Source organism: Mangrovimonas sp. ST2L15 (assembly GCF_001280515.1).
Lineage (GTDB): Bacteria > Bacteroidota > Bacteroidia > Flavobacteriales > Flavobacteriaceae > Mangrovimonas > Mangrovimonas futianensis.
The window spans coordinates 230,686-288,356 of record NZ_LBIQ01000028.1; the positions used below are offsets into that span (position 1 = coordinate 230,686).

Sequence of the window (57,671 nt, forward strand, 5' to 3'; positions counted from 1 at the left end):
TTCCAAATCATATTTAGGCAAGCGCGCATTAAAATAGTCATGAATTTCTTGGGCGTCCTTTTCATTTTTGGCGTATCCAAATTTGAGGAACAAACCATAGAGCTGAAGTGACAAATTGGATAACTTACTCGTAATCACATTCGCTTGACTTAACTTTTTAGCCTGAATAGTTAGCTCATCCGCCCGCCCGCTTATACTCCTTGTAATATATTGAGCCTCAATAACCTTTTCCAGCTCCACCACCTCAAATGCCAAATTCTTTTCCTCATTTTGAATCGCTATTTCTTTTGATTTATCCAAAATCTTTAAAGCTTGCTTATATAGCCCTTTATGATAAAGAATCGAGGCAAAATCCAGTTGTTCTCGCAATTGGGAACGTACATTTTGATGAGAAGGATTCAACCTAAGACTGATCAAAATCTGCTTATAGAGGTGCGATTTCACATTGGCCAATTGCTGCTTCTTGATATCGCCATTTTTCAAAATAGCATCTTCATCATACACGGATAGCTTATCCAAAATATTGAACAAATTCAAAAATTTGGAATCTTCATTTACTCCAAGCCGACCAACATACAATTTGAACTGTCTTTTTTCTGATTTTGTCATCGACTTAACCAGTGAAAACAAATTATCTTTTTGATCTTTAACCATCAAATAATTAAGATTTTAAATTATTGATTTTAAGCTGTTTATTATATTTTTTTTCATTTGAACATCGTAACAACTCCTGCCCTTTCATAACCATTTCTTAATCCAAATTATAAATTCGTATAACAATACAAAAATTTATTTTTTAAATGTCTAAAGAGAAAGTACAAATTTTTGACACCACATTAAGAGATGGAGAACAAGTTCCGGGATGCAAATTAAACAAAGAACAAAAACTTATTATTGCTGAACGTTTGGACTTTTTGGGTGTAGATGTGATTGAGGCAGGGTTTCCTGTTTCAAGTCCGGGAGATTTTGATGCGGTACAAGCCATTGGAAAAATTGTAAAAAATGCCACCGTTTGTGGACTCACACGAGCAGTTGAAAACGATATTAAGGTAGCAGCTGAAGCTTTGAAATCTGCTGCCAAACCAAGAATCCATACAGGTATTGGCACTTCTGATTCGCATATTAAATTCAAGTTCAACTCCACTCGAGAAGCTGTTATTGAACGCGCATTCAAAGCAGTGGCCTATGCCAAATCCTTTGTTGAAGACGTCGAATTTTATGCTGAAGATGCCGGTAGAACAGATAATGAGTTTTTAGCTCGGGTATGTGAAAAAGCTATTGAAGCTGGAGCTACCGTTTTAAATATCCCAGATACTACGGGATATTGCTTACCAAGTGAATACGGAGCCAAAATCAAATATTTAAGAGAAAATGTCAAGGGCATAGAAAAAGCCATTTTATCTTGTCATTGCCATAACGATCTTGGGTTGGCCACAGCCAATTCCATTGAAGGAGTTATTAATGGGGCACGTCAAATTGAATGTACCATTAATGGTGTGGGTGAAAGAGCTGGAAATACAGCTTTGGAAGAGGTAGTCATGATATTGAAACAACATCCTTACCTTAATTTAGATACTGGAATACGCACTAAAGAATTATATGGCATAAGCCAATTAGTTCAAGAACAAATGGGTGTTTACACGCAACCCAATAAAGCTATAGTAGGCAGCAATGCCTTTGCCCATAGCTCGGGAATCCATCAAGATGGCGTCATTAAAAATCGTGAAACTTATGAGATTATTGACCCTAGGGATGTAGGTGTAACAGAATCAGCCATAGTCCTGACTGCCAGAAGCGGAAGAGCTGCTTTGGCTTACCGTGCCAAGAACATAGGTTATGAACTGACCAAGCTTCAATTGGATGAAATTTATGCTTCCTTCTTAAACTATGCCGATAAGAAAAAAGAAGTTTGTGATGATGACATCCATCAAATAATTGAGAGCAGTGCCATTTATAGACAAATAATTTCAGCCTAGTATGGGAAAGACCTTATTCGATAAAGTATGGGATGCTCACGTTGTCGACTCCATTGATAACGGACCTCAGGTATTATATATAGACAAACATTTAATTCACGAAGTTACCAGTCCGCAAGCCTTTAAGGAACTTGAGGAACGAAACATTCCCATTTTTAGACCAGATCAAATTGTTGCAACTGCAGACCATAATACCCCAACAGTAAATCAACATTTACCTGTTAGGGATGAACTTTCCAGAAACCAGTTAAAACAATTGGCTGAAAATTGTGAGAAAAGCGGTATCACTTTATACGGTCTTGGCCATCCCTATAATGGAATTGTTCATGTGATGGCACCTGAACTTGGAATTACCCAACCTGGAATGACCATGGTTTGTGGAGATAGTCACACTTCTACACATGGTGCCTTTGGAAGTATTGCCTTTGGAATTGGAACAAGCCAGGTAGCTCAAGTTTTTGCGAGCCAATGTTTGCTTTTGACTAAACCGAAAAGTTTGAGAGTGAGCGTTAATGGGAAACTAAAAAATGGCGTTCTTCCTAAGGATGTCATTCTGTATATCATTTCCAAAATAGGAACCAATGCAGGAACTGGATACTTCTGTGAATATGCAGGAGATGTGTTTGAAGACATGAGTATGGAAGGAAGAATGACCGTCTGCAATATGAGTATCGAAATGGGTGCTCGAGGGGGTATGATTGCACCAGACCAGACCACTTTTGATTATGTAAAAGGAAGGGAATTTGCTCCAAAAGGTGAGGAATTTGATAAAAAAGTATCCTATTGGAAAACCCTACCATCAGATGAAGATGCCGTTTTTGACAAAGAATACACCTTTGATGCAGCTGATATAGAACCTATGGTTACCTATGGAACCAATCCTGGAATGGGAATTAAAATCAATGCCCGTATCCCAGAATTAAACGATGCCTCTTTTGAAAAATCCTTGCAATACATGGATTTCAAAAAAGGTGAATATATGCTGAACAAACCTATCAATTATGTATTTATAGGCAGTTGTACCAATTCCAGAATTGAAGATTTTAGAGTTGCAGCCCAGTTTATAAAGGGAAAACAAAAAGCTGATAATGTAACAGCCTGGTTGGTACCAGGAAGTAAGCAAGTAGAATCACAAATTGAAGCTGAAGGACTGAAAGACATTTTTGAAGCCGCTGGATTTGAATTGCGACAACCTGGATGTTCTGCCTGTCTGGCCATGAATGACGATAAAATACCGCAGGGAGAATACTGTGTATCAACTTCTAATAGAAATTTTGAAGGAAGACAGGGACAAGGTGCGAGAACCATTTTAGCAAGTCCCTTAGTAGCGGCGGCGACCGCCGTATTAGGTAAAATTGTAGATGTTACCAAATTATTGGAACACAGTTATGAAGAAGAATTGATTTAAATGGAAAAATTCACCACATTACATAGTACAGCCATCCCATTGGATATCGAAAATATTGATACCGATCAAATCATCCCTGCCCGCTTTCTAAAAGCCACGGATAAACAAGGGTTTGGTGATAATGCCTTCCGGGATTGGCGTTTTGATAAAGAGGGAAACCCTAACAAAGATTTTGTACTCAACGACCCTAAGTTTTCTGGAAGCATTTTGGTTGCAGGAGACAATTTTGGTTGTGGATCTAGTCGAGAACACGCTGCTTGGGCCTTAGTTGGATACGGCTTTAAAGTGATTGTTTCCAGTTTTTTTGCCGACATTTTTAAAGGAAATGCATTAAACAATGGTTTGCTGCCCGTACAGGTGTCACCAACATTTTTAAAGCAGCTTTTAAATTTAATCCAAGCAAAACCAGACACTCAGATCACAGTAGATTTAGAAAACCAGACCATATTTGTGGCCGATACAGACTTAAAGGAATCCTTTGATATTGATCCCTACAAAAAGACCTGTATGATCAATGGTTATGATGACATTGATTATTTACTGAGCAAAAAGAAAGAAATAGAACAATTTGAGGCCGCCCTTTAGGTGGCTTTTTGCGTAAGCGGTTGCAGTGGCATCCTTTTGTTGATGTCGAGCAAAGCGAGAACATGAAACAAAAGATATAACGAAAAACGCGACCCGAAGGGAAACGTCCAAAACAACAACGAACAAAAACACTCATGAAACTGAATATTGCTGTTTTATCAGGAGATGGCATTGGTCCCGAAGTGACCGATCAAGCCATCAAAGTATTGAAAGCTATAGCTGTAGAATATGATCACACCTTCCTTTTCTCATCGGCTCCAGTTGGAGCTATTGCGATTGATGAAACTGGAAATCCACTACCGGACAGCACCCTTGATTTATGCAAAACAAGTGATGCCGTTTTATTTGGATCTATTGGAGACCCTAAATATGATAACGATCCCAATGCTAAAGTTCGCCCAGAACAAGGGTTATTGAAACTAAGAAAAGAATTGGGCTTATACGCCAATATACGTCCAGTAAAAGCATATGATATGCTTTTGGATAAGTCTCCTTTGAAAAAAGAGAACATTCAAGGAACCGACATCAGCATCTATAGGGAACTGACAGGAGGTATTTACTTTGGGGAGAAAAAGCAAAATGAGGAAGGCACTTGGGCTTCTGACTTATGTGAATATTCCAAAGAAGAAATTGAGCGAATTTCCCATCTGGCATTCAAAGCGGCTCAAGCTCGCAGGAGCAAGTTAACACTTGTTGACAAAGCGAATGTATTGGAAACATCGCGCTTATGGAGAAAAGTTGTAAAACAAGTTGCCGAGTCCTATCCAGATGTGGAATTGGATTTCTTATTTGTAGACAACGCAGCAATGCAAATGATCTTAAATCCGAAACAATTTGATGTCATTTTAACAGAGAATATGTTTGGTGATATTATTAGTGATGAGGCCAGCGTAATAGGTGGAAGTATTGGTTTATTGGCATCAGCTTCTGTAGGTGACAAACATGCCTTATTTGAACCCATTCACGGCTCATATCCACAGGCGACAGGAAAAGGAATTGCCAACCCCGTAGCCTCCATTTTATCAGCAGCTATGTTGTTAGATCATTTCGAACTTTATCAAGAGGCCGAATTAATCAGAAAGGCCGTTGAAAAGTCCTTACAATTAAACATCACGACTCCAGATTTAAATCCGGATTCTGAAAATATTACCACAAGTAAAGTTGGAGATTTCATTGAGGATTATATTAATAACCCTCAAGATTCCAACATCAATTTTCAAAACTTACATTTGGGTCAGTCTACCATTATTTAAGTCCTCCCTAAATGAATGATTAATAGTTTAAAAGCACCTCTCTGGGGTGCTTTTTAGCTTCTATTAAATTCCATTGATTTCATTCATGATTTCTGAAAACAACTGATAAGAACGCCTCCTGTCTTGAGGATCAAAGGTATTGGTCACTACCATCAATTCATCCACCTTGTTTTCCGCTAAGAATTTTTCAGTCTCTTCCTTCACCTTCTTTTTATCACCTACCATTGAAAAACGCAACATCTGTTGAACTGATGGGTTCATCAAAATACTTTTTAATTCCGAAGTCATTTGGGTGGGAGGTGTTAAATACTCCCGTTTCCCCATAAATAGGTTCATTACCATTCTAATAGGTGATGTAAACATCATCTCAGCCTTTTCCAATGTATCTGCAGCAATGACATTCACGCCAGCAATCACATAAGGCTGGGATAAAAATTGAGAAGGTGTAAAATCATGTCTGTAAATTTGGAGTGCCTCATGAAAGTGAGCCGTTGCGAAATGACTAGCAAAAGCATAGGGCAGCCCCAATCTAGCAGCTAGTTTGGCACTATCCGTGCTGGATCCCAAAATATAAATAGGAACCTGAACGCCTTCTGCAACTGTCGCACGGACCTTATTTTGCACATTATCAAGTGAAAAATACTGCTGGATATCAGCCACCTCATCAGGAAACCTCATAGTAGCCTGCATTCTATCTGACCTAATCGCATTGGCCGTATCGGCATCGGTACCTGGGGCACGTCCCAATCCCAAATCTATTCTATCGGGATATAACGTTCCAAGGGTCCCAAACTGTTCAGCTACAATGAGTGGGGAATGGTTAGGCAACATAATTCCTCCCGAACCAACCCGAATACTTTTGGTATTTTCAGCAATATAACCTATCAAAATAGAAGTCGCAGAACTAGCTATATTGATGGAATTATGATGTTCTGCCAACCAAAATCGATGATATCCCAAAGATTCAACCAACTGGGCTAATCCCAAAGTATTATCGTATGTTTCTTTGACTTGGCTGCCTTCATTTACAAAGGCTAATTCTAGCATGGAGTATTTTACTTCACTCAATTCTCTAATCATTTTTATATGACGTGAAATTATTAAAATGAATACGGAATGGTCTTAATATTATGTTAGAAATTAAAGGATCACACCATAGTCTACATCGTTTAATTTGAAAATGCATGAATCAGTTTTTGAATGGTTCCGATGATAATGTTTAAATTTACAATATCATCAAAAACACTTGTATGCAAATTTTAGGAATCGACATTGGAGGAAGTGGTATGAAAGGTGCCATAGTAAATACCATAACAGGGGAACTAATCACAGAACGATTTCGTATTCCTACACCCAAATCGAGAACTCCTGAAGCCATGGCTGAAGTATTTAAGGATATTGTGGCTCATTTTGATTATTCGGGCCCCATTGGTTGTGGTTTCCCTAGCATAATCAAGCATGGAATTTGTAAAGCCTCAGGAAATTTACATGATGAATGGGACCATGTCAATGTCGAAGAATTATTCTCAAAAGCCTGTAAGCAATCAGTAACCGTTATCAATGACGCCGATGCTGCTGGATATGCCGTCATGAACTATGGTATAGGGCAAGGAAAATCTGGATTGGTTGTCACTATTACCATTGGAACTGGTTTGGGCAGTGGTGCCTTCTATGATGGAAAATTAATACCCAACTTTGAATTGGGCCAAATCCCATATAAGAAATACAAAAAAATAGAACAATGGGCCGCCAACTCAGTCAAAGAAAAAAAGAACCTCAGCTTTAAAAAATGGGGTAAGCGCTTTAATACCTTTTTAGAATTAGTAGACACTATTATTTGTCCTGATTTTATCATTTTAGGTGGTGGCACCTCTGATGATTTTGACAAATTCAAAAAGTATATTAAAATAGAAACACCCGTAGCCCCAGCGCACCTTGGGAATCATGCCGGAATCATTGGTGCTGCCTGTGCAGCCACTCACAAAATTCCAAAATCATATTAGGAACCTAATCAGGAAATTTCGCCCTAATTTTATCTAAACTGAGATTCCCCATGCTCCCAACATGCACATGCTGTTTTGACATATCGGGCACATAGGTACCATCTTGTACTTCAGCCCCAATTTTTTTATAAGCATCCCTAAAACTCATCCCCGACTCGACCAGTGTATTGATATTATCCACTGTAAAGAGATACTGATATTTGGGATCATTTAAATCAATTTCCTTCACTTGAATCTGCTTAATGGCATAATTAAAAATATCTAACAAGTCCTTTGTATCTTCTATCGCTCCGATCATATTTTCCTTCAGTAATTGGTAATCCCGATGATACCCACTCGGCAAATTATTAGTGATCAAGGTCATTTCCATAGGTAAACTTTGAAGTTTATTACTCTTGCCACGAATTAGCTCAAAAACATCTGGATTCTTTTTATGGGGCATGATACTACTTCCTGTGGTTAATTCATCTGGAAAGGAAATGAAACCAAAGTTTTGGCTCATATACAAACAAATGTCCATCGAGAATCTGGCTAGCGTATTTGTCAAACTTGATATAGCCATAGACAAAGTTCGTTCAGCTTTTCCACGGCTCATTTGTGCTGCCACAACATTATATTTCATGGATGTAAATCCTAAAGCTTTCCTAGTAAACTCTCTGTCTATAGGAAACGAACTTCCATAACCGGCAGCAGAACCCAATGCATTCTGATCGACTGTTTTTAAGGCTGCTTGCAATAAATAAACGTCATCTACCAACATCTCGGCATAAGCGGAAAACCACAACCCAAAAGACGATGGCATAGCAACTTGCAGATGGGTGTACCCAGGAAGTAACCTATCTTTATAAGCGTCTGCCAAGTCCAAGAGTGTTTCAAAAAGAACTTTTGACTTACCGAGAATCTCTTTTAAATTTTCTTTGTAATACAACTGAAGGGCTACCAAAACTTGATCATTTCTAGATCTAGCCGTATGGATTTTTTTACCAACATCTCCATAAGTCTTGGTCAATTCAAATTCAATCTTGGAATGCACATCTTCAAATTGGTCTTCAATAGCAAACGTTCCATTTTCCAGTTGCTCTGATAACATTTTAAGACCTTCTTCAAGTTGTTCCAACTCTCCTTCGGAAAGAATTTCCACTTCCTTCAACATCTGTGCATGGGCCAAAGAGGCCCGAATGTCATATCTGGCGATAAACATATCGATCTCACGATCATTACCAACTGTAAACTGCTCTATTTTTTTATCGATAGAAATCCCCTTATCCCAAAGTTTCATTTTTTTATAGATATTAGAATCAAGACCGTTTCGCTTCTAGAACCTAGGCTTAAAAATATTGGTTCTGCTATCTTGATTATTGGTTCATTTAAAATACTTTCTCTAATAATTCAATATAAATCTTTATCCCTTCCTCTATTTCTTCCAAGTGAATAAACTCATCTGCAGAATGTGACCTTGTACTATCCCCAGGCCCCAGTTTTAATGAGGGACAAGATAAGACTGCCTGGTCGGATAAAGTTGGGGAGCCGTAGGTTGTTCTTCCCATCTCAATACCAGCTTGAACCAATGAATGAGACACAGGAATAGATGACGAATTCAACCTCAAACTTCTCGGAATCAAGCTATCTACAGGGGCTTTCTTCATTAAAATATCTGCTACTTCTTGATTGGAGTATTGATCATTCACCCGACAATCTATGACCAAATCCACATTGGCAGGAATCGCATTATGTTGTTTTCCTCCATGAATTTGGGATACGGTCAGCTTGACTTCTCCCAAAGTTTCAGATACTTTCTCAAATTTAAAATCTCGGAACCATTCTAATACCTTAATCGTTTTATAAATGGCATTATCATCATTTGGGTGGGCGGCATGACTGGGTGTTCCTTTTACCACGGCATCAAACACAACCAAGCCCTTTTCGGCTACAGCCAAATTCATCAAAGTGGGTTCTCCTACTATGGCTACATCAATTTTAGGAATAATGGGAAGCATACTGTTCAATCCTTTATCACCACTACTCTCTTCCTCTGCTGATGCCACAATTACCAAGTTATAAGTTAAATCCCTTTTTTCATAAAAATAGGTGAACGTTGCAATCAATGACACCAAACAACCTCCAGCATCATTGCTTCCTAAACCAAATAATTTTCCATCTTCAACGAGAGCTTTAAACGGATCCTTAGTATAACCATTATTGGGTTTAACCGTATCATGATGGGAATTGAGCAACAAAGTAGGCTTGGAAGCATCAAAATGCTTATTGATGGCCCAAACATTGTGGTCGGTTCTATTAAAAGGAATTTTATGATTTGTAAACCAATTTTCAATATGGTGCGCTGTTCCATCTTCCTCCGATGAAAAAGATGGCGTTTCTATAAGTTGTTTTAACAACTCGATGGCTTCCTGTGTAAGCTGTTCTATCATAAAACCAAGGTTGTAAATTTTTGATTTGTGTTTGAAATTATGGTTGGGTTTCCTATTATCACTTTAGAAACGCCTTTTTTTAGTCCTTCAAAACAATTGTGTACTTTGGGTAACATCCCTTCTGAAATGACTCCTTCAGACACCAATTCTTTATAAGTTTCCAAATTGATTTGTTCAATTACGGACTGATCGTCTTCAATAGAACGTAACACGCCGTTTTTCTCAAAGATATAAATCAATGACACCTCATATTTTGAAGACATAGCTATGGCCAATTCCGAAGCAATAGTATCTGCATTGGTGTTTAAAAGCTGTCCCATCTTATCATGGGTAATGGCACAAAATACGGGCACCAAATTATTTTCGAGGAATAATGCAATCTGCCCCTCATTAATTTCATCGACATCGCCTGCAAATCCATAATCTAGATCTTTCACTTCCCTTTTATGGGCCCTAATGACATTGGCATCGGCTCCAGACAAACCAATCGCATTTGATCCAAACGATTGTAATTGAGCAGTCATATTCTTATTCAACAACCCAGCATAAACCATAGTAACAATCTCCAAATTGGATTGGTCTGTAATTCGACGGCCATCAACCATTTTTGCCTCAACGCCCAACTTGGCCGCCAATTCTGTGGCTCGCTTTCCTCCTCCATGAACTAAAATTTTCTTACCTTCTATTTTGGAAAAGGCCAATAAAAATTCGGCTAAAGCTTCTTGATTATTGATAATATTACCTCCAATTTTTATAATTTGAAGCGGTTCTTTACTCATTGATACACATTTTAAATACTTTCATTTTATAAACTCTCCAAAATATTTTTAAGCACCACTTGGGCAGCAAACGTTCTATTGTTCGCTTGTTTTATAACCACCGATTGCTCACTATCAAGCACTGCGTCTTCTACTACCACATTTCTTCTTACTGGTAAGCAGTGCATGAATTTGGCATTACCTAATTTTTCTTGGGTCATCATCCAGCTTGGGTTTGTGTTTAAAACCTGACCATACTCCTTGAAATTACTCCAGTTCTTCACGTAAACGAAATCGGCATTTCTCATGGCCTCCTTTTGATCATAAACAATTGGGACATTTTTGGTAATTTCAGGATCCAACTCATACCCTTCAGGATGGGTGATTACAAACTCCACGTCCATTTCTTGCATCATAGTTGCAAACGAATTGGCCACCGCTTGAGGTAACGCCTTCGGATGCGGAGCCCAAGACAACACCACCTTTGGAACTTTCTTTTCTGTTAGTTCCGTAATAGTAATCGCATCGGCCAAAGCTTGTAATGGATGTGCAGTAGCGCTTTCCATATTGATAATGGGTACGGTGGCATACTTCTCAAAACTTTTTAAAATATATTCGGATTGATCTTTGGCCTTGTCCTTTAAGCTTGGAAATGCTCTCACTGCAATCACATCGGCATATTGGGAAATCACTTGTGCCGCTTCTTTAACATGCTCTGAAGTGTTGGCATCCATAATGGTTCCATCATCAAATTCAAGCTGCCAAGCCTCATTCACATTTAATGACATCACATCCATCCCTAAATTCTTTGCCGCCTTTTCCGTACTTAATCTGGTTCTAAGACTGGCATTGAAAAACAACATGACCAGGGTTTTATTTTTACCCAATTCTTTATACTCAAATGGATCCATTTTTAATAAAATGGCTTCCTTAATCGCATCTTGAATATTGGGAATATCCTGTATTTCCGTGTACTTCTTCATTTATAATTCCGCTTTCAAGGCATTAAAAAATTGATCGATATGTGATTTTTTTACCGTCAATGGAGGTAAAATTCTTATCAAGTTTGGATTGTTGGCACTTCCTGTGAATATCTGATGTTGATAGATGAGTTTCTTTCTCAAATCTCCAACCTTGAAATCAAATTCCAAACCTAACATCAATCCGCGTCCCTTCACTTGCTTCAACCCTGGAAGCTCTTTGGCTTTCTCCAAGAAATAAGCAGAGACTTCCATAGCATTCGCCATTAAGTCTTCATCTTCCATGACCTTCAAAACAGATAAAGATGCAGAACAAGCCAAATGATTCCCTCCAAATGTTGTACCCAACATACCATAAACCGCCTTAATATCTGGATGGATTAAAATCCCTCCGATGGGAAATCCATTTCCCATTCCCTTGGCAAGGGAAATGATATCGGGCTCAATTTTATGTTTTTGGAACGCAAAAAAGTCACCGGTCCTACCGAAACCCGATTGCACCTCATCTGCTATAAATAAAACGCCATATGTTTTGCACAATTCTGCTAAGCCCTGATAAAATTCTGTGGTACTTTCATCCAATCCTCCTACACCTTGAATCACTTCCACAATTACAGCACAGGTTTCACCTGCCTTTAATATGGTGTCAACACCTTGCAAATCACCCAAAGCAACAAAATCAACTTGATGCTGCCCATTTAATGGCGCCACAATTTTTGGGCTATCCGTTGCTGCTACAGCAGCAGAGGTTCTTCCGTGAAAGGAATTTTTAAAGGCCAGCACTTTCGATTTCCCTGTCACAAATGAGGCTAATTTCAGCGCATTTTCATTGGCTTCAGCACCCGAATTACATAAAAACAACTGGTAATCCGTACAACCAGAAATTTGCACCAATTGTTGCGCCAAAGCCTCTTGCAGCGGGTTTTGGATTGCATTACTATAAAAACCCAATTTAGCCACTTGATCCGAAACCGCTTTAACATATTGGGGATGGGAATGACCTATGGAAATAACAGCATGCCCACCATACAAATCCAAATACTCCCGACCTTGATCATCATATACATAGACATCTTTTGCCTTTACAGGTGTTATATCAAATAGAGGGTAAACATCAAACAAACTCATATTTGCTCTTTTTTAATGTTACTGATTTTTTGAAATGAAGCTACCATACCTTGAATTAAAGAAGAGCTCAATCCTTTGTGTTCCATCTCATTGAGTCCTTCTATAGTACAACCCTTGGGCGTTGTCACCTTGTCAATTTCCTCTTCAGGATGATTACCTGTATTGATTAACAAACTCGCAGCTCCTTCACACGTATACATGGCCAATTCTTGAGCTTCATTAGAATCAAACCCCAATTGGATGGCAGCTTGGGTTGTAGCCCTAATGAGACGCATCCAAAAAGCAATACCACTGGCGCATACTACTGTTGCAGCCTGCATCTGGCTCTCAGGAATCTCCAAAGTGTGACCCAGTCTATTGAAAATGGCTTCAGCTACTTTAATTCTCTTAGCTCCCATCACATTGCTACATAAACAGGTCATAGACTTACCTACAGCGATTGCCGTATTGGGCATTGCCCGAATTATATATTGCTCTGCTCCAACAATTGCTTCTATTTTTGGAATAGTATAACCAGTGATAGTTGAAATTATGACATGCTTTTCGGTTAAAAAAGGAGCAACATCTTTCAAAATGGCTTCAAAATGGGATGGCTGGACGGCAAAAATCAAAATATCAGATTCTTTTACCGCAGCCACATTATCCTGAGTGATCGAAACACCTTTGTAACCTTCAAATTCTGAAAGAGCTTCGGGGTGTCTCTTTGTTAAAACAAGAGTTGTAATGGCATTGTTGGTGATTAATCCTTTGGCGATTGATCGTCCTAAATTTCCAGTTCCTATAATAGCAATTTTCATATGAATCGTTTAAAAATAGTTGGCTTTCAGTTTTAATCCTTCGTCTTCAAAAAAGCCACACATTAAGTTCATATTCTGTACAGCTTGCCCTGAGGCACCTTTAAGTAAATTGTCAATAACACTAGTAACCAGTAAAGTTTCTTGATGCTTGTGAAGGTGCAACAAACATTTATTGGTATTGACCACCTGTTTCAAATGCAGAGGCTCATCACACACAAAGGTAAAAGCCGCATTCCTGTAATAATTTTGATACAATTCCTGAGCATCTTTCAAAGATCCAGAAAAAGGCATATATGCCGTTGCAAAAATCCCTCTTGAGAAGTTTCCTCGGTTGGGCATGAAGAACACTTCCTCAGAAAAGTCACTTTGAAGCTGTTTTAAGGATTGATTTATTTCTCCCAAATGTTGATGCGTAAAAGGCTTGTAATAAGAAAAATTATTGTCTCGCCAAGTAAAGTGAGTCGTTTCCGAAAGGGAAGTCCCTGCTCCCGTCGCTCCCGTCACGGCATTCACATGTACATCACCCTTTAAAAGATTGGCCTGAGCCAAAGGCAACAATGCCAATTGAATGGCTGTAGCAAAACACCCTGGGTTTGCAATATAGTTTGACAATTTAATGGCATCCCTATTCAGTTCTGGCAAACCATAAGTAAATGTATTTCCTTGAAAGACCTTATCTGCTTCCAACCTAAAATCATTACTTAAGTCAATAATTTTCGTGGTGCTTGAAAACGAATTACTCTCTAAAAAAGCCTTGGAATTTCCATGTCCCAAACAGAGGAACAACACATCCACATCTGGATTAATAGCATCAGTAAACTTTAAATCTAATTCTCCCATTAAATCTTGATGCACTTTCCCTATGGGATTTCCTGCGTTTGAAGTACTATAAACAAAGTCGATTTTTGTTTGGGAGTGATGCATCAACAACCTGATTAATTCACCAGCCGTATAGCCCGCTCCACCAACAATTCCTACTTTTTGTATCATGATTCTGAATTTACTTGGTGATAGATTCTATTTTGATTTCCTAGTATTTTTATAAAGCCCTTTGCTTCGTCAGCTGTCCATCCTTTATTCATTTCGCCATAGCTTCCAAATTTGGCATTCATCAGATCATGATCCGAAGCAATACCATCCAAAGAAAAATGATAGGGCTTAAGGGACACGGTTACATCACCAGAAACCATCTCCTGACTGCTTTTCAAAAACGCCTCAATATTTCTCATGACGGGGTCTAAATATTGTCCCTCATGTAAATGCATGCCGTAGAAACTGGACAAATATTCTTTATGTTGCAATTGCCATTTGGTTAAGGTGTGCTTTTCCAATAAATGATGCGCTTTCACAATAATTAATGCAGCCGAGGCTTCAAATCCTACCCTTCCTTTAATACCAACAATGGTATCTCCAACATGCACATCTCTACCAATAGCAAATGGAGAGGCTAGATTTTGAAGCAATTCTATATTCTTTTCTGGAGGGTTTACTTCTCCATTCAAAGCAGTCAACTCTCCTTTTTCAAAAGTCAAAACCACCTTCTCCTCTCCCTCCTTCTTCAGTTGTGATGGATAAGCAGAACCTGGTAATGGTTTATCGGATGTCAATGTTTCAGAACCACCAACACTCGTTCCCCAAAGTCCCTTATTAATCGAATATCTTGCTTTGTCCCATGACATATCTACGCCGTTTGAAATTAGATAATCAATTTCCGCTTCTCTGCTTAATTTTTTATCCCTAATAGGCGTAATGATTTCGATTTCTGGAGCCAACGTTTGGAAAATCATATCAAAACGAACTTGATCATTTCCTGCCCCTGTGCTTCCATGAGCAATATATTTGGCACCGATAGACTTGGCGTATTCAACAATTTCAATCGCTTGAATTATACGTTCTGCACTCACCGATAAAGGATAGGTGTTATTTTTCAACACATTTCCAAAAATGAGATACTTAACAACCTTTTCATAAAAGGTATGGATAGCGTCCACATTCACATAGGAAGCGACACCCATTTTATAAGCTTTCGATTCGATCGTTTGGATTTCTTCTATCGTAAATCCACCTGTATTTACACTAACGGCATGGACTTCAAAGTCTAAATCCTTACTTAGGTGAACGGCACAATAGGATGTATCTAAGCCCCCGCTATAGGCCAAAACCACTTTACTTTTCATTTTTTTCTTTCTTTAAATACAAGGTTTCTTTAATTTGCTTCAGCCTTTTAAACACTTTTTCTTTGACAGGCTTCACGTTTATTTTCCCTCCTTTTTTTTCTATTTCTGGATTGTATAACATTCCTGTACACAAACACATTTTTTGCTCGGTACGTTGCAAAACATCATAGTTTTTACAGGTTTGGCAACCTTTCCAGAAGGTTGGGTCATCCGTTAATTCTGAAAACGGAACGGGGCGATATCCCAGTTCGGTATTCATTTTCATAACTGCTAGACCTGTGGTGATACTAAAAACTTTGGCGTCTGGATATTTCTTTCTAGAGTGCTCAAAAATTTTATGTTTAATTTGTTTGGCCACACCGACTCCTCTATAATCTGGATGTACAATCAATCCGGAATTTGCTACAAATTTGCCGTGGCTCCAAGCCTCGATATAGCAAAACCCAACAAATTTATCTCCATCCAAGGCTATAACAGCATTGCCATTTTCCATTTTGGTAATGATATATTCAGGAGTGCGCTTCGCTATACCAGTTCCTCGTACCTTGGCCGATTCAGCAATGGTATCAGAAATAAGAGATGCGTAAACCGAATGAGATTTGTCTGCAATAACAATTTTCATTGTTCAAAAAATAAGATTAAGGTTAATTTGATTTTGGAAGAAAAGAACCGGACTCACCTAAGTTCCATAGAAAGCATACACCCTTACGGGCGGCGATACATACGGAAAGGAGTCAACGGTTGACCGAAATCAACTGCTAATTTTATTAAAAATGTTATTTGGAAAATATGTTTCAAGATTAAAATAATATACGTTATACAATTGCAAAAAGATGATTAGCAATAGCGTCGGCGTTTGCTAATCAGCAAACTGGGTTGTGACGGACGTATATTATTTTCTGGTTTAAACATGCAACAAATATATAAATTATTTGAAATCGCTTATACCGATTAACTAAATTTTTACAAAATATAGTCCGTGCTCACAAAATTTGACGCATTGGCATCCAATAAGTTATTCAAAATCTCCTTGTTATATTCGGTATCCTTTGTTGCCACAAAAGTCCTAATAGAAAAAGACCTTAAGGCATCATGGACACTAAGGGTTCCTTTAGCTGAATCCTTTCTACCTGTGAAAGGATATACATCTGGTCCACGTTGACAAGAACTGTTTAAGTTCACACGACACACCAAGTTTACCAAGGTATCAATTAACGGCGCCAAGGTTTTAATATCGTTACCAAACAAACTCACTTGTTGTCCGTAATTGGATTCTGCCATCTCATCCAATGGCTGTTCAATATCCTTAAATGGCACTATTGGAATCACAGGTCCGAATTGTTCCTCTTGATACACACGCATGTCTTTGGCTACTGGAAATAGCACCGCAGGAAAAATATAATTTTCTGATGTTTCTCCGCCTTTTTCGTTAAGAACCTTGGCGCCCTTTGAAATAGCATCATCAATTAGTTCTTGAATATATGCTGGCTTTTCAGGTTCTGGAAGCGGCGTCAATTTAGCTCCTTGCTCCCACGGATTCCCAAATTTCAAACCATCCACTTTCTTAGAAAACCGGCTATTAAATTCCTCCAAAATATCTTCATGAACATAAAGAATTTTCAAAGCAGTACAACGTTGCCCATTAAATGACAAGGTTCCTGCAATACACTCGTCTATAGCCAAATCTAGGTTGGCGTCTGGTAACACGATAGCAGGATTTTTAGCCTCCAAGCCCAATACCAATCGTAATCTATTCTGTTTGGGATGTTGATCCATTAATGCATTGGCCGATTTACTGTTTCCAATTAGTGCCAAAACATCTACCTTCCCTGATTGCATAATTGGCGATGCCACCACACGACCTCTTCCGTACAAAATATTTACAGCGCCTTTTGGGAAGCTATTTTTAAATGCTTCCAACAAGGGAGTCAATAATAAAACTCCATGTTTTGCCGGTTTAAAAATACAGGTGTTACCCATAATTATAGCTGGAATGAGAAGGGCGAACGTTTCATTCAATGGGTAATTGTAGGGCCCCAAACACAACACAACCCCTAAAGGACCTCGACGGATGTGGGCATACACCCCATCGTGTTTTGAGAATTTGGCACTGTCACGATCCAGTTGCTTGTATTCTTCAATGGTATCGTAGATATACTCTACAGTTCTATCAAATTCTTTTTCAGAATCTGGAAGGTTTTTACCAATTTCCCACATCAATAATTTCACAACTTCTTCCCGTTTGGTTTTCATTTGCTCCACAAACTTTTCCATACAGGCAATGCGATCTGCCACTTTCATGGTTGGCCACAATCCTTGTCCCTTGTCATAGGCATTACATGCCGCATCCAAAGCTTCCAAGGCCTCTTTTTCAGTGAGAGTAGGAATGGTTCCTAAAAAGGTGGGTTTATAATCTTCAGTTGAAGAAATGGTAGAATAAACATCGGAAGTTTCTCCTTTCCATTCAATTAATTCTCCATTGATTAAATAGGTATTCTGATTGATCCCATTTTTAATTTGAAATTCTTCTGGAATTTCTACGTAGGTGGAACTTAACATAAAACTAAATACTTTAAAGTTCACCTTAAAGATACAATAAAGCTCTTAGTAATTTGGTTACCTTAAGGTTAAACTAAACCAAAAACTGAAATAAGTCGGGTTTGTTATTTAAATAATCCCCATAGAAATTGTGTTGCTTCATTTTCGTTATCAAAGGTTGTAAATCGTCTGGTGTTTTTAATTCGATTCCCACTACAGCCGAACCATTATCCCTATTGGATTTTTTGGTATACTCAAAATGGGTAATATCATCATTAGGTCCTAAAATTTCAACAACAAATTCTTTTAAGGCCCCGGCACGTTGCGGGAACTTCACAATGAAATAATGTTTAAGATTGGAATACAAAAGAGCACGTTCCTTGATTTCGGCGGTGCGTGTGATATCATTATTACTTCCGCTTACAACACAAACCACATTTTTACCTTTTAGTTTATCGGCATAAAAATCTAAAGCTGCAATACTCAATGCGCCAGCAGGCTCTACTACAATAGCTTCTTTATTATATAAATCTAGTATGGTTTGACAAATTTTACCTTCTGGAACCGTTATCATGTCATCCAAGGTTTGTCGGCATATGCCAAATGTCTTCTCTCCTACCCTTTTTACAGCTGCTCCATCAACGAAATTCTCAATATCATCCAGTTCTGTTACTTGATTATTTTTTAAAGAAGTTAACATGGAAGGCGCCCCCTCAGGTTCTACGCCAATGATTTTGGTTTCGGGAGACATCTCCTTGAATATGGTTGACAAACCAGAAGCCAAACCGCCACCTCCAACAGGTACAAACACATAGTCGATTGGGGTTTCTGTTTGACTTAACAATTCCAAAGCGATGGTAGCTTGACCTTCTATTACCTTTTCGTCATTGAATGGATGGATAAAGGTTTTATTGGACTGTTTTTGTTCCTTCATGGCGGCATGATAAGAATCGTCAAACGTATCTCCTTCCAAAACCACTTCTATGAATTCTTCACCAAACATTTTTACCTGTTCGATCTTTTGCATGGGTGTGGGCGTAGGCATGAAAATGGTTCCTGGAATTTTCAACAACCTGCAAGATAAGGCTACTCCCTGTGCGTGATTACCCGCACTTGCACAAACCACTCCATTACTTATTTCCTCAGGAGTCAAAGAGGACATTTTATTATACGCGCCCCTAATTTTATAGGAACGAACCAACTGCAAATCTTCCCTTTTAAATAATATATGACCATCAAACTTTCGGGAATAGTGAATATTTGAAGTCAACGGTGTGTGGTTTACTACCGATTTTAATTTCTGAGCAGCATCCTGAACTGCTTGTAATGTGGGAAAATAGGTTGTGGTTGTTTCCATAGTAAAAAGAAAAGCCTCAAGAATCTTGAGGCTATTTAGATTTCAAAATTATGATAATACGGCCTCTTCTTCTGGTTCGGTAATTTTAATCTTTTTCATGGCCGTCATGGCAGCTCTAAGTCGTTTACCTACCGTCTCAATAGAATGAGAGCGAATCGCTTCATTCACTTTGATTAGCTCCACATTATCTACGTCATTAGACGTGGCAAATGTTTTGCCAATGACAGAAGCATCAACTGTAGTCATAAAATCCTTCAATAAAGGTTTTGCGGCATGATCAAATAGATAACACCCGTATTCTGCGGTATCTGAAATGACTCGGTTCATTTCATAAAGTTTTTTACGCGCAATAGTGTTTGCGATCAATGGCAGCTCATGCAACGATTCATAATAAGCAGAATCTTCTATGATTCCAGAACTTATCATCGTTTCATAAGCCAACTCCACACCGGCCTTAACCATCGCGACCATTAAGGTGCCGTGGTCAAAATATTCCTGTTCTGAAATAGTTTCAGAAGTAAGAGGCGTTTTTTCAAAAGCTGTTTCAGCTGTGGCTGCTCGCCATGTCAACAGATTGACATCATCATTGGCCCAATCTTCCATCATGGTTTGCGAGAAGTGACCTGAAATGATATCATCCATATGCTTTTGGAACAATGGTCTCATCAATACTTTCAATTCTTCGGAAAGCTTGAAAGCTTCAATTTTTGCAGGATTGGATAGGCGATCCATCATATTGGTTATTCCACCATGCTTTAAGGCTTCGGTAATAGTTTCCCAACCATACTGAATCAATTTAGCAGCATATTCTGGTTCAACACCTTCTTCCACCATTCTGTCAAAACACAAAATAGATCCTGTTTGCAGGACTCCACAAAGGATGGTTTGCTCACCCATTAAATCACTTTTCACCTCAGCAACAAATGATGATTCCAAAACCCCGGCACGGTGTCCTCCTGTGGCTACGGCATAAGCCTTGGCTTGAGACAATCCTTTACCTTCAGGGTCATTTTCTGGATGTACAGCGATCAAGGTTGGCACTCCAAATCCGCGAAGGTATTCCTCACGAACCTCCGTTCCTGGGCATTTAGGCGCGACCATAATCACTGTTAAATCTTTCCTTATTTTGGTTCCTTCTTCTACAATATTAAATCCGTGGGAATACGACAAAGTCGCTCCTTCTTTCATAAGCGGCATGACCGCCTTCACCACATTACTATGTTGTTTGTCTGGTGTTAAATTGAGCACCAAATCTGCAGATGGAATCAATTCGTCATAAGTCCCAACAGTGAAATCATTCTCAGTGGCTTGCAGATAGGATTGACGTTTTTCCTTAATAGCAGCTTCACGCAACGCATAAGAAATATCCAAACCAGAATCTCTCATGTTTAACCCTTGATTTAATCCTTGTGCGCCACATCCTATGATGACAATTTTCTTTCCTTTTAATGCTTCTACGCCATCTTCAAATTCAGAAGCAGCCATAAACCGACATTTTCCTAATTGTGCTAATTGTTCTCGTAGTGAGAGTGTGTTAAAATAATTTGACATGGTTTTTGTTTTAGTTGTTGAATGCTACTAGCATTTCTGATATTTTCATTTCCTGTTTGGTGACGGCAATCCTTCCTGAACGGACAAATTGCATGATTCCAAACGGACTTAATTCATTATACAATTCATTTATTTCATGACGTCTTCCAGACTTTTCCAAAACGAAAAAGACCTTGTTCACCGTCACGATATTGACATTGCCTTCTTTGATAATATTTTGAATCTGTGGCTCATCAAATAGTAAGTCTGATTTGATTTTAAACAGACAAGACTCTTGATAAATAATATCTTCATCCCTGTGGTAGTAAGCCTTAATGACTTCAACCTGCTTTTCTATCTGGCCAATAATTTTCTTGATTTGCTCTTCGGTAACCACCACAACAATGGTCCATCTGAACACCCCATGTATTTCTGAAGCTGAAGAGGCAATACTTTCTATATTGATTTTTCTACGTTGGAAAATTGCCGAAATGCGATTGAGCAAACCCACGTTGTTTTCGGTGTAGATAGAAACGGTATATAATTCTTTTTCTGTATCCATATTAACTTAATCTTATATCTGAAACCGATGCTCCTGTTGGGATCATTGGAAACACATTGTCTTCTTTCTCTACACATACTTCTAGGAAATATGCCGATTCACTAGCCATCATTTCCTTGATAGCTTCATCCAATTCCTCCCTTTTTGACACTCTTTTGGCTTCAATATGGTATCCTTTGGCTATTTGAACAAAATCTGGATTGATCAATTCGGTAGAGGCATATCGTTTATCAAAAAACAATTGCTGCCACTGACGTACCATTCCGAGGAAATCATTATTTAAGACCACAATCTTTACGGGTACCCTTGTTTGAAAAATGGTCCCCAATTCTTGAATGGTCATTTGGTAACCACCATCTCCAATGATAGCTACCACATCACGTTCTGGAGCTGCCATCTTTGCACCTATGGCTGCTGGCAATGCAAACCCCATGGTTCCCAATCCGCCGGAGGTAATATTACTTTTTGTCTGGTTAAACTCAGCATAGCGACAAGCAATCATTTGATGTTGTCCTACATCACTCACTATGGCTGCCTGACCTTTGCTTTCTTCATTGATTTTCTTCAACACTTCTCCCATGGTCAAACCTTCCTTGGTGGGGTTCAAATCGTTTTTGATGACCTGTTCAAACTCTACCTGGTACAGCTTCTTAAACTCATTTAACCAAGAGTCATGGCTGTTTTCATTAAGTAATGGCAATAAAGCCGACAGACTGGTTTTGGCATCTCCAAGAACCGCCACATCGGTCTTTACATTTTTATCGACTTCTGCTGGGTCTATTTCAAAATGGATCACCTTGGCCTGTTTGGCATAGGTCTCCAAATTACCGGTTACCCTGTCATCAAACCGCATGCCTATGGCTATAAGCACATCACACTCATTGGTTAACTTATTGGGCGCATAATTACCGTGCATGCCAACCATACCCACATTTAGGGGATGGGACGTTGGAATGGCGGAAGCTCCCAGAATGGTCCAAGCCGAAGGGATGCCAGCCTTTTCCATCACCGCCTTCAATTCGGCTTCTGCCTCACCCAATATGACACCTTGCCCCCAAACGATTAACGGCTTTTTAGCCGCATTGATGATATCTGCAGCCTCCTGCACTTTGCTTGTTTGCACTTCGGGGACTGGTTTATAACTTCTTATGGATGTACATTTTTCATAAGAGAAATCAAATTCCTCAAATTGGGCATTTTTGGTGATGTCAATGAGTACGGGACCCGGACGCCCACTTTTAGCGATATAAAATGCTTTGGCAATGACTTCGGGAATTTCAGACGCCTTGGTCACCTGGTGGTTCCACTTGGTAACCGGGGTTGAGATACCTATGATATCTGTTTCCTGAAAGGCATCACTTCCTAGTAAGTGGGAACCCACTTGCCCCGTAATGCACACCAAAGGCGTGGAATCAATTTGAGCATCGGCAATACCGGTGATCAAATTGGTTGCCCCGGGACCCGAGGTTGCCATAGCCACCCCTACTTTACCAGAAATTCTAGCATAGCCTTGGGCAGCATGGGTGGCCCCTTGCTCGTGCCTGGTCAAGACGTGATGCAATTGGGTTTGATATTTATAAAGCTCGTCATAAACTGGCATTATGGCCCCACCAGGGTAGCCATAAATAATATCAACCCCTTCTTCCAAAAGGCATTTTACAACCGCCTCACTACCCGTAATTCTAACGGATTTTTTAGTAGGTTGCTCTTTTTTTGCTACTGCTTGAGTATCCTCCATATTCTATCATTTAAAACTCATCGGTCACACAGCCATTGGATGCTGATGAAACCGTTTTTGCATATTTATATAATACCCCTCGCTCAAATTTGAGTTTTGGAGCTTTCCAATTTTCTTTTCTTTTTGCCAATTCCTCATCGGAAATTTCGATGTTGATGGTATTGTTTACTGCATCAATAGAGATGATATCTCCATTTTCAACTAAGGCAATATTTCCACCTACTTGTGCTTCTGGCGACACGTGGCCCACCACAAAACCGTGGGATCCACCCGAGAAGCGACCATCTGTAATCAATGCCACATCCTTGCCCAAGCCAGCTCCCATAATGGAAGAGGTCGGTTTAAGCATTTCTGGCATACCCGGTGCCCCTTTAGGACCTTCATAACGAATAATGACCACATCGCCTTTTTTTACTTTACCCGTTTTGATGCCTTCATTGACCGCCGCCTCACTATCAAACACATTGGCAACGCCTTTGAAGGACAAGCCTTCTTTCCCTGTAATTTTAGCCACAGCACCTTCCGTAGCTAGGTTACCAAACAGGATGCGAATATGGCCTGAATCCTTGATAGGTTGGTTGACTGATTTGATGACCTCCTGACCTTCTTCTAGGTCTGGAGCTGTCTCCAAGTTTTTGGCCAAGGTTTTTCCGGTAACTGTTAAGCAATCACCATGCAACATGCCTTGTTTCAGCATGTACTTTAAAACACCTGGCACCCCACCTACGGCGTGCAAATCTTCCATGGCATATTTACCACTTGGTTTTAGGTCTGCCAAGAGTGGTGTTGCATCACTTATTTTCTGAAAATCGGCTAAGGTGAATTCTACATTGGCTGCTTTGGCAATAGCCAGAAAGTGCAACACGGCATTTGTAGACCCTCCTAGAACCGTTACCAACCTAATGGCGTTTTCTAAGGACTTTCTTGTAACAATATCTGATGGTTTAATATCTTTTTCCAGTAGTAACTTTAAGGCTTCTCCCGCTCTTTCACATTCCTTCTCCTTAATTTTTCCTTCTGTGATAGCCGGGTTTGAGGAGTTAAAAGGTAAAGACATACCTAAGGCTTCAATGGCCGAAGCCATGGTATTTGCGGTGTACATACCACCACAGGCACCAGCACCCGGACAGGCCTTGTGAATGACTTCTTTGAATTCGGTTTCATCTATGCTTCCAGCTACTTTTTGACCATAGGCCTCAAAAGCTGAAATAATATCCAGTTTTTTACCATTATGACAGCCAGAAGCAATGGTGCCTCCATAGACTAAAATGGAAGGTCTGTTTAACCGTAACATGGCCATTAAGGCTCCCGGCATGTTTTTATCACAACCTACCACAGTCACCAAACCATCATAACTCATGGCTTGAACGACGGTTTCCATAGAATCTGCAATGATATCACGGGACGGTAAGGAATAGCGCATTCCTGGGGTTCCGTTTGAAATACCGTCACTTACTCCAATGGTATTGAAAATGAGTCCGACCAAATCGGCCTTGTCTGCTCCCTTTTTAACATGGACTGCCAAGTCATTAAGGTGCATGTTACATGGATTTCCTTCATACCCTGTACTGGCAATACCCACCAAGGGCTTTTGCAAATCTTCATCGGTTAAGCCAATGGCATGCAACATGGCTTGGGCAGCCGGCAAGGTTGGATCTTGTGTTACTGTTTTACTGTATTTATTTAAATTGTTCATTATTTGATTTTGACCCTTTTCTTTTAAGAAACTAAATTAATGTAATCACTCTACTAGGGTGTTGCATTACATGAGCACGCTTTAAATTCAATTAGTTTTTTAACATTTCAAATAACTATTTATCAGCACTTTAACTAATTTGTTATATGATGTTCAAACCCTTTAAAATTTTTCCATAAAAAAAATGCCTTCCCGGATGAGGAAGGCATTTTCTATATCATACTACAATACCATTCCTCACCGGAGCGAAATAATCACTACGATAATAATAGAAATGATATGGATTAGGTTCTTGTTCATTTGAAACCCAAATGTTGGAATTTTTAATTAAAAATCCAAACGCCCTTGAAGGTTTTCTTGTTTTTGCAGTAATTAAATTGGACATATTCCATAGATTCTTACGATGCTTGTTGGATTGACTGCTGGTATGGGAGGGACTTGCAACTTTGACCATGCTGGCACTATCCAGATTCTGGAAACTGGTTTTTATTAGACTCTTGACTAGAAAAAATTTAAAGCATTTACCACTAAAATTATAACTTACTGTTTTACAGTTTACAAACTAAAAACCACTAACTTTACTAGACCTAATTCTACTAAAATTCATCACCCATTTTCTCACCAACAGAACTATAGCCGAAAGAGGACAACTTTTAAAATTGAAATCCTATGAAAGCCGCTATTGTATTTTTTTTCGGAATCAGTCTACTCCTTACATCATGCAACAATAAGTCTCAAAAAAGTGATACTGAAACCTTAGGGGAGCGACACCAACAACAAAAAACCATTTACTACAACGGAGACATCATAACCATGCAGGGTGACAACCTAAATTATGCGGAAGCCGTAGTAGAAAGCGATGGTAAAATAATCTTTGTAGGAAGCAAAAAAGAAGCATTTGAACAATTTAAGGAACAAGTAAAAAAGCACGACCTAGGTGGTGAAACCATGATGCCAGGTTTCATTGAACCTCATCTCCATCCTTCCATTGCAGCTACAGTCTTGCCGAATGAAATTGTTGCTCCTTATGATTGGGTATTGCCTACGGAAACCAAAAAAGGTGTTTCAGGACATGAAAATTATGTTGCTCGTATAACGGAATCTATTAATTCAAATGCTACTGAGGAGTCTATTTATTTTATTTGGGGATATCACCAACTCTGGCATGGGGAATTAAATAGGGCGTTGCTAAACAAAATAGCCGGCAATAAACCTGTAGGTATCATACATCGCTCCTTTCATGAAATTTTTGTTAACGATGCTGCCATAAAAATGATGGACATAAAAGAAGCTGAATTTAAAAACAATCCTCAAGTGAATTGGGAAAAAGGGCATTTCTATGAGGGAGGTTGGTTGGCTCTAGTACCTAAAATAGGGAACCTATTCTTTGAAAAAGATAAGTATCAAGGTGGATTGGAACAAATGACACAATTGTTATTGAAAAATGGTATCACAACTATTGCAGAACCAGGTTTTCCTAGTTCAAATTTTGATTTGGAGTACAACTACTTAAAAACTGAGATGGACAAGAAGCCTCCATATGATATCTATTTAATTCCAAATGGCACCCAATTATATGGCATGAAAGGAAATAGTAATGCGAAAGCAAAACAGTTTGCCGAGACCTTAGCTGACAGCTTCAATACAGGGAATATTAAGTTTTTACCAAAACAAATCAAATTATTTTCCGATGGCGCTATTTACTCCCAGTTGATGCAGATGAAGGACAACTATACCGATGGGCATCATGGTGAGTGGATGACCCCATTAGATTTGTTTAAAGAGCAAATGGAACTCTATTGGAATGATGGCTATAAAATACATGTTCATGCTAATGGAGATTTGGGAATTCAGATGGTAGTTGATAATGTAGCAGAATTACAAAGGAAAAATCCTCTTGAAAACCATCAATTAACCCTACACCATATGGGTTATTTTACAGATACCATGGCAGAACAAATAGCCAAACTTGAAATAGAAGGTTCTGTAAATCCATACTATCTTTGGGCTTTAGCTGATAAATATTCAGAAATAGGACTAGGAAAAGAAAGAGGAGAAAATTTGGTAAGAATAAAATCGCTTGTCTCGAGAGGTGTTCCTGTATCTTTTCATTCTGATTTTGCAATGGCACCGGTAGAACCCCTCACTTTAGCGTGGACTGCCATTAATCGCAATACCTCACAGGGCAGCAAATTTTCTCAAGACCAGCGACTAAGCGTTTATGAAGGTATGAAAGGTATTACTATAGACGCGGCAGGTACCTTAAGCCTGGAAGACCAGATTGGCTCTATAGAAGAAGGAAAGCAAGCAGACTTTACCATCTTGGCAAAAAACCCATTTAAGATTGATCCAATGGAAATTAAAGATATTCAAATAAGTGGTGTTGTTCATAAAGGCCAATTTCACATCAATAAAACAGCTTATTTGAAATAGCATTTAAGACAATATACTATCAACCATTATTTCAAAATTGTTAATTCTAGCCTACTAGGTAAGTCCTAGCAATTTTGCTATCTTCGGTTTACGGCGGAAAATCCTCGCGGATTTTCACGCAACGAAACCATAGCCCAAACCGTTATACTCAATTAAAAAAAATGAAAAACTTTCTCTCAATCATAATTGGTTTATTCCTTTTCTCCAATACATTCTCTCAACAAATACAAATAGATTCACTTGACCTGCTCATTCACCAAGTAATAAAAGACTATGAAATACCAGGACTTTCAATTGGTATTGTTCGGAATGATTCTATAATATTTTCCAAAGGATATGGCAACTGCGAAGTTAATAAAGAAAGAAAAGTTGATGAAAATACAACTTTCGGAATAGGTTCAATTTCTAAATCATTTACTGCGTTAACGTTAGGCATCTTGGTGGATGAGGGTAAAATTGATTGGGATGATAAAGTTAAAGATTACCTGCCCTATTTTGAATTATATGCCCCATATGTTACAGATAATTTTACGATTAGAGATTTACTCATTCATAGAAGTGGTCTGAAAGATGTTAGTGGTGGTACACTTTGGTATCACTCTGATTATTCTAGGGAAGAAATAATTAAGAGACTTAAATATTTAGAACCAGTATCAGGGTATCGAGAAAAGCCAGCTTATCAAAATGTAATGTACGTTGTTGCTTCGGAAATAGTAAAAACCGTATCGGGAACATCATGGGATAGTTTCTTAAAAACAAGAGTATTCGATAAACTAAAAATGAATAATAGCACCTCTTTATCAACAGAAAGAAAAGCAAATAAGAACCTAGCACAACCGCATATTTGGAATGAAGATTACAAAAAGGTCGCGATTATTCAAGAAAAGGGAGATAATCTTGCTCCAGGAGGTTTTATCTACTCATCAGCAATTGAAATGTCGAATTACATGAGATTAATGTTGAATAATGGAGTATTTGAAAATGATACTATTGTTAGTCCAACAATAATAGAGGAAATTTTTAAACCACAAATTATTTATCCAATTGGAAGTCCTTTTAATAATGAATTTTCATCCTATGGGTTCGGTTGGTGGCTTACGCCATTTAATGGACATAAGATAATTGAGCATAGTGGTGGTATAGACGGTATGGCGGCCCAACTTGTTATGATAAAGGATTTAAACATTGGGTTTGTTTTACTTACTAACGCATCGAAAGAACCTGCAACATTTATTTTGAGAGCTTTACTACTTAAACAATTTCTTGAAGATGAAGATAATCTACCTGATAATTTCTATTCTTTGGTGAAAGACTGGAGAGACAATTTTATAAAAGAAAAGAAAGAGTCTTTGAGAATTCAATTAAAATCAAAGAACACAAAACCCTCTTTAGCAATTAAAGAATACTCCGGAAAATACACTGATAAGATGTATGGCGACATATTTATAAACAATATAAGTGAAGAGGAATTAGAGATTTCATTTTCTCATACTAAATTATTCAGAGGAAAATTGGTGCATTGGCATTTTGATACCTTTAAAATTGACTGGTATGACATTCGTGTGCCAGATGGGTTTTTAACTTTCAATTTTAATTCAAAAAGAGAAATATTAGGATTCTCAATTGATCAAGAAAATTTACTTGATGTTGATTTCGGAGAACTTAAAATAATGAAAAATTAAAACTGAGTATAACAATTTGTATAGTTCATTGCTTCTGATTTTCCTAAACTGAAAATCCTCTTTCTGAACTATCGCCAAGTTTTATTTGCTAAATTAGTGACCTAACCAACGCAACAAACCATACACAAACCGTTGTAACCAATTTTGAAAAACCCGAGAGACATAAAGGAATTATTGCAAATTGATATTGATTTTCTTTGTGAAAATTCTCGATTCAAGTCAGACTTGATAAATGACCAAAATGATACTCGGAATTTCCTTCTGTTCGATTTGAAGTCAAAATTTTTGGATTTATTTGACCAATTTCAAATTTCATTGTTTGAGAAAAAAGCTCGTCACTTGGAATTAAATTCTCTAAATCCAAATCCAGAGAAAATTAAAAAAATTTTAGAGCTGATCGTAAGCGAATACGAAACGGACGAAAACAATCAAAGCGCATCGGATTGGAATGCTTCAAAGCATCTGTCTTGGTGGTTTAAGAATGACAAACACCACCAAACCTATGATGAACCAGAAAATATGGAGGATTTATTTTACGGATTTATAATTGACGGACTGAAAGACAACCAAGTAACTTTGGCGATACTTGACTATAAAAACATTGACCCAAAACTGAATAAAAAAAACTGGTTACAACAACGTGTATAGTTCATTGCTTCTGATTTTCCTCGCGGAAAATCCTCGCCCTGAACTATTGCCAAGTTTTATTTGCTAAATTAGTGACCAGACCAACGCAACAAACCATACACAAACCGTTAGCACCAATTTAGAAGGAAACAAACAAAAAATGGTAATAGAATCTTTAAAAGAGTTATACAATAGGGACTTAAACAAGTTGAAAAAGGAGATTGAACTTTACAAAAACGACACAACATTGTGGAAAATTGAAAACTCAATAAAAAACTCTGGAGGGAATCTATGTCTTCATATAATCGGGAATCTGAAAACGTATATCGGAAATGGATTGGCTCAAATTGATTATGTTAGACAAAGGGATTTAGAATTTTCCAGCAGATTCGTTGAGAGAAAAGAATTATACGAAAAAATTGATGAAACCATTCAAATTGTTGGTCAGGGACTGAGCAAAATAACGGATGAACAATTAACCGAAACCTTTCCAATAATCATTTGGGAAAATAAAACGGAAATGGCATTTACCATTATTCATCTACATTCCCATTTAAACTATCATTTAGGTCAAATAAATTACCATCGTAGAATTTTAGAGAAAACATAAAATAATTGAATTCACCACTAAAAATTATATGGCAAGTATTGAAACATATATTGTAGATTCGTTCGCGGATGAACCCTTTAAAGGAAATCCGGCAGGAGTCTGTTTACTTGAACAAGAAATAGATGACGACACAATGCTTTCCATAGCCAAAGAACTTGGGCTTTCCGAAACCGCATTTGTGAAACAACAGAGTACGCAAAAAGGATTTTCAATACGTTATTTTTCACCCAAAATGGAAATTCCCCTTTGCGGACATGCAACTCTGGCAGCCTCGAAAATACTCTTTGACAGGGATTCAAGTATTTCAAACATCCATTTTGTAACTATTCAAAATTTGGACTTGATTATTAGAAAGGAGGCAGAGTACATCAGAATGGAATTTCCAGTTTATGAAACTGAATATCAAATTGCACCAAAAGAATTACTTGAAGCTCTTGGAATCGTTGAATTAGATAATAGCGAATACAATAAGGAAACGAAAATATTATTGCTTGAAATCAATAGCTGTAAAACACTAAACAACTTGAAACCTGACTTTGAAAAATTAAAAAAGTCACATGGTTCAATTAACGGGGTATTGGTCACGGCCTTATCGGAAAAACCTGATTACGACTTTGAATCAAGATACTTTTGGCCTAGGAGCGGAACTAATGAAGACCCTGTAACAGGTGGAACACATACATTTTTGGCAAAATATTGGGGAGAAAAGCTGAACAAGAAAAAAATGAATTCTTTTCAATGTTCCGAACGAACTGGATTTATGGAAGTTGAGTTAATCGAGAAGCATAAAATGACAATTAAAGGAAAGGCACAAATTGTTTTAAAAGGAGAATTAAAAATATAAAAAACTGGTGCTAACAATGTATATAAAAAATAGGCGGAACAGTAATAATTTGAAAGCTTTTGGTTTCTATTAAACTCTGTGCTTAACGGAAAGATTAGAGCTTCAAAATCGCCTACTTTTCATATACGACACCGTTGTGCTTCATTATCAGAAACCGCTAACCAATGATAAAATTCTTTAGGAAAATTAGACAAAATTTACTTTCAGAAGGTAAAACAGGAAAGTATTTCAAATATGCTTTTGGCGAAATTGTGCTTGTGGTGATTGGGATTTTGATTGCACTTTCCCTGAATAATTGGAATGAAAAAAGAAAATCTAATAATCTTTTAAAAATATACGAAGCCAATATAATTACTGAACTAAACCAAGACCTTTTTGATCTAAATAAGGCAGATAGCCTGGTTGATGTACGAATGAAAAGTATAGATAATTATTTTGAATATTATAATTCAGAATCTGCAAACATGGATACGTTAGTTAAAAAGAGGAATAGTAGTCAATTGTTTTTTGTATTATTCCAAACAAACACGTTCTCTCTTGAGGATTTAATTACTTCTGGAAATTTGCAATTATTTACATTGGAAGAAAAGAATAGTTTTTTAAAGTATAAAAAGGCACTAAAAGAATATGAGAATTTTCAATCGATAGGCATAGAATTAACGAAGCACAAGTATAACGAATTTGAAAGTGATATCGATAAGATGAAATTGATTGGGAATTCTACAAAAGAACTAGCTTCAGTAAATAATTGGGGGAAATATGACATCAACTCTCATCAGTTTAGAAAACTAAATAATTATATAGTCACCTTTTTAGAATTTTTTCAAGGACAAAAACAATATTTAAAACGTCTAGAAGAAAAGACAGAAGAACTTAAAATTAAGTTGGAAAATAAATGACGAAAGAACAACACCGGCCATAATTCAGCGTGACTTATGCCCTATTTTGAAAAATATGTAAATTTATCAAAGCTGATTGCTTACGCGGAATGTCTTACGGACGATTCCATGCCGAAATCATAGCCAAACCGTTGTGATTAACTATCAGAAACCGCTAACCAATGATGAAATTCTTTAAAAGAATTAGAAAAAATTTAATTTCAGAGGGCAAAACTGGACAATATCTTAAGTATGCTCTTGGGGAAATTATTCTTGTAGTGATAGGTATTTTGATTGCTTTGCAAGTAAGCAATTGGAACGAAGCGAAAAAAAACCAACATATCGAAAAGGATTATCTCTCCTCTTTACGCTCAGATATTGAAGATGATATACAAACACAAGATTCTATAATTCAGATTCTTAACAACAAAAGCAAGACGATTGACTCTCTTCTCTATGAGCTGGAAGGGTTACAACCAGATTCAGATTCAAGACAAGCTTACAACTATTGGTATGCTTCTATTGGATTTCCAGACTACATATCTAAAGAACACACCATAGAAACTTTAAAAAGTAGTGGGAAAATAGAAAGCGTTTCTGATGAAACCATTAGACGTATGCTTCAAGCCTACTATGACGAAACCGATAGATTTTATATCCATCAAAACTTATTGGATGGGCTGTCTACAAAGACCTTCCTTAACGACATTGTTTTCAACTTAAGGGTTTTACGAAAAGATACTGATAAACCAGTGCCTCTTCTATCGAGTTCGCAAAACACAATCAATACCCTGTACAACAATATATTTATCTATCAAGCAATGGTGAAATCCTCATCCAGAAAACTGCAAAATTTAAACAAAGAAGCGCAGGAGGTTTTAAAAAACATAAATTCATTCGACAAAATCAATTGATTAAACTCTTAAGGAAAATTAGACAAAAACAACATTTATCTATTCTGAAAAAGAAAATGGAAGAGCCTATAAAACTTTTAAAAAACAAAAAATTAAATAACGACAGCACACCATTTTGTATAAGTAATGGAGGCGATGTGGCAAATTTCAGGGTTTGTTCCCGTTCAAACTGTTTAGCGGTTTGACAAGAAGGTAGCCCTCAATCTGAAGCTACTCATACAATTTACCGGTGTAATTTGAGCTGACCCGAAAAGAATGAAAAAAACAATAACCTTTTTACTAATTATGGGACTATTGAGTAAATTATTTGGTCAAATGGAAAAAAAGAATTCCGACTCTTCAGTTGAACAAGAACTTCGGTTGGAATATAATGTTATGAAGAATATTTCCTTAGAAAAATATCAGAAATATGAAAATTCAGAACAATTCAAATTAATTGAAAATGGAATTTATCAAGATTTAAAAGATTCTGATGACACCAAATACAGAATGACTATTTCTTATGACTTAGAACCTGAAAACGACACAAATAATCAATATCCTTTAGAAGATATTTTGGACAAGTACTATTTGCACGTTTCTGATTTTTTGGAATCTGAAAATGATTCTGACCCTAACAATTTTAAACTTGAATTGGCTGGAGAATTAGGAGATTTGAAGAATAGCCAAAATATAATCGGGAAGAAAGTGTATAATAAGGAATTTAAAAGTGACGATGGACAAATTAGAGTTAAACTGATAATTGAATAAAAACTACACACAAGACCGTGTATAATTCATTGCTTCCGATTTTCCTCTCGGAAAATCCTCGCAACTTTGCTATCTTAGTTTCTTAACCCGAAAATCCTAGCGGATTTTCACGCAACGAAACTATACACAAACCGTTCTACTCAATATGAAAACAGCACTTTGGATATTTGGCGGAATTGGAATATTGGTTCTGATTTATCATAGAATCCAAAATGAACGTTACGAAAAAAAATTGCAGAAACTAAATCAAAGCAGACCAAAACTTACTCGAGCCGAATATATAGCTAAATTAAAAGGAGAAGGGTTTGATGAAAATCACGTTGGCGTTGTTTACAATAAAATTTATGAATTCAATGACAATATTTCGAACTCAATTTATCCAGAAGACGACTTGCATAAAGTTTGGCGGATAAATGATTTAGATGATATTGAATTGGTTGACAAAATCTGCGCGGAATTGAATTTAAAAAAACCTGAACAATCGGATTTTGACGAATTGAACGCTGATAATGGAATTTTTGACGCACGATATATTTTAAAATTGACCAAAAATCTACAAAGAAATACTGCGTAGAACAAGGTTTATAATTCATCGCTTCTGATTTTCCTCATTGAAAATTTACAAACTTGATGCTGTCCGTTGTTGTTCCGTATCGATTGTCATGTTTTATTAATTAAGTGTTCATCATGGTTTTCCAAATATTCAGACTATACTTGGATTGCTTCACAAATTCTTCCATTTGTTCTTTATTCATAGGCAATTTATACGGCCTACATTCTGCAATTACAATTTCAAAACACAGCAAATCATTAAAACCGACTTCTTTCAACGTATTAAATTGTGCCAGGTAATCTATATGTCCAGTACCTATTCCACCTCTTCCAGAATCAGAAACATGATAACTATATAATAGGTCACCTCCTATGGCTTTTATGGGAGAAATCATGTCTTTTTCGGTTATATTCATATGAAAACTATCCAATACCAATTTCACATTACTTGGACTACCAGCATCTTTGTAAATACGAAGTAACTCATCTGCAGTTTGTGCCTGAGGGACTTCATAGTGGCAACAAGCCTCATAGGATAGCAAAATATTTTTCCCCTTAGCGTAATCACTCAACTGCTTCACGGCTTGTGCTATTTGTTCCATGGATGCCTCATAATTGGGCTGATTTTTTGTCCAAAAAGACAATCCTTGCAACGTACTCATTGGCACACCAAGAGCCAAAGCGTAATCAATGACTTGCTTGTAGAATGCTACAGATTTCTCCAAAGTAGCATCTTCATCTGTATCTGGCTTGCAACTCAGGGGATCATAACTTGTTAAAGCGATACCATATTCCTTGGATTTGGCAACCACCTCCTCTGCTTTATATTTTTTAAAGTCACCACAAAATTGTAGTCCTGTGTAACCAATTTCTTTGACTTTTGTAAATAGTTCATCCAAATCATCTAGACCAAACGTCCAACTTATTGTTGCTAATGTCATTTGTTTAATGCTTTTATTTTCAGTTATTTTTTCTTCGGAATTTAAGGAGTTTTCCAATGCGAATCCAGCAAAGTTTCCTACAGCTAAGGCTGCTGACGCTAAGACCGATTGTTTAAAAAACTTTCTTCTATTATTCATACTTATTTTTTTAGGGAATTATTTTTTCAGTTTGAAGTTCTTTGAATGTATTCATCATTTTAGTTTCGATATCCCCATTCATCTCATGGAAACCAAATGGGCGACCTTTGTTTACATCTTGAAATGCATCGGTTTCTACATTGCAAATAAAATCAACAAATCCCCATTGAACCACTTCATCAAGTTCGTAGGTTTTCAAATTGATTTTTTTTCATGTTTATTTATATTTACACGGTTATTTTTCTAATTCTTCGTAGTTTATTTGCACCAGTTTTCCTTCTTGGGCACTTTTTCTCACGGCGTCCATAACAGTCATGGTTCTATAACCGTCCCAGCCAGATACTGGGGAAGGTGCATTATTGATGATGGTTTGATAAACAGCATCAAAATATTCAAAGTAATTTCCTTCTTCACTTTTGATAAATTCTGTGATTTTATCACCATCTTCTAAATAACTTAATTTTCCGTCTTTGTGATCTTTATGGTTCACCCAATCTTCTCTACTTGGAATTGCACCTGCAATAAGTCTGTCTTCCTGGATATCTGTTCGGTCTTGCAAATAAGATCCGTTACGGCCATGAAAAACGTAGCCGTATTCGTGTTCCAAAGAAATATCTGTGGCTCTTAATTTGACTCTTTTATCTGGATATATCAGCGTAGCTAAAAAGTAATCTTCTACAGGTGAATCTTTACGCAATGCTGCAAAATCTGCCAGAACCGCATTCGGAATTCCAAATAATTTTACTGCCTGATCTGTAATGTGTGAACCCCGATTGTTGTATTCTCCACCGCTTTTAGGATGTTCGGTATGCACATCGCCACGAACGTTTGGAACAAAAAAGTCATACGAAATGGTAGCTTCTACCAGTTCTCCAAGTTTATCCATTTCCAGTACTTTTTGGGCTGTTTTAAAATCAGAATCGTATCTTCTGTTTTGAAAAACAAAGAGGTGAACACCTTTGCTTTTCGCAAGCAAATGCAATTCTTTGGCTTCTTCAGCAGTATTGGTAAAAGCTTTTTCTACAATAGCATGTTTCCCGGCTTCTAACACTTTCTTGGCGTATTCAAAATGGGTGTCAATGGGTGTGTTAACTACAACTAAATCTACTTGATCATCTGCTAAAACAGCTTCTAGCGAAGGATAACTTTCCGTATAGTCATAATCATTTTGAATTTTCTTTTTTGAGCGTTCCCAAGCACCTTTTAAAAGGTAACCTTCAGAAACGTCAAGAAATGGAGCAAAAAAAGTTTTGCCAGAAAAACCGTAACCTAGTAATACGGTGCGAATTGTGTTTATTGTCATTTTTTGTGTTTTTAGGGGACATGTATTTTTATTATTGTCCTATGGATTTTTCCATAAGAATTCTCCAAACATTCATGGGCAACCATTCTTCATAATTCATCCAGTGTTTGTATTTGGGTAATTCCACTTTATTTGGAATTTCGAAAAGATTGGTTCCTTTATCCAATTCTGCTTGAACGGCAGCGTACAATTCATTAAAGTAATTTTGAATTAGGTGTAGATCTTTGCGAGTTCCTACTGCTCTCACGTGTGACATAAGTAGTGTATCAAATTCCAACTGATCTATTTTCTTTAAAGAGGTAACCCAGTTGGAAGGATCGGCGTCGGGTAAATAAGCATACAAAACTCTATCGGGTACTACCAGATCAATTGAGAAGACGGTATTGTGTTCGAGGAATCGAAAGGTGGTCATTCCATCGCCATGATTTCTTCCGTAAAAATATAATTCTATTGTTTTTCCACCAATTGTGTATGTAGTGAACTCGCCTCCCCAAGTTTCATCTGGCATGATAACTTTTGGGTTTGGTGCAATGGTTTCTTTTGCTTTTATATGACTAATAATGGTAGCTCCTTGATCTTTAAACAATTTTCCGCCGCTAATATGATCCCAATGATTGTGGCTATAAAAAAGATGGGTTACCGGTAAATCGGTTACTTTCTTGATAGCTTTCATGGTAGCTTTGGCATGTTTTTCATCTAAAGGATCTATTACAACCACTCCTGTTTTGGTAATGTAAAAAAGCGAGTAGGTGCGGTCGCCAACCATATACAGATTGTCTTTAACCTTAATGGTTTCTATGTCTTTTGCAAAAGACATAGATATAGTGAAAAACGTAAAAAGGGCTATTAATTTTTTCATACTCATTTGGTTTTGGGTTAAACAATATAGTTGGCAACTCCACCGTCTACTCGTAAAGCGTCTCCATTGGTAGCCGAGGAAAGTGGACTAGCAATATAGGTGACCATGTTGGCAACTTCTTCGGTTGCAGCAAATCGTTGTAAAAGAGAAGTAGGTCTTCTGTTTTCAAAGAATTCTTTTTGAAGCGCTGCTACAGTGGTATTTTTTTCTTTGGTTTGTTTTTCAAAATTTTGTTCTAGAGATCTACTCATGGTAGGTCCTGGTAAAACCGAATTTACAGTTACATTGGTTCCTTTACTAAGCCTTGCCAAACCTCTGGAAATTGCCAATTGCGCTGTTTTACTGAAACCATAATGAACCATTTCGGTTGGGATATTTAGAGCGGATTCACTTGAGATAAAAATGATTCTTCCTTCATTTTTCTTGATCATTCTGGGGAAATAGTGGCGAGATAATCGAACACCGCTCATAACGTTTACTTCAAACATTTCGAACCATTCTTCATCAGAGATATTTTCGAAATCTACTTCATTGAATATTCCAACATTATTGATGAGGATATCAACATCTGGAATTTCCTTAATAAGGTTTTCTACATCTTCTTTTTTAGAAAAGTCAGCCACAATTCCAGTAATATCTTCGTTTCCGGTTTCTTTCTTTAAATCTTTAATACGGTCTGCAACATCGTTTGCTTTTCTTCCGTTTATAATAACGTGAGTGCCCTCTTTTGCTAAACCTTTTGCAATGGCGTATCCTATTCCTGCAGTAGATCCGGTGACCAATGCAGTTTTTTCTTCTAATTGTAAGTTCATAGGTTTTATTTTTTCTTTGTGAATAGTAATGTGTTGTAATCTGCAAACAAGTAAAGGACTGCCAAGTATGCTCCGTACATCATTTCTATAAAGATGGCATTCCAATTTTCCTGAAAAGACATTCCGAAAAGGAGCATACAAATAAGCAGTACTCCAACGGCGGCAGACACTTTCATTTTAAAACCAATTATTAAGGTTATTCCTAAGAGAAGTTCTAAAAAAGGAAGTAGATATGCGAAGGGTTGTACTATGACTAATGGAAATGCAGTTTCTGAAAAACCTTTCATCATTCCCTCCGTAAATTGTTGTAATTTAGGAATTCGGATAAATCCATGTCCTAGAAAGCTAAAACCAATTGGGAGCCTGGCTAGCGTGTATGCAGTTACTTTTTCTTTCATAGCTTCAATTTTAATCAAAGAAACAAAGAGATACCGTTAACTACCTTGTAAAAATCTATTAATTTATTGTAAATTGCCATTATGGAACGATACAAGCAGTTTGATAGATTGGTGATAAACGACTTTGTTGCCGAGGTTTGGCAACATCCTTTGCATAATCATAATCACTATGAATTTATATTTATTGTGGAAGGCAAAGGCATGCACCATATTAATAAACGATTGCTGCCGTATCGTAAAGGAAGTATGTATTTACTTGGGCCTGAAGATGAGCATGAATTTATGATTGATGAGAAAACGCGTTTTGTTTATTTTAAATTTACAAAGCTGTATTTAGATACGTTTAAGAATGAAGATGCCAGTGAATGGAACCAAGATATTGATAGTATAATTAGCTTGAAAGCAAGTAAAACTGGTGATTTATTAAAGAGCGATGATGATATTGAAATGATCACATTATTGCTAAACTTAATTGTAAAAGAATATCAAAAAAATGAAGTACTAAGTAAAAAAATTGTTTTTCAATTATTCAAATCGATCATGTTGGTAATCAAGCGGAATAAACATAGTTGTGGAACCAAAATGATTACTTCTGAAAATGCAGAAACTACAGAGGATTTGCTGGAATATATTGAACTGAATATCTACAACCCAAAAATGCTCACGCAAAAGCAAATTGCAGCACATTTTCACTATTCGCCCAATTATATAGGTACTTTTTTCAAGGAAAAGGTTGGCACATCTTTAAAGAATTACATTCAGCAATATCGGTTTAATTTACTAGAACAGCGATTGAAACACGGGCAGAGCAGCACCAAACAGTTAGCGTTAGAGTTTGGTTTTACCGATGAAAGTCATTTGCACAAGTTTGTAAAAATTCAGTCCGGAAAAAAACTGACTGCAATAAAGCAAGAGATGTAAATCACAAAAAATTAGGCATGATTATTAACAACTTCTATTAGTCACACCTTAAGAAAAACGAATAACTTCGAAACAGATGTTCGAAAACTTTTCTTCAAATTTTTAAAACCATGAAGTCATACAGAGATCAAGGGGCCATTGGTGCCATTTTAGATGAATATAAAAAAGCTCTAACAGAATTAGAGAACGTTATTTCCAACCTGAGTGACACGGATTTAACGGTCATCGTGGATTATGCCACTCCAGATCCAGATTGTAAATCGATTCAAACAATTTTAACGCACGTGATAAGATCGGGGTATTGCTACGTAATCGAGATTAGAAAATCATTGGGAGAGAACATTGACTTTATAGAACGGAAAAAATTAAACTCTGTTGAAGCTTATAAAAAAGCACTAAGGGACATGTTTCGGTACAATGAACAATTCTTTAAAGATTACCCAAACATTCAGATTGAGGAGCTTCATTCAGAAAAGAAGATTCTCGTAAATTGGGGTCAATTATATGATATAGAACAATTGTTTGAGCACGCTATTGTACACATATTAAGACACCGCAGACAAATAGAACGTTTTAAACTTCAATTGAAATCTTAAATAAGTTTCAAATGTTCTGGCTTTTAGTTTTAAACATGAAGAAAGGACTAATACTAATACTCATACTCACAATGATATCTCATACTTCTTTTGGACAAAACATAAATGGGAAATGGATTTTGAAAGAGATGCACTCTGGTAATGGTCAAAAAGGCAACCCCGATTTTCAGCTTTTGGACATCAACAATGACAGTGTGGACGTTTACACCGATTTTTCGCTTTTGGCAAAAGCTACGACATTGAAAATGGATCAAGGCAATTTGTTGAACCAAGACAATGACAAAACTTCAACATATGAAATCGTCAGTGACAATCATTTAAAATGGTTCGTCCCCGGCAAAGTAAATGGAACCGAGGCTGTTTTTGAATGTGACTTTTACAGACTTGAACCGACCGTGACAACCTTGAAAAAGGAGGAAATAGAGAAACTGACTTTTGTCTTAATAGAAAACGGACGAGCATCAGAATTTGTTTTTAATAAAGAACTTTGGGACAAAGAAAGATTGGAATGTTTTGAAAGAACAGAAGGCGAAAAGAAAATGATTGAACAAATAGACTCGACCTTTTTTGTATCCATGTATTATAATGGAAAAAGAAGTGGCTCAATTCCAATTAAAGAGGTTAATATCGAATATTTAAAACTCTATGCCATTCCCACTGGCCCAATGGAATTGACCTTATATCGAAAGGAATAAAATTCTTTTCCAAACTCCCTTACACTTGAACCTCTCCAGAAATCAACCATAAAACACTCTTTTACAGCCGATTCCCGATTTTATTTATTAAATTAGAAAACCAATCTATGTAACCTTCCATATCCTAACCCTTTAAGGTGCTTTTTCATATCAACACTAACTAATGCTATTCTAACAATGGTAAGTTTCTTTATAATATGTTACCTGTTGACGACACTTGGAATTGGGTTTTGGGCTTCCAGAAAAATAAAAACTTCTGATGATTTTGCTCTTGCGGGAAAAAGTTTGTCAACGTCCCTGGTGGGTGTCACCCTATTTGCCACCTGGTTTGGAAGTAGCCAAATTATGGGAAATCCCGGTTATTTTATTGTAGATGGCTTTTCATCCTATATCACCTTGACCCTAACTGGAGGTATTTGCCTTTTTATAGTAGGTATGTTCTATGCCAGGAAGTTGTACCGAATGCAAATTGTAACGATTAACGATTTTTTTAGGGTTAGGTATTCTAAAAATCTTGAAACGGCTTCTTCTCTGATAATGGTTTTTTCTTATCCACATTGGATTGCAGCCCAATTTGTAGCCCTGGCCTATTTGTTTCATGCTGTTATGGACATCCCTTTTAGTTATGGTATTTTATTAGGTGCTTCAATAGTGGTTTTTTATACTTACATAGGAGGTATGTGGGCAGTCGCCTATACCGATATGGTACAAAGCGTCATGATTTTGTTGGGATTGTTTATACTCCTTTTTGAAGTGTTGCACAAAACAGAGGGTATCACACCTATTTTTGCCAACCAACCTAGTGCGTTTTTTGATTTATGTCCTCAAAAAGATTTAGATGCTTGGTCTGAATACATCGCTCTGACCCTTGCTTTTACGGCAGGTGCGATTCCCGTTCAAGAAATCTACCAACGTGTCTTTTCGGCTAAAAATGAAAAAGCGGCCCGCAACGGACTCTACCTAGGAGCGCTTCTAATGGTTATCATCCCCAGTATTCCCTTAATCATAGGGCTCGGAGGTGTATACTTGTATCCTGAATTATCTACTAGCGGAAACAGCCAGGATATCATACCTTCCTTGGTAAAACTAATGACAAGTATCCCCGTGCAAATTCTATTTTATGGCGCCATGATATCAGCGATTCTAAGTACCTCAAGCGGAGCCATGTTGGCACCGGCAACCGTAATCGCAGAAAACCTAATCAAACCTTATAAAAAGAACATTGCAGACAAAAAGCTACTACTTTACACCAGACTGAGTGTGATTTTGGTAGCCGCTATTTCCTGTTATTTTGCCTTTGACGATTCTGATATTGTAGGACTTGTGGCTGCTTCTCTCAGTCTTATTTTAGTGTGTCTTTTTGCTCCGCTTACTTTTGGCTTGTTCTGGAAAAAAGCCTCAACTATAGGAGCTTGGGCAGCCATCATCATTGGCGGTCTTACTTGGCTGTTTTGTTTCATTTATGAGACAAGAATAGATGCCACTATTTATGGAACCATATCAAGTTGTGTTAGCATGGTTGTAGTCAGTTTGCTCTATCCTGACCAGACAAAATCACCAAAACAGAAAACTAATCAAGAACCTATATAAATGTTCCTATTTTTTAGCTTTTTAAATACTGAGCACTTTAAATTTATAACATTGTAAAGCGACCCCATTACCAAATAAAAAAACCTTGGTAGCCCAAGGTTTTTCTATATTACTTTATCTCTTCTAAACCACCATTATTTTGGCTGCTTCAATAATTTATTGACGTCCTTAATCATTTTGATGGTTGAATGATCTGTAGCAAACACCGAATTTAATCCTTGAGGCTCTTGTGGTGGATCGGCTAGGAAATCGTCGCCCTTTAACCACTTGCCATTGGGGTTCCCATTGGCTTCGCCATAACCTGCAAATCCCCAAAAATTCAAGCCTGCTAAATGGCCATCTAAAGCTCTATTTTTCACTACTTGCTCAATCATGACTTGGTAATAAACATTCCTGTTGTCAATATTTGCTTCCTTAGACGTGCTTTCCCCCTCTCTTGGAAAACCAAATTCTGATAGTACTATCGGCTTGTTTAACTTTTGGGCTACAAACATATGCTCATCTATATAATCTAAGGATTCCCTAATCGCATTTTGGGTAGTTTCCTTCTCATTGTTGACATCATACCATTCCCAATTTTTTGGCCACATGTGCATGGTTAAATAATCAATATCCTTGTTTTCATGAACTCTTGTGTACATATCTATATCTTGCAAATAGCTCGCCTTTCCTTCTGCTCCAGTGGAAATTAAATGAACACTATCCAAAGATTCTATGAGTTCTACAGTAGTATTCACCCAATCTGTATAAGCGTTTTCATACCTTGCACTAACCATCACTCTTGGCTCATTAGCCAATTGCCAGGACATGATGGTATTATCATTGGTATATTTTAAACCAGTATAACTATTGGTTCTCGTCATGATAAACTCTACATGTTTGTAGTATGCTTGCTTACAAGGATCACACTCGTGAAATTTCATTGTATAGGCCATATAATCTTGCCAAGTATCTCTTGGGTTGACTCTGGGATTGGGTATATCTCCATAACCATTCCATTGCAGGTACTCACTCATTCCGCCAGACCAGATCCAATTGTTGGTTAGATACAAAACCGCATACATTTCACGCTTTTTCATTTCAGCTAATAAAAAATCTAGGCCATCCAACAGGTCTTCATTATACTTTCCTTGTTCTGGTTGCAATGAAGGATCTACCCTAAAGTTTGAACCCCCACCTTCGGCTCCAGCCAATATCCTAAGATTATCAATCCCTGCCGATTTCATAAAATCCAATTCTTTAATGAGACGTTCCCTATCACCTGAATGGGCTGCTCCCAACAAAGGTCCATACCAATAATTGGTTCCTAAGAAATAATAGGGTTCATCGCCTTTAAAAAAGCGTCCGTCTTTAACAGAAATCAAGGGTACATCTTCTGCTTTTTCAGGTTGTTTTTCAGCCTCCTTTTTACAGGAAAATAGCATAAGGGTTAGTGCTGCCGTAGCAAATAATGAATACTTAAAAAATGATTTCAAACTGGTGGTTGTTTTTTTGTTAGTCATGAGGTAAATGTAATTATTTTTACAAAAAGCCAAATGAAGAGAGAATATAAAAAAAGCCTCCATCTATGGAGGCTTTTAATGTTTTAAACAACACATGCTTGATTATCAATCAGAAGACCTACTCATCCAATGACATGGGTTTAAATTTTATAGCTGTTCCGCCGCCTGGTTTTAGATTGAGATTCAATGCATCCTTGTTGGTTACTATCTGTTTCTTAACTTCCAAAGGATACGGATTGGTACTATAATTGGCTCCTTCCCCATCTTGATAGATCATGGCTTGGTAATAAATTCCTTCTTTCAAGAAATCTAAGTCGATTTTTAAGGTTCGTGATTCAGCATTAGTAATAGCCCCAACAAACCAGTTATCAGTGTTCCAATCCTTTCTCGCCATGGTCACATACGATCCTATTTGTGCGTTCAATACTTTGGTCTCTGACCAAATTTCTGGAACCTCTTTAATAAATTGAAAGGCTTGGGGTTGTTTGTTATAATTCTCCGGCAAGTCCGCAGTCATTTGCAAAGGACTGAACATTACCACATAGAGTGCCAACTGCTTTGCTAAAGTTGTTTGAACCTTAGTACCTGGAATAGTTTCATAGTTAAAATCTACAATGCCCGGAGTAAAATCCATAGGACCAGCCAACATTCTGGTAAACGGCAAAATAGTTGTATGCTCTGGAGGGTTTCCCCCATCCGTAGACCATGCATTATATTCCTGACCTCTTGCTCCTTCCTGGGTCATCAAATTGGGATAGGTACGTTGCAATCCGGTTCCCTTCACGGGTTCATGATTATCAATCATGATTTGATATTTGGCCGCAGTTTCAATGACTTTACGGTAATGTCTTACTCCATATTGACCGTCATGCCATTCCTTTTTATCCAAATACTTATTGACATAGCCCGTTTTTACGGCTCTTACGCCCAACCTATGGTAAAGGGAAAAGGCATCTTCCAATTGGCTTTCATAATGACTGGCAGCACCTGCGGTTTCATGATGACCAATCAATCTGACATTTTTCATGGCAGCATGTTTGGCAATAGCCTCTAAATCAAAATCTGGATAGGCATCTGTAAAGCTGAAGGCCCTTCCATCGGCGGTCCAATCACCATCCCAACCAACATTCCAACCTTCAACCAAAACCCCATCTAACCCATGCTCGGATGCAAAATCCATATAATTTATAGTATTCTCAGTGGTAGCGCCATGTTTTGGCCCTTGCCCCCAAGAATATTTCTCAAGGTGCATACCCCACCAGATTCCGATGTATTTTGATGGTTCAATCCATGAAACATCTTCAATTTGATTGGGTTCATTCAAATTGAGTCCTAAGGTGGAAGTAACCAGATCCCCAGGAGTTTCACCAACCATAACCGTTCGCCAAGGTGTATTAAAGGGAGTTTGGGCATAGACTTTTACACCATTGGCCCACGGCACCAAATCGGTTTCATAAGTGTTTTGAGATGTATGCAGCAAAGTCATGGAGGCATAATCAGTTAAATTGGCCTCATGAACAGCCACAAAAAGGCTGTCTTTGGTTTCAAAAGTAGCGGGTGTATTGATGGTATCTGTTTCGCTTATTTTATTTTTATGATAAATGCTTTCATAGTAACTATTGTCTCTATGAACAGGCATCCACCAAACAGCTTCATTATTGGCAAAAGTAAATTGGGTTTTTTCATCTGAAATCTCAACGGAATCCAGATAGGCTTGTTTTGGGAATTCATATCTAAACCCGAGTCCGTCATTAAACACCTTAAAAGCAACAATCATAATTCTGGCGGAATCCTGTTTCTCCTTTAGGGTCACACGTAGTTCATTGTGATTATCCTTAATCGTTTTAAACTCCCCCCAAGGTTGATTCCAAGAAGTATCTACTTGATGTCGCTCTACCTTTTCTACTTCAAAATTATTGAGCAGCGCTTTGTTATTGAAAAACTCAAAGCCCAATCTGGAAGGCTTTATTACTTCTTTATTATTATGCGATAGGGAGTAAAAAGGCTCACCTTGTTCGTTTAAATAAAAGTTCAATAGGTTTTTTTGATCTGGTGAGCTTTGATCAAATGTCCTTTCTTTCATGGATGGCTCACAAGACACTATTAAACAGCCCGCCAAGAATAATAACGGTACGTATAATTTAATATTCATGGTATATTTGGTAAAAATACTAGTTATCAATACTATTCAACAATTGGATGGCTTCGTTGGTTTGTAAGGAAACCATGTAATAGAAAACCTGATCCAATTTCTGTTGTATTTCGTTGTTTGTAGCGTGTGCTTTTCTAAGCGTAAACAAATCGCTTATACGATCAAATACTGATGGTAAGTTTTGCACTTCGGCAAACGATTTGATTTGCTCCAGATAGGAATATCCAAACTCTACGGTGGGCTCAATCATGGTCCCTTCTCCAAAGTCATTCCAGGTAACCAATTGCAAAAAATCCAAATTGGCGGTGGAAGCCATTTCCAAAGTTTCTGCTAAAGTAGCTCCATTATTGTGATCGATAGTCCACCCAATCACGGTACCTGCTCCCCCTTCTTGATAAAAATCATGAAACCCAGGGTAAGCACTTCCCATTACCACGTCTAGACCAGAAACCGTGTTATAGTAATTTTGAAGGTTGTTATTGTTTTCATATACCCAAGTATATTCTCCAGAGGCATTACTTCCTGCTTGATAGGACTGGTTCCAAAGTGTAAGGAATGTGGGTTGTTCGTTTAAAACACTAAACACATTGGTCCAATCGGCTGGATCTGTTAAAGTAATAGGCCCAAAATTAAGCAACAATGGCTTCCCATTCACATTTGTGTACTGCGAATGATTAAAGCATTGACTTTGTAGATACTGCATATCTATTTTTGCTGCGCCAATAGCTGAAATAGCCATTCCTTGGTCCACGATCACATTTAAAAAACGATCTTCATAAACCATTGCAAACTCCAATCCCACTTTATCCAAAAGTGCAATCAATTGTTCTGTATTCTCTTTGATCATAGGATAATCATTGACATTATGCACACCGTACCAATCTATCAACACGCCATCAATACCGGCATACTTCATCATCAACAAATGGTTCTCAATAACATCTGGATCACCCGAATGGTAAGGCCCAATCAACGGATAGTAATGGGAGGCAATATCTCTTCTTCCATTGCTATCTATATTATCGGGGTTTCTATTGGCCATGGTCCAATGATATCCCCATTGGTTATTACCGCTACTTTCCTTGGTCTCAAACCACGGCATATAGTGCATGTATATTTTGGTACTATTTTGTTTGGAAACCGTAACAGGATTGAAAGGAGTCACTTCAAAAGCTGGTGGTTGCTGTGTTTCACCTTCACTTGGTGAATCTGAGCTACATCCCATCCATGTCATGACTAACATGAAAACCATTAAGGCGCTGTTCCATTTGGATTTGAATTTCATAATTATAGTATTACATTTTTAAAAATGTTAACCTTCTAACGACTAACCAAATTAGAAGGTTAACATGAAAACAAAATTTAATAACCCGGATTTTGGGTCAAATTGGTATTGGCACTCAACACAGAGGTAGGTATAGGAAATAGGGCCCTATATTCTGGGGTGCTTTCTTTTTCCCACCAAGGCTCAAAAAAGGTTCCGAAACGAATGTTGTCGGTTCTTCTTCTGCCTTCAAAGGCAAACTCCCTCAACAGTTCCTTATTAATAAAATCTAAATCAATTAAAGCTGGAGTATCCATTCCCGCTCTCGATCTCACTTGAGACACAAAAGGCGCTGCCAATTCGGGGGCTCCCATGCGCACATAGCATTCGGCCTGCATCATTAATATTTCAGAATATCTAATAACAACCCAATCGTGGTCTCTCTCCCAGTTTTCTCCAGGAAGCACTTCATATTTAGCCAATCTCACACCTTCATTTTGAAAGGCATCTGTGAATTCGTGAATCTCTTCAGTGTAAATCAAAGGCTCGCCACTGTCCATAATTAAAACAGACCCTGTAGCTATATTAATTTGCTCTCCTGCCAACAAAGATGCTTTTCTATAGTCTGCATCATCAAACATGGAATAAGCTCCCGGTTGGGCACAGATTCCATTTCCACACCAAGGATAATTGGCTGTTGGAGAAACCGTGTAGGCATGTAGGTAATGATAGGTCATAGAGGATAAATAATTACCCACTGTTCCGGCATCAGAATCATACGGTATCGCTAGAATAATCTCAGAAGACGTTTGGTTTTGAGTAGCGAAATTGGCAAAGAAATCTGGATTAAGTGTATAGCCAGAAATATTCTGACACATATCAATACAATCCTGCCAACGAGGTGTACCTATAAAGGCTTCAGAATTTAAATAAAGTCTTGCCAACAAAGCGTATCCTACATTCTTAGTAAACTTTGAATAAGCGATGCCGTCTTGTAAAAATGGTAAGGATTCCAACAATTCGGTTTCAACAAAGGCATACACCTCAGCACGACTTGAATTGGAGGGCAAGCCTTGATCTTCAAAATCGGTTACTACAGGCACATTACCAAACATATCTAACAAAGTGTAGTAATAATAGGCTCTTACAGCTCTTAACTCCGCATAAATAGGCTCCTTTTCATCTTCACTCAAACCAGACTGATCAATCTGGTAGATGATGGAATTTACTTTGGCAATACCTGCATAACAATATCTCCATGCAGATAAAATCATTCCATTATCAGAATTCCATTGGTGTCTTTGGGCATCTTGATATTGGCCACCATCAAACCAGTCGGTTCCACGGGTAGGAATAGTAGCTTCATCTGAAACCACTTCATTCAAGAAAAAGACATATTCGCAGGTAGGGAAAGAATTGGAAATATCATCCCGAAACCCTCTCAATGACGAATAAGCGCCACCCACAAGTGCTTCCACTTCATTGGGTGCAGATCCAAATTCGTCGTCTTTAACTCTGTCATATAAATGTTCATCTAAGTTGGTACAGGAAAACCCCAACCATAGTAGACTGTACAATACTATTTTATTTCGTGTTTTCATTCTAATTGCTTTTTGAATCATGTTGCTTAATTTCCTATGGTAAGATTTAAACCAAGAGAGAATGTTCTCGGTCTTGGATAGTTATTAAATCTATCAATACCTGGATTGGTCAATCCGGTTAGGTTCACTTCAGGATCTACCCCTTTGTAGCTTGTGAAGACCGCTAAATTCTCACCCATCAAATAAAATCGTATTTTGGAATTAGAATTCTCAAATGGCATGGTGTAGCCCACGGTTACATTTTGCAATCTGAAAAATGAAGCATCCTCGATCCAATAATCTGAAAAAGTTGGCGCCGAATTAATACCACTGCCCAAGAAATCATCTGGCACATTATATGCCGGCATTCTATTGCCATCATACAACATCATATTGGTCGCATTCAAGACCTCTTGTCCAAAACTTCCATAACCAGCAATACTTGCATCAAAATTCCCATAAGAAGCATTCATTCCAAAACCAATTGTAAAGTCAGGTTGCACATCCCCAATGGCTGTTTTTTCCTCACTTAAAATAAACTCTCCATTATCATCCAACCCGTAGTTCTCATACCCCCAGAAGGTACCTACCGGATAGCCTTCCTTGATGATTTGTGAAAACTGGTTTGACATTCCAGAAAGACCATGTAGGGATCCGCTATAGATGATATCTGTTTCGTAAACTTGATTGGATAATTTTTCAATTTTTTGTTTGTTTTTAGCAAAGGTCACATTGGTATTCCAATTGAATTTATCGTTGCTTACAAGATTGGCATTTAAGGTCATTTCCAAACCTTTATTCGACAGTTCACCTACGTTGGCCAACATAGTCCCAACCAAATATGGTGGTTGTGGCACTTCATAGGTATACAACAAGTCTTCAGTATATTTGCTATACCACTCAATGGATCCCCAAAGTCTTTGAAAAATTCTAAAGTCAACCCCAATATTTACTTGAGAAGTCGATTCCCATTTTAAATCTGGGTTAGGGTTTTGAACTGGAGAATAGGCCAAACTCCAGCTATCGGTTACAGGATCATAATAGCTATCTTGCCCGACACCTAAAATGGATAAAGACTTGTACTCACCGATACCATCCTGGTTACCAGTAACACCATATCCTGCTCTTAATTTTAAAGTATTTAACCAAGAGGATTCATTTAAAAAACTCTCGTTGGTAATATTCCATGCTACGGAAGCTGAAGGGAAAATACCCCATTTATTATTAGCTCCAAAACGGCTAGATCCATCTTTTCTAACGGTAGCTGTGACCATATAACGGCTATCATAAGCATAATTAACCCTACCAAAAAAGGAAACCAAATTAGATCTTCCTCTATAGGAATAAACATCTCCAAGTCTGTAATCTTGACCAGCTCCCAAGTTGTTATAACCGAACAAATCGGTTTCAAAACCACTTCTTTGAGCCCCGAAACCTTCATAATCATTTTGAAGGAAGGAATAACCCACCATGGCATTTAAATTGCTTTTGCCAAAAGCCTTAGTATAATTTATATAGGTTTCCAATTGTGAGTTTGTATATTCTCCATATGTTTTTTGGGCATATCCATTTTCAGTCATCCCCTCCAATACGGCATACGTTGGTTTATAGGTATTTCCGTTGGTTGCGTTGTGTTCTAAAGACAAGTTCACCACGGCTTGGAAATTATTCCAGAAGTTTATTTCAGTTTTGAAATATCCGAGCAATCTGTTTCTTTTACTTTTCACCGTTCTGTTGGTCAAAATTTCAACTGGGTTTTCATACAAAGTACCTCCTACTGAAGTAAACGCCCCATTTTCATCATGGACTGGAATGGTAGGATTCAGGTTATACGCTCTTTCAAAAATTCGGTAATCCAACGGATTCCATTCTTCCATATTGGCAAACAACCCTATGTCAAATTTCAAAGCTTTATCCAATGCATATTGATACCCACTAATATTGGCATTAAGTCGTTGCAAATCTGTTGTTTTGACAATTCCCTCTTTGTTTAAATAACCAACAGTCCCTCTAAAACCTCCCATTTCCTGGCCGGAATTAATACTGATCGTATGGGTTTGGTTAAAGGCCGTCTGCTGCAATTCTTCTTGCCAATTGGTATCTCCTCCAAAATCAATGGCATCCGTTAAATTATTTTCTCTAACATAGGCGCGCCATTGGTTGGCTGAAAGCAAATCCAAATTATTGGATGCATAGCTCACCCCTGCAAACCCATTATAGGTAACGCTGAAACCTTTTGAGGCGCCTTTTGTTGTAATTATAATGACCCCATTGGCACCTCTAGATCCATAGATAGCGGTAGCTGAAGCATCTTTTAACACATCAATTGTTTTGATATCAGCTGGTTGAACCGTATTGATATCGACACCTGGCACCCCATCAACCACGACTAATGGATTATTACTAGCAGTAAGTGACGTCCCTCCACGAAGTCTCAGTGAAGAACCAGTACTAGGATCACCTGTATCTTGGGTCACCACAAGACCCGAAACTCTACCTTGCAATACCTGTTCTGTGGATGTTAACGTACCTCTAGTCAAGTCTTTCTCAGAAACCGTAGAAATAGCTCCTGTTAAATCTGATTTTCGCATAGTACCATAACCAACTGCTACAATTTCAACAGCATCCAAGGCAAATGAATCTTCTTGTAAGATAACTTTCAAAGGCATACTGGTGTTTTCGGAAATCTGTATCGTTTGAGAAACATACCCCAAATAAGATATTTCAATAGTGTTTCCTGATGTCATATCAAGTTGGAAATTCCCATCAAAATCAGTGGTCGTTCCATTGGTGGTCCCGGCTTCAATGATAGATGCTCCCATCAAGGGCTCGCCAGTTTCATCTTGAATCTGTCCTGAAACCGACAGGTTTGTTTGCGCTTGTATGGAGGTAAAGAAGCCCAAAAGCAATACCCACAAGGCAAAGTGTATCTTAGCTTTCCTGCTTAGGAAGCTGTTTTTTGTGTCTTGATTCATGTTATTGAATTTTATTTGCTAATTAGTCTAGTGTCTTTAAAGTGATGATGGTATCAGAAATAGTATTACCCAAATTGTCTGTCACTACCACATGGATTTGATTTAGATTAGCCTCATTTTGAAGGCCTGTTGCCAGATCGACAAATCCTTTAATTTCACTAACCCCTCCGGTAAATTGGCCCGTTAAGGTTGTAGAACCGCCTGTAATGGTGTAGTTAAGCGCATTGACTCCTTGTTCATTGTTGACTCGGATTAATCCAAAAATGTCCTTTTGACTAATTTGCATAGGGAAATATCTGAACTCAGCTGGTGGTGGTGGAACATATTCGGCTGCATTAAGTACCAAATTTGGAGAGGTTCCCGCCCAATCATCTTTCACAAATAGAAAAACGATGTTATTCATGATATATCCATCAGGAGCGGTATCATAATACACGTTGGGTATCAAATCCATTTTATAAAACCCGTTCCCCAGATCTTTCAATTTGGTTTTTTCAACGATTTCTGGAATCCAAGCTTGATACTCCTGTAAAACTTCCCAGTCGTTTAATCCGCTATGGAAATGTACACTTGTAGCATCTTCAAATCCAGCCACCAAATTGGAATTGAACAAGATACTCAAGCCATCAGTAAAAGTTGGCTCAGTAGGATACGACCGTATCATTTCATCAGCTGTATAAAAAGAATTAAACGGCGTATAGGATACATTGGCCACATCTGTTTGCTTGGTCCCTGCCTGATCTTTTAAACGAAACCAAAAACCAGCACTAGCTGCAATATCTTCTGCTGTCATAGAAAAGTATTCCGTAGGCGTCAGGGTAAAGCTCCATATCATGTTGCCCTCATTGGTAAGGTGTGCAAATTCTGAAGAGTTCTCCCAATTGCCTGCATCCGGTTCAGAAGGTGACCAGATCCAAATGTATACTTCTTCTTCTGGGCTAAAAGAGGTGGTTGACAGGTCAAAATACCAAGTCACCTCCTCATCATAATTATAAATAACAGGATACGACCAAATATCACCAATGGTTCCTACTTCTTCCTGAGCGCTCAGACTATGAAACATGGAAGAGAAAACCATCATGATCAGGATGTAAAAAATCTTTTTCATTTTGATTAGTTTGAAGTTAGTTTGAAAATGTAGGTAATGAATGGTGCTCCACCTGAGATACGTTGTAATTGCACTTCCATTTGATTGTTACTTCCTGGAACAGAAGTCACGTTCAAAGTTTCAAGCAACTGAGTTCTTTGCGCATCATCATACAGAAAAATCTTAGCGGGATGTGGCGTTGTTAATTGAAAATCGGTGCTTAATCGCCAATACCCACTAGGAGGAAACAATAAAGGCACATCACCTAAAACCTCATAAGTTGTTGGTTCATTTTGATCATTCACCTCCAGATTCATTTGAAAGGTATCATAATTAAACCATGAGCCTATATTCTGCTCATTTGGTTCAATCCCGTTTGCCTTGGCAAATTCATCAACCATTTTAAGATTGGTTAACGTCCAAGAACCGTTTACCTTTTCGTAAAGTGTAATGGGAGGTGTATATGAACCATCGTCGTTTGAATTGCAACTTCCGAAGATCATAATCACTACCACTGCCATCAGAAAGAATTTTAGTGATTTCATAAATTAATTAGTTAAAATTTGTAGTTTGAAGATTAGTGTTACGAAGTTATAGGGGCACAGAAGTCAAAAAAAATGATAAAGACAAAATCTAAATAATACAAAGCCTAAATAATACTTAACTTCCTGATTAAAAACTTTTTAAATTTATTTTCGTAATGGAAAAATCTAGAAAAAATATAGATAATTTTTCTAGATTTTCACCCCTGCAATTAAGGAATGCGCAATAAAACACCATACATTTTAACCAAAAAGAATATATTTGGTTGTTTTTTTTCAATTAATCAATTATCAACTCTTTTTTTTGAATATTTACTAATCCCCTGAAATCAAATGAAAATCCGTCAATGTTTCCTCCTTCTCCTATTGATTTTCAGTCTTCCTACATGTGGTCAAAAAATGGAAGCTATTTTAGATAGTTTAGATCTCGAGATTTCTAAGAACAAATTATATGTAAGCCAGAAGTATGATACGATTAACACCTTAAAAAGGGAGTTGGGGAAATATGTTTTAAGTGGCGACCACCAAAATTTATATCACTATTATTTAAAACTATTTGAAGAGTACCGGACTTTCAAATATGATTCGGCCTACTACTATTTGGAACAGTCCAAAAAAGAAGCCATCACTTTAAATGAATCTCAGTTTTTGTCCAGTTCCAAAATCAAAGAAGGATTTATTTTGCTTTCATCGGGACTATTCAAAGAAGCTTTAGATACACTAAATAGCATTCAACCTACTACTCTAAATAAAGCCAATCTTTCAGAATATTACTCGGTAAAAGCAAGAACCTTTTACGATTTGGCCGATTACAATCGGGATCCACGATTTAATTTGGACTATATTAAAAAAGGCAATCTTTTTCTAGACGAAGCTTTGAAATACATAGACCCAAATACCAATGAATATTGGTCCACAGAGAGCCTTCGGCGCATGAAGCAACAAGACTGGAAAGGTGCCGAATTTGCTTTTAACTATTGGCTTAAAAATTATGACCTCCCATCAAAATACTACGGAATAGCTACTTCCAGTTTGGGATATATCTATCGTGAAAGAGGTTTTCAGGAAAAGTCAATAGAATATTTAGCCTATGCCGCTATTGCAGACATAAAGCATGCCACTAAAGAGACCGTGGCCATAAGAAACTTGGCCAACGAACTTTTTAAAATGGGCCAATTAAAAAAGGCGAATGAATATATAGGAATTGCTATGGAAGATGCTACTTTTTACAATGCCCGTCATAGAAAAATTGAAATTTCCACCATCCTTCCTATCATAGAAAAAGCCCAATTAAACAAGGTAGAAGGCCATAATAAAATCTTGAAACAAGTTGTATGGCTTTTATCGATCCTTACTCTAATAATCATTATTTTCCTAGTGGTTATTTTCAAACAATTAAAAGCTAAAAACCAAGCCCGGAAAGAAATTTCAAAATCATACAAAGAACTTCAAAAACTGAATTTAATGACCAAGGAGGCTGATGCCATCAAGCAGGTTTATTTAGCCTATTTTATAAATGCCACCTCCAATTTTCTTAATAAAATGGGATCCTTACAAAAATCCATCACCCAACAGGTCATTGCCAAAAGATATGATAACATCTTGACGGTTGTAAAACGATTTGACGCCAAAGAAGAGAGGCACCAACTATTACATCAATTTGACGAGATTTTCTTGAAACTGTTCCCAACCTATCTGGATGAATACAACCAGTTATTCCCTGAACACGAAAAAACTATCATAAAAAAAGGAGAGTTATTGAATACCGATACACGCCTTTTCGCCCTGATTAGATTGGGAATTACCGACCCCAATCAAATTGCAGAATTTTTAGACCTATCCATAACTACGATTTACACATACAAAACCAAAGCAAAAAGCAAATCCAATTTCAAAGACACCTTTGAATCTAAAATCATGGAAATCAAATCCATTTAAATTTTCGACGGGAATAATAAATGTAGAAACGTGGCATCTTTTTGTATCTTTAAAAGAACGGATTATTTAAACCTTTGTGATGCATCCAGATATTCATTCTTATAATCAATCCAAATCCAGTCCAGAAAAGGATATTTGTCAGTTGCTAGCTGAAAGGATAGATACTTCTTTAACAGAAGCTGAAAGTAAAATTTGGCATGCACACCCTGTTTGGTTTATCAATGGCAATCCTATTGTAGGTTATAGCCAGTTAAAGGCTGGCATCCGGCTGATGTTTTGGAGCGGCGCCAGTTTTTCAGAACCCAGTCCGCCTGACAAAGGCAAAAAATTCAAGGATGCTTCCATCACCTATTCGCTGCCTCAGGACATTGTTTGGGAAGATTTCGACCATTGGATTCAGCAATCCAAAATCATTCAGTGGGATTATAAAAACATTGTTAAACGCAAAGGAAAACTTGAACGCCTAAAATAATTCATATGGAAAAAATAACCATTCAAACCGCCATTCCTTCCGATTTAAAAACGGTTTGGGAAGCATATACGAGTCCTGAGCATATTGTCAACTGGAATTTTGCTTCAGATGATTGGTGTTGTCCGGCAGCAGAAAATGACCTAAAAGTAGGTGGCACTTATTTTGCCAGAATGGAAGCAAAAGATGGTAGTTTTGGCTTTGACTTTAAGGCCATTTATTCCCATGTCGATCCGCAGTCATCTCTAACTTATAAATTGGAAGATGGTCGTGACGTAAAAACATCGTTTGAAAGAGATTCTCAAGGTGTCATTGTCACTACTGTTTTTGATCCGGAAAGCCAAAATCCTATCGATATGCAACGAGATGGTTGGCAAGCCATCTTAAATCAATTTAAATCTTATGTCTCCAGTTTGAAAGGGTAGCCTGATCAATAATGAACTCAACATTTCATTAAAAATCCTATCTTGCCTTATAGAATAACTAACTAAAAAAAGATGAATCCGAAACTTAGAAATGTATTAGCCGTCATAGCCGGATGGTTTGTAGGAAGTATTGTCAACATGGGACTGGTAAGCACAGGCCACGGTGTTTACCCCATTCCAGGAATTGATCCCAATGATATGGAAGCCTTGGCAGAGATAATGCCTACCCTGGAGTCTAAATATTTTCTATTCCCATTTTTAGCCCATGCTATTGGGACTTTGGCTGGAGCCTTTGTTGCTGCCCTAATTGCTCAAGGAAACAAAATGAGATTGGCCATGATAGTTGGAGCCTTGTTTTTTATTGGTGGTATTCTTGTCAATTTTATGATTATGGGACCTATGTGGTTTACGGCAACCGATTTATTATTAGCCTATTTCCCTATGGCTTGGTTGGGTGGAAAAATAGGTGTCGTCATTTCAAAAAAGAAAACTGCTTAAGTTTTGTTAACGCATATTCACCCCAAACTTCCCATGCGGTCTAAGGAAAAGACCAAAACTTTCTATGTGGATGGTCTTGGTTTTAAACCCTTGGGAAAACACGATTATCCAGGTTACTTAATGCTCGAAAGGGACCTCATTGAAATTCACTTCTTTGAATTCGCAACATTGAATCCCAAGGAAAATTATGGACAAGTCTATATTCGTGTTAAAGATATTGATGCCTTTTATAATGATCTGCTTCAGAAGAATATAAACATTCACCCGAATGGAAATCTGGAAATCAAACCATGGGGGCAAAAGGAATTTTCCCTATTGGATCCAGATTCCAATTTATTAACCTTCGGAGAAGCCATTTAAATCATTTTTTTTCAAAACTATTTGCCCGTTATTGTATTTAATCGTAATATTGCAATAAAGCAATAATTAATGGGTATTACCAAAACAGAAATATTTACCGAAGAACAAAACACCTTAGCTCAGTTTGCTAAAGTCATTGGGCATCCTGCCCGTGTAGCCATTCTTCAATACCTTTTCAAACTCAACGCTTGTGTTTGTGGCGATTTGGTTGAGGAAATTGGATTGGCTCAACCTACTATTTCCCAACATTTAAAAGAATTGAAAAATGTAGGCCTTATCAAAGGCAATGTGGAAGGCACTAGTGTTTGCTATTGCATAGACATGGATCAATGGCAAAAAATGGCTCATATAATGACACATTTTTTAAACCAAGAACTACCCAAAACAAATTGTTGCTAAAAAAATTTAATCCCTTTCATCG

54 protein-coding genes (1 of these 54 running past the window's edge) are annotated in these 57,671 nt (G+C 37.5%); 24 read left to right on the plus strand and 30 right to left on the minus strand.

The window, feature by feature from the left end; all coding sequences use genetic code 11:
- Nucleotides 1-654 carry the 5' end (the start) of a hypothetical protein gene (locus ZA07_RS03410; RefSeq protein WP_053970326.1) on the minus strand. 897 nt of this gene lie to the left of the window's left edge, so the window shows 654 of its 1,551 coding nt (coding positions 1-654); the start codon lies at nt 652-654; the stop codon falls past the left edge of the window.
- A 146-nt stretch (nt 655-800) separates the two neighbouring features.
- On the opposite strand from ZA07_RS03410, the gene ZA07_RS03415 reads away from it, so the two are divergent.
- The 4 genes from ZA07_RS03415 (at nt 801) to leuB (ending at nt 5,222) form a co-directional block, all read left to right on the plus strand.
- Nucleotides 801-1,976 (plus strand): 2-isopropylmalate synthase, encoded by a 1,176-nt coding sequence (locus ZA07_RS03415; RefSeq protein WP_053970327.1) that lies wholly within the window; start codon nt 801-803, stop codon nt 1,974-1,976.
- A 1-nt stretch (nt 1,977) separates the two neighbouring features.
- On the plus strand, nt 1,978-3,384 hold the full coding sequence (gene leuC / locus ZA07_RS03420; protein WP_053970328.1) for a 3-isopropylmalate dehydratase large subunit: 1,407 nt from the start codon (nt 1,978-1,980) through the stop codon (nt 3,382-3,384).
- Nucleotides 3,385-3,969: a 3-isopropylmalate dehydratase small subunit gene (leuD, locus tag ZA07_RS03425; protein WP_053970329.1), complete on the plus strand. Its 585-nt coding sequence runs from the start codon at nt 3,385-3,387 to the stop codon at nt 3,967-3,969.
- 134 nt (nt 3,970-4,103) lie between these two features.
- Nucleotides 4,104-5,222 carry a 3-isopropylmalate dehydrogenase gene (gene leuB / locus ZA07_RS03430; RefSeq protein WP_053970330.1) on the plus strand — a complete coding sequence of 373 codons (1,119 nt, stop codon included), beginning with the start codon at nt 4,104-4,106 and terminating at the stop codon, nt 5,220-5,222.
- A 63-nt stretch (nt 5,223-5,285) separates the two neighbouring features.
- Here leuB and ZA07_RS03435 read toward each other — a convergent pair whose 3' ends face one another.
- Nucleotides 5,286-6,302 carry an LLM class flavin-dependent oxidoreductase gene (locus tag ZA07_RS03435; RefSeq protein ID WP_053970331.1) on the minus strand — a complete coding sequence of 339 codons (1,017 nt, stop codon included), beginning with the start codon at nt 6,300-6,302 and terminating at the stop codon, nt 5,286-5,288.
- Nucleotides 6,303-6,472: 170 nt separating this feature from the next.
- On the opposite strand from ZA07_RS03435, the gene ppgK reads away from it, so the two are divergent.
- Nucleotides 6,473-7,225: a polyphosphate--glucose phosphotransferase gene (gene ppgK / locus ZA07_RS03440; RefSeq protein WP_053970332.1), complete on the plus strand. Its 753-nt coding sequence runs from the start codon at nt 6,473-6,475 to the stop codon at nt 7,223-7,225.
- A gap of 4 nt (nt 7,226-7,229) precedes the next feature.
- Here ppgK and argH read toward each other — a convergent pair whose 3' ends face one another.
- The 15 genes from argH to ilvD form a co-directional block, all read right to left on the minus strand.
- Nucleotides 7,230-8,504: an argininosuccinate lyase gene (argH, locus tag ZA07_RS03445; protein ID WP_053970333.1), complete on the minus strand. Its 1,275-nt coding sequence runs from the start codon at nt 8,502-8,504 to the stop codon at nt 7,230-7,232.
- An 88-nt stretch (nt 8,505-8,592) separates the two neighbouring features.
- Nucleotides 8,593-9,654: a M20 family metallo-hydrolase gene (locus ZA07_RS03450; RefSeq protein ID WP_053970334.1), complete on the minus strand. Its 1,062-nt coding sequence runs from the start codon at nt 9,652-9,654 to the stop codon at nt 8,593-8,595.
- Nucleotides 9,651-10,433 carry an acetylglutamate kinase gene (argB, locus tag ZA07_RS03455; RefSeq protein WP_053970335.1) on the minus strand — a complete coding sequence of 261 codons (783 nt, stop codon included), beginning with the start codon at nt 10,431-10,433 and terminating at the stop codon, nt 9,651-9,653. Before argB ends, ZA07_RS03450 begins: the two co-directional genes overlap by 4 nt.
- Nucleotides 10,434-10,459: 26 nt before the next feature.
- Nucleotides 10,460-11,395 (minus strand): acetylornithine carbamoyltransferase, encoded by a 936-nt coding sequence (locus ZA07_RS03460; RefSeq protein ID WP_053970336.1) that lies wholly within the window; start codon nt 11,393-11,395, stop codon nt 10,460-10,462.
- The gene (locus ZA07_RS03465) at nt 11,396-12,520 is read right to left on the minus strand and encodes an aspartate aminotransferase family protein (protein ID WP_053970337.1); all 1,125 of its coding nucleotides are present in this window, start codon (nt 12,518-12,520) and stop codon (nt 11,396-11,398) included.
- A complete protein-coding gene (proC, locus tag ZA07_RS03470; protein ID WP_053970338.1) occupies nt 12,517-13,317 on the minus strand; it encodes a pyrroline-5-carboxylate reductase in 801 nt (266 codons plus the stop codon). Before proC ends, ZA07_RS03465 begins: the two co-directional genes overlap by 4 nt.
- Nucleotides 13,318-13,326: 9 nt before the next feature.
- Nucleotides 13,327-14,307 carry an N-acetyl-gamma-glutamyl-phosphate reductase gene (gene argC, locus ZA07_RS03475; RefSeq protein WP_053970339.1) on the minus strand — a complete coding sequence of 327 codons (981 nt, stop codon included), beginning with the start codon at nt 14,305-14,307 and terminating at the stop codon, nt 13,327-13,329.
- The gene (locus ZA07_RS03480) at nt 14,304-15,494 is read right to left on the minus strand and encodes an argininosuccinate synthase (protein WP_053970340.1); all 1,191 of its coding nucleotides are present in this window, start codon (nt 15,492-15,494) and stop codon (nt 14,304-14,306) included. The genes argC and ZA07_RS03480 overlap by 4 nt, the downstream gene beginning before the upstream one ends.
- On the minus strand, nt 15,484-16,116 hold the full coding sequence (locus tag ZA07_RS03485) for a GNAT family N-acetyltransferase (RefSeq protein WP_053970341.1): 633 nt from the start codon (nt 16,114-16,116) through the stop codon (nt 15,484-15,486). The genes ZA07_RS03480 and ZA07_RS03485 overlap by 11 nt, the downstream gene beginning before the upstream one ends.
- 341 nt (nt 16,117-16,457) lie before the next feature.
- Entirely contained in the window at nt 16,458-18,053 is a 1,596-nt protein-coding gene (locus ZA07_RS03490) for an NADP-dependent glyceraldehyde-3-phosphate dehydrogenase (protein ID WP_053970342.1), read from the minus strand.
- Nucleotides 18,054-18,126: 73 nt separating this feature from the next.
- Nucleotides 18,127-19,389 (minus strand): threonine ammonia-lyase IlvA, encoded by a 1,263-nt coding sequence (ilvA, locus tag ZA07_RS03495; RefSeq protein WP_053970343.1) that lies wholly within the window; start codon nt 19,387-19,389, stop codon nt 18,127-18,129.
- A 48-nt stretch (nt 19,390-19,437) separates the two neighbouring features.
- Complete coding sequence (ilvC, locus tag ZA07_RS03500) at nt 19,438-20,940, minus strand: ketol-acid reductoisomerase (protein ID WP_053970344.1); 1,503 nt, start codon at nt 20,938-20,940, stop codon at nt 19,438-19,440.
- A 10-nt stretch (nt 20,941-20,950) separates the two neighbouring features.
- Nucleotides 20,951-21,481 (minus strand): acetolactate synthase small subunit, encoded by a 531-nt coding sequence (ilvN, locus tag ZA07_RS03505; RefSeq protein WP_053970345.1) that lies wholly within the window; start codon nt 21,479-21,481, stop codon nt 20,951-20,953.
- A gap of 1 nt (nt 21,482) precedes the next feature.
- Complete coding sequence (gene ilvB / locus ZA07_RS03510; protein ID WP_053970346.1) at nt 21,483-23,219, minus strand: biosynthetic-type acetolactate synthase large subunit; 1,737 nt, start codon at nt 23,217-23,219, stop codon at nt 21,483-21,485.
- A gap of 10 nt (nt 23,220-23,229) precedes the next feature.
- Complete coding sequence (gene ilvD / locus ZA07_RS03515; RefSeq protein WP_053970347.1) at nt 23,230-24,915, minus strand: dihydroxy-acid dehydratase; 1,686 nt, start codon at nt 24,913-24,915, stop codon at nt 23,230-23,232.
- A gap of 669 nt (nt 24,916-25,584) precedes the next feature.
- On the opposite strand from ilvD, the gene ZA07_RS03525 reads away from it, so the two are divergent.
- The 9 genes from ZA07_RS03525 to ZA07_RS03565 all read left to right on the plus strand — a co-directional run bounded on the left by ZA07_RS03525 (nt 25,585) and on the right by ZA07_RS03565 (nt 34,227).
- Nucleotides 25,585-27,348: an amidohydrolase gene (locus ZA07_RS03525; RefSeq protein WP_053970349.1), complete on the plus strand. Its 1,764-nt coding sequence runs from the start codon at nt 25,585-25,587 to the stop codon at nt 27,346-27,348.
- Nucleotides 27,349-27,509: 161 nt separating this feature from the next.
- Nucleotides 27,510-29,030, plus strand: a complete 1,521-nt coding sequence (locus ZA07_RS03530) for a serine hydrolase (protein WP_053970350.1) — start codon at nt 27,510-27,512, stop codon at nt 29,028-29,030.
- A 144-nt stretch (nt 29,031-29,174) separates the two neighbouring features.
- Entirely contained in the window at nt 29,175-29,678 is a 504-nt protein-coding gene (locus ZA07_RS03535) for a hypothetical protein (protein WP_157492045.1), read from the plus strand.
- 139 nt (nt 29,679-29,817) lie between these two features.
- Complete coding sequence (locus ZA07_RS03540) at nt 29,818-30,267, plus strand: DUF1572 family protein (RefSeq protein ID WP_053970352.1); 450 nt, start codon at nt 29,818-29,820, stop codon at nt 30,265-30,267.
- 28 nt (nt 30,268-30,295) lie between these two features.
- Nucleotides 30,296-31,111: a PhzF family phenazine biosynthesis protein gene (locus tag ZA07_RS03545; RefSeq protein WP_053970353.1), complete on the plus strand. Its 816-nt coding sequence runs from the start codon at nt 30,296-30,298 to the stop codon at nt 31,109-31,111.
- A 164-nt stretch (nt 31,112-31,275) separates the two neighbouring features.
- Entirely contained in the window at nt 31,276-32,010 is a 735-nt protein-coding gene (locus ZA07_RS15980) for a DUF6090 family protein (RefSeq protein ID WP_053970354.1), read from the plus strand.
- Nucleotides 32,011-32,171: 161 nt separating this feature from the next.
- Complete coding sequence (locus ZA07_RS03555; RefSeq protein WP_157492046.1) at nt 32,172-32,903, plus strand: DUF6090 family protein; 732 nt, start codon at nt 32,172-32,174, stop codon at nt 32,901-32,903.
- 255 nt (nt 32,904-33,158) lie between these two features.
- Nucleotides 33,159-33,653 (plus strand): hypothetical protein, encoded by a 495-nt coding sequence (locus ZA07_RS03560; protein WP_053970356.1) that lies wholly within the window; start codon nt 33,159-33,161, stop codon nt 33,651-33,653.
- A gap of 145 nt (nt 33,654-33,798) precedes the next feature.
- Nucleotides 33,799-34,227 (plus strand): hypothetical protein, encoded by a 429-nt coding sequence (locus tag ZA07_RS03565; RefSeq protein WP_053970357.1) that lies wholly within the window; start codon nt 33,799-33,801, stop codon nt 34,225-34,227.
- 100 nt (nt 34,228-34,327) lie between these two features.
- On the opposite strand, the gene ZA07_RS03570 is transcribed toward ZA07_RS03565, so the two are convergent.
- The 6 genes from ZA07_RS03570 to ZA07_RS03590 are packed head-to-tail and all read right to left on the minus strand — an operon-like array spanning nt 34,328 to nt 38,656.
- Entirely contained in the window at nt 34,328-35,284 is a 957-nt protein-coding gene (locus ZA07_RS03570) for a sugar phosphate isomerase/epimerase (protein ID WP_053970358.1), read from the minus strand.
- 10 nt (nt 35,285-35,294) lie between these two features.
- A complete protein-coding gene (locus ZA07_RS15985) occupies nt 35,295-35,483 on the minus strand; it encodes a hypothetical protein (protein ID WP_157492047.1) in 189 nt (62 codons plus the stop codon).
- 36 nt (nt 35,484-35,519) lie between these two features.
- Nucleotides 35,520-36,587, minus strand: coding sequence for a Gfo/Idh/MocA family oxidoreductase (locus ZA07_RS03575; protein WP_053970359.1), 1,068 nt, complete (start codon nt 36,585-36,587; stop codon nt 35,520-35,522).
- A 31-nt stretch (nt 36,588-36,618) separates the two neighbouring features.
- Nucleotides 36,619-37,446 (minus strand): MBL fold metallo-hydrolase, encoded by an 828-nt coding sequence (locus ZA07_RS03580; protein ID WP_197276694.1) that lies wholly within the window; start codon nt 37,444-37,446, stop codon nt 36,619-36,621.
- 17 nt (nt 37,447-37,463) lie between these two features.
- Nucleotides 37,464-38,258 (minus strand): SDR family NAD(P)-dependent oxidoreductase, encoded by a 795-nt coding sequence (locus ZA07_RS03585; RefSeq protein ID WP_053970361.1) that lies wholly within the window; start codon nt 38,256-38,258, stop codon nt 37,464-37,466.
- 5 nt (nt 38,259-38,263) lie between these two features.
- Entirely contained in the window at nt 38,264-38,656 is a 393-nt protein-coding gene (locus ZA07_RS03590; RefSeq protein ID WP_053970362.1) for a DoxX family membrane protein, read from the minus strand.
- An 81-nt stretch (nt 38,657-38,737) separates the two neighbouring features.
- Between ZA07_RS03590 and ZA07_RS03595 the strand changes: the two genes are divergently transcribed.
- The 4 genes from ZA07_RS03595 to ZA07_RS03610 all read left to right on the plus strand — a co-directional run bounded on the left by ZA07_RS03595 (nt 38,738) and on the right by ZA07_RS03610 (nt 42,458).
- Nucleotides 38,738-39,577, plus strand: a complete 840-nt coding sequence (locus ZA07_RS03595) for an AraC family transcriptional regulator (RefSeq protein ID WP_053970363.1) — start codon at nt 38,738-38,740, stop codon at nt 39,575-39,577.
- A gap of 110 nt (nt 39,578-39,687) precedes the next feature.
- Nucleotides 39,688-40,173, plus strand: coding sequence for a DinB family protein (locus ZA07_RS03600; protein ID WP_053970364.1), 486 nt, complete (start codon nt 39,688-39,690; stop codon nt 40,171-40,173).
- A 35-nt stretch (nt 40,174-40,208) separates the two neighbouring features.
- Entirely contained in the window at nt 40,209-40,868 is a 660-nt protein-coding gene (locus tag ZA07_RS03605; RefSeq protein ID WP_157492048.1) for a hypothetical protein, read from the plus strand.
- A 207-nt stretch (nt 40,869-41,075) separates the two neighbouring features.
- Nucleotides 41,076-42,458, plus strand: coding sequence for a sodium:solute symporter family protein (locus tag ZA07_RS03610; protein WP_197276695.1), 1,383 nt, complete (start codon nt 41,076-41,078; stop codon nt 42,456-42,458).
- Between the two features lie 134 nt (nt 42,459-42,592).
- Here the strand turns inward: ZA07_RS03610 and ZA07_RS03615 are convergent, their stop codons facing one another.
- From ZA07_RS03615 to ZA07_RS03645, 7 genes are all read right to left on the minus strand, one after another.
- The gene (locus tag ZA07_RS03615) at nt 42,593-43,960 is read right to left on the minus strand and encodes a beta-mannanase (protein WP_157492049.1); all 1,368 of its coding nucleotides are present in this window, start codon (nt 43,958-43,960) and stop codon (nt 42,593-42,595) included.
- Nucleotides 43,961-44,078: 118 nt separating this feature from the next.
- Nucleotides 44,079-46,112 carry a glycoside hydrolase family 97 protein gene (locus ZA07_RS03620; protein WP_157492050.1) on the minus strand — a complete coding sequence of 678 codons (2,034 nt, stop codon included), beginning with the start codon at nt 46,110-46,112 and terminating at the stop codon, nt 44,079-44,081.
- A gap of 19 nt (nt 46,113-46,131) precedes the next feature.
- Nucleotides 46,132-47,397, minus strand: a complete 1,266-nt coding sequence (locus ZA07_RS03625; protein ID WP_053970367.1) for a glycoside hydrolase family 71/99-like protein — start codon at nt 47,395-47,397, stop codon at nt 46,132-46,134.
- A gap of 77 nt (nt 47,398-47,474) precedes the next feature.
- Nucleotides 47,475-48,977, minus strand: coding sequence for a RagB/SusD family nutrient uptake outer membrane protein (locus ZA07_RS03630; RefSeq protein ID WP_053970402.1), 1,503 nt, complete (start codon nt 48,975-48,977; stop codon nt 47,475-47,477).
- A 26-nt stretch (nt 48,978-49,003) separates the two neighbouring features.
- On the minus strand, nt 49,004-51,931 hold the full coding sequence (locus ZA07_RS03635) for a SusC/RagA family TonB-linked outer membrane protein (protein WP_053970368.1): 2,928 nt from the start codon (nt 51,929-51,931) through the stop codon (nt 49,004-49,006).
- A gap of 22 nt (nt 51,932-51,953) precedes the next feature.
- Complete coding sequence (locus ZA07_RS03640) at nt 51,954-53,039, minus strand: hypothetical protein (RefSeq protein WP_053970369.1); 1,086 nt, start codon at nt 53,037-53,039, stop codon at nt 51,954-51,956.
- Between the two features lie 5 nt (nt 53,040-53,044).
- Nucleotides 53,045-53,563 (minus strand): DUF5004 domain-containing protein, encoded by a 519-nt coding sequence (locus tag ZA07_RS03645; protein WP_053970370.1) that lies wholly within the window; start codon nt 53,561-53,563, stop codon nt 53,045-53,047.
- A 330-nt stretch (nt 53,564-53,893) separates the two neighbouring features.
- On the opposite strand from ZA07_RS03645, the gene ZA07_RS03650 reads away from it, so the two are divergent.
- From ZA07_RS03650 to ZA07_RS03675, 6 genes are all read left to right on the plus strand, one after another.
- On the plus strand, nt 53,894-55,498 hold the full coding sequence (locus tag ZA07_RS03650) for a DUF6377 domain-containing protein (protein ID WP_053970371.1): 1,605 nt from the start codon (nt 53,894-53,896) through the stop codon (nt 55,496-55,498).
- 79 nt (nt 55,499-55,577) lie between these two features.
- A complete protein-coding gene (locus ZA07_RS03655) occupies nt 55,578-55,970 on the plus strand; it encodes a DUF1801 domain-containing protein (protein WP_053970372.1) in 393 nt (130 codons plus the stop codon).
- A 5-nt stretch (nt 55,971-55,975) separates the two neighbouring features.
- The gene (locus ZA07_RS03660; RefSeq protein WP_053970373.1) at nt 55,976-56,392 is read left to right on the plus strand and encodes an SRPBCC family protein; all 417 of its coding nucleotides are present in this window, start codon (nt 55,976-55,978) and stop codon (nt 56,390-56,392) included.
- A 72-nt stretch (nt 56,393-56,464) separates the two neighbouring features.
- Entirely contained in the window at nt 56,465-56,890 is a 426-nt protein-coding gene (locus ZA07_RS03665) for a hypothetical protein (protein ID WP_053970374.1), read from the plus strand.
- A 3-nt stretch (nt 56,891-56,893) separates the two neighbouring features.
- Nucleotides 56,894-57,250 carry a VOC family protein gene (locus tag ZA07_RS03670; RefSeq protein WP_053970375.1) on the plus strand — a complete coding sequence of 119 codons (357 nt, stop codon included), beginning with the start codon at nt 56,894-56,896 and terminating at the stop codon, nt 57,248-57,250.
- 69 nt (nt 57,251-57,319) lie between these two features.
- Nucleotides 57,320-57,649, plus strand: coding sequence for a helix-turn-helix transcriptional regulator (locus ZA07_RS03675; protein ID WP_053970376.1), 330 nt, complete (start codon nt 57,320-57,322; stop codon nt 57,647-57,649).
- The last annotated feature ends 22 nt before the right edge of the window (nt 57,650-57,671 follow it).

Coding starts and splice junctions, on each gene's coding strand:
- ZA07_RS03415 (WP_053970327.1), top strand. CDS start 801: ATGTCTAAAGAGAAAGTACAAATTTTTGACACCACATTAAGAGATGGA.
- leuC (WP_053970328.1), top strand. CDS start 1,978: ATGGGAAAGACCTTATTCGATAAAGTATGGGATGCTCACGTTGTCGAC.
- leuD (WP_053970329.1), top strand. CDS start 3,385: ATGGAAAAATTCACCACATTACATAGTACAGCCATCCCATTGGATATC.
- leuB (WP_053970330.1), top strand. CDS start 4,104: ATGAAACTGAATATTGCTGTTTTATCAGGAGATGGCATTGGTCCCGAA.
- ZA07_RS03435 (WP_053970331.1), bottom strand. CDS start 6,302: ATGATTAGAGAATTGAGTGAAGTAAAATACTCCATGCTAGAATTAGCC.
- ppgK (WP_053970332.1), top strand. CDS start 6,473: ATGCAAATTTTAGGAATCGACATTGGAGGAAGTGGTATGAAAGGTGCC.
- argH (WP_053970333.1), bottom strand. CDS start 8,504: ATGAAACTTTGGGATAAGGGGATTTCTATCGATAAAAAAATAGAGCAG.
- ZA07_RS03450 (WP_053970334.1), bottom strand. CDS start 9,654: ATGATAGAACAGCTTACACAGGAAGCCATCGAGTTGTTAAAACAACTT.
- argB (WP_053970335.1), bottom strand. CDS start 10,433: ATGAGTAAAGAACCGCTTCAAATTATAAAAATTGGAGGTAATATTATC.
- ZA07_RS03460 (WP_053970336.1), bottom strand. CDS start 11,395: ATGAAGAAGTACACGGAAATACAGGATATTCCCAATATTCAAGATGCG.
- ZA07_RS03465 (WP_053970337.1), bottom strand. CDS start 12,520: ATGAGTTTGTTTGATGTTTACCCTCTATTTGATATAACACCTGTAAAG.
- proC (WP_053970338.1), bottom strand. CDS start 13,317: ATGAAAATTGCTATTATAGGAACTGGAAATTTAGGACGATCAATCGCC.
- argC (WP_053970339.1), bottom strand. CDS start 14,307: ATGATACAAAAAGTAGGAATTGTTGGTGGAGCGGGCTATACGGCTGGT.
- ZA07_RS03480 (WP_053970340.1), bottom strand. CDS start 15,494: ATGAAAAGTAAAGTGGTTTTGGCCTATAGCGGGGGCTTAGATACATCC.
- ZA07_RS03485 (WP_053970341.1), bottom strand. CDS start 16,116: ATGAAAATTGTTATTGCAGACAAATCTCATTCGGTTTACGCATCTCTT.
- ZA07_RS03490 (WP_053970342.1), bottom strand. CDS start 18,053: ATGTTAAGTTCCACCTACGTAGAAATTCCAGAAGAATTTCAAATTAAA.
- ilvA (WP_053970343.1), bottom strand. CDS start 19,389: ATGGAAACAACCACAACCTATTTTCCCACATTACAAGCAGTTCAGGAT.
- ilvC (WP_053970344.1), bottom strand. CDS start 20,940: ATGTCAAATTATTTTAACACACTCTCACTACGAGAACAATTAGCACAA.
- ilvN (WP_053970345.1), bottom strand. CDS start 21,481: ATGGATACAGAAAAAGAATTATATACCGTTTCTATCTACACCGAAAAC.
- ilvB (WP_053970346.1), bottom strand. CDS start 23,219: ATGGAGGATACTCAAGCAGTAGCAAAAAAAGAGCAACCTACTAAAAAA.
- ilvD (WP_053970347.1), bottom strand. CDS start 24,915: ATGAACAATTTAAATAAATACAGTAAAACAGTAACACAAGATCCAACC.
- ZA07_RS03525 (WP_053970349.1), top strand. CDS start 25,585: ATGAAAGCCGCTATTGTATTTTTTTTCGGAATCAGTCTACTCCTTACA.
- ZA07_RS03530 (WP_053970350.1), top strand. CDS start 27,510: ATGAAAAACTTTCTCTCAATCATAATTGGTTTATTCCTTTTCTCCAAT.
- ZA07_RS03540 (WP_053970352.1), top strand. CDS start 29,818: ATGGTAATAGAATCTTTAAAAGAGTTATACAATAGGGACTTAAACAAG.
- ZA07_RS03545 (WP_053970353.1), top strand. CDS start 30,296: ATGGCAAGTATTGAAACATATATTGTAGATTCGTTCGCGGATGAACCC.
- ZA07_RS15980 (WP_053970354.1), top strand. CDS start 31,276: ATGATAAAATTCTTTAGGAAAATTAGACAAAATTTACTTTCAGAAGGT.
- ZA07_RS03555 (WP_157492046.1), top strand. CDS start 32,172: ATGATGAAATTCTTTAAAAGAATTAGAAAAAATTTAATTTCAGAGGGC.
- ZA07_RS03560 (WP_053970356.1), top strand. CDS start 33,159: ATGAAAAAAACAATAACCTTTTTACTAATTATGGGACTATTGAGTAAA.
- ZA07_RS03565 (WP_053970357.1), top strand. CDS start 33,799: ATGAAAACAGCACTTTGGATATTTGGCGGAATTGGAATATTGGTTCTG.
- ZA07_RS03570 (WP_053970358.1), bottom strand. CDS start 35,284: ATGAATAATAGAAGAAAGTTTTTTAAACAATCGGTCTTAGCGTCAGCA.
- ZA07_RS03575 (WP_053970359.1), bottom strand. CDS start 36,587: ATGACAATAAACACAATTCGCACCGTATTACTAGGTTACGGTTTTTCT.
- ZA07_RS03580 (WP_197276694.1), bottom strand. CDS start 37,446: ATGAAAAAATTAATAGCCCTTTTTACGTTTTTCACTATATCTATGTCT.
- ZA07_RS03585 (WP_053970361.1), bottom strand. CDS start 38,258: ATGAACTTACAATTAGAAGAAAAAACTGCATTGGTCACCGGATCTACT.
- ZA07_RS03590 (WP_053970362.1), bottom strand. CDS start 38,656: ATGAAAGAAAAAGTAACTGCATACACGCTAGCCAGGCTCCCAATTGGT.
- ZA07_RS03595 (WP_053970363.1), top strand. CDS start 38,738: ATGGAACGATACAAGCAGTTTGATAGATTGGTGATAAACGACTTTGTT.
- ZA07_RS03600 (WP_053970364.1), top strand. CDS start 39,688: ATGAAGTCATACAGAGATCAAGGGGCCATTGGTGCCATTTTAGATGAA.
- ZA07_RS03605 (WP_157492048.1), top strand. CDS start 40,209: ATGAAGAAAGGACTAATACTAATACTCATACTCACAATGATATCTCAT.
- ZA07_RS03615 (WP_157492049.1), bottom strand. CDS start 43,960: ATGACTAACAAAAAAACAACCACCAGTTTGAAATCATTTTTTAAGTAT.
- ZA07_RS03620 (WP_157492050.1), bottom strand. CDS start 46,112: ATGAATATTAAATTATACGTACCGTTATTATTCTTGGCGGGCTGTTTA.
- ZA07_RS03625 (WP_053970367.1), bottom strand. CDS start 47,397: ATGAAATTCAAATCCAAATGGAACAGCGCCTTAATGGTTTTCATGTTA.
- ZA07_RS03630 (WP_053970402.1), bottom strand. CDS start 48,977: ATGAAAACACGAAATAAAATAGTATTGTACAGTCTACTATGGTTGGGG.
- ZA07_RS03635 (WP_053970368.1), bottom strand. CDS start 51,931: ATGAATCAAGACACAAAAAACAGCTTCCTAAGCAGGAAAGCTAAGATA.
- ZA07_RS03640 (WP_053970369.1), bottom strand. CDS start 53,039: ATGAAAAAGATTTTTTACATCCTGATCATGATGGTTTTCTCTTCCATG.
- ZA07_RS03645 (WP_053970370.1), bottom strand. CDS start 53,563: ATGAAATCACTAAAATTCTTTCTGATGGCAGTGGTAGTGATTATGATC.
- ZA07_RS03650 (WP_053970371.1), top strand. CDS start 53,894: ATGAAAATCCGTCAATGTTTCCTCCTTCTCCTATTGATTTTCAGTCTT.
- ZA07_RS03655 (WP_053970372.1), top strand. CDS start 55,578: ATGCATCCAGATATTCATTCTTATAATCAATCCAAATCCAGTCCAGAA.
- ZA07_RS03660 (WP_053970373.1), top strand. CDS start 55,976: ATGGAAAAAATAACCATTCAAACCGCCATTCCTTCCGATTTAAAAACG.
- ZA07_RS03665 (WP_053970374.1), top strand. CDS start 56,465: ATGAATCCGAAACTTAGAAATGTATTAGCCGTCATAGCCGGATGGTTT.
- ZA07_RS03675 (WP_053970376.1), top strand. CDS start 57,320: ATGGGTATTACCAAAACAGAAATATTTACCGAAGAACAAAACACCTTA.